The sequence below is a fragment of the Cognataquiflexum nitidum genome (assembly GCF_022538055.1).
Lineage (GTDB): Bacteria > Bacteroidota > Bacteroidia > Cytophagales > Cyclobacteriaceae > Cognataquiflexum > Cognataquiflexum nitidum.
Genome location: NZ_JAKZAM010000005.1, coordinates 173015 through 215446, shown reverse-complemented (window position 1 = coordinate 215446; position 42432 = coordinate 173015). Strand labels below are relative to the sequence as shown.

Below are 42432 nucleotides of genomic sequence, written 5' to 3'. Positions count from 1 at the left end.
TTCCTCTGATACAGAAAATCAATTGACACTAGCTGTCAAATAAAATTTGGCAACGTGTCAAATTCGGGGGAGTCATAATCAGGAATCTGTTTATGCTTCCTTTTACCTTGGCCGGGAGAAAATAGTGGATTGAAAAGGGCGTTATTTGGAAACACTTGCCAGATTGCAGGGAAAAATAAACCGAAAAGTATTTTTTGAGCTTTCCTTTGGTCCTCATTTTTGAATGTACCAAGAAAAAAAGATTCTTTAGAAGATGTAAATTCCTTTTCTCCCTTTTTTCAATTTAATTTGCATCCATGAATTCTACGACCAAAAATGCATTGTTGGCCAAAGCCCAGGAAATGCTAAGAGATCAGATTAAAGATATCCAACGCCAATTGACCGAGTTGCAGGAATCTTCCGAAGTGGAAGAGAAAAGTTCTGCCGGGGACAAATTTGAAACCCATCAAGAAATGTTGCATCAAACAAGGGATATTTTAGAAAAAAGACTTTCTTCATCGAGAGTCATGTTGGCCCAATTGAATGCTGTTCCTGTCAAAGAGATGGAAAAAGTAGATGAAGGTGCTTTGATTCAAGTGCCAATGGGAAATATATGGGTATCAATACCGATGGGTAAAGTGGTTTTGGATGGTGTAGACTATCAGTTGGTGTCCAGAGATTCCCCACTAATTTTGGCATTATGGGACCTCAAAAAAGGACAAAGCGCAGACTTCCGTGGCAAGCAGATCGAAGTGAAGGATTTGGTATAGAATCCATTTTAAATATTTTAAATAACAAAACACACAATTAGTACCGCCCTTCGGTGTTCTGAAGGGCGGTTTTATTTTATGTTTTTTCAGTTTTTATGGAATTAATTTTTAATTTTTACTTCTTTAGTGACATCTCTGTCTAGGCCTTGTTTTTTAACCTAAAATTGGTCAGAATAATCAGTTTCAGAACCCAAACGTCGTTTCTATTTTTTATTGTCATTTCTTTGTTTTTATAATAAAATTCTATTTATTACTCTAAATCACCCGATTTAAAGTATTTCTTTTATGTATATATAAAATACATAGAATTTTATATCAAAAAACGAAATACCTTTTCTAGGACTTAATCTGCAAAAATCAGCGAATAAAATTCACTGAAAAAAGCTAGGAATGTCAAAAAAGCTCTTCCAAAGAGTCACTTTGAATCATAAATACGGGTTTGATTGATTATTAATTAATTAAAACACTCAGACCCTAAATGGGAAATGAATTCAAGGTAGGTCATTTATGAAAAATCTTTACTCTGCTACATTTTTATGGGTTGTCTATTTTCTGACCACATTTGTTCAGATTAGCGAAAGTTTGGCGGCACCAATCATCCGGGATGTCTTTGTTTTTTCCGAGTGTGAAAAAAGGGCCCAAATTCGAGTTCGAAACGGCGTGGCTCCTTATACATATGTATGGAGCTTTGGAGGAGAAATCATCCAAACAGATGCTGCTCTAAGTGAAAGTGCGTTTAGTACCATTGAGCAGGCAAAAGCAGGTGACTACACTTTAACCGTCACTGATAATGTTGGAAATACCTACTCAGAAGTCATCAACTTCAAAGGAAGCACCAATTTTATCCTGAATATATTGTATGAAGAAAGTCAAGCCTGTGCCGGTGAGTCTTTTGGTATTGTCTATGGTACAATTGAAAATGGTATTCCTCCTTTCACAATAAATTTTTACGATGAATCCAATACCATTGTCCAAACCAACGTCATCAGTGGAAGAAATATTGACCTAAGTGGTGTTCCTGCCGGCAAATACTTGGTGGAGGTGATTGATGCCACGGGTTGTAAGGAATTGACAGAAATAGAGATAGAAGAAATCGAACCCCTTGTTTTGACTCCTGCTGCAGGAGTCGGTACATTCCCTGAAACATGTATTGAAAATGGAGGGATTACTTTTGATGCAACTGGATTTGTAGGTACAGTCCAATTTAGAATCAGAAGGTCAGATGGCACTTATGTCACAGGCTGGCTTCCCGCACCGGGAGGACAAATCAGCTATAATCAATTGGCCGAAGGGGATTATGTCCTTGAAATTATTGACCAATTTAGATTAGAAGATTGTCCTGAAGAATTGGTTTTTAATATCGGAAATGAAATCCTCTTAGAGGCCATTCCAACAGCTGAAGGAGTCACTTGTTTTGGAGGAACGGATGGAACCATAAAAATTGATATCAACCGATTGTTTATGGGTTTTACATTTCCTCCTGCCACAGCCACTGTTACCATTACCCGACCAAATGGTTCAATTGCTGTAAATGAGGAAAGCATCTCCATTGGTGCCACCTCAGGAACAAGAACTTTCACGGATTTTGGCCCGGGTGTTCATACGATTACAATAAAGCATGGCGGGGCAGACTATCCTGAATGTACGCTTAATTACACCATAAATGTCCCTTCACCTCCGACTGCACTTACTGGTTCAGTGACGACCAATACGGTTACTTGTTTTGGTCAAAACAACGGGTCCGCCACAGTAAATAGATCCGGTGGATGGGGTGGATACAAATATCTCTGGAGCACAGGACAAACCACAAGAACAGTAACCAACCTTGCTCCGGGAAATTATACCGTAAGGTTATCAGACAGAGAAGGATGTTTCATAGATCTTAATGTAACCATTACAGGTCCACCTGCTCCAATTACAGGCGATATAGAATTACTAAACGGATTGGCTTGTGCCGGCTCAAATGATGGTTCGGCACGTGTTTTCAATATTTCAGGAGGATGGGGTGGATATACTTATTTATGGAGTAACGGCGAGACCACCACCACTGCCTTTAATCTTCCCGCTGGCACAAACACCGTAAAAGTAAGGGATAACAAAGGCTGTGAAGTTGAATTCAGCGTTGTGGTTCCTGTCCCTGATGCCCCTGCGGTAACTTATACTCCTGTCAATCCAATTTGTTTTGGTGGAAATGATGGAAGTATCAGGGTACAAATAGCAGACAATGTCCTTTCATTTTCAGTCACAGCAAATGGGGAAACCAAGAGCGGCACTGATGTAACCTTCACCAACCTTCCTGCAGGGCAATATGAGGTAGTAGTTTCCTACGGGCTCAATTGTAACATCACTGAATTTGTTGATGTAATCAATCCTCCTGGAATTACTATCAATGAAAATAACCTGATAATCAATAATCTACTCTGTGCAGGAGATGGTAATGGATCCATCACAGGACTGACCGCTAGTGGAGGGACAGGTACCCTAGCCTATCAATGGCAAAAAGCCGTTTTAGGAAACTTTGAGGATTTGAATGCCCAAACATCACTTGATATTTTTAATTTGACAGGTGGCATATACAAATTAATAGTAACTGACCAAAACGGGTGTACCGTTTCCAAAGAATATACAGTCATTGAACCACTCCCATTAGAGGTTACACCTCCGGTAGTAATAGACGTAGCTTGTTTTGGGGAATTGACCGGATCAGTCAGCTTTACAGTTTCCGGCGGAACAGCACCTTATTCTTATTCTCTTAATGGGGGCGCATTTACTACCACTTCTATCGGTGCGATTACGATTGGCGGATTGGGAGCTTCTACAAATAACTTTGTTGAAATAAGAGATGCCAATGGTTGTGTAGTTCCAAACCTTAATTTTGATGTCACCTCCCTTCCTGTAATTACAATAAGTAATGTCACCATAAACCCTGAAGTTTGTTTCGGGCAAAACAACGGAGGTATTTCGATTGATATTGCAGGAGGTACTGGAAATTTAGGGGTCAATTGGTTTGAAGCAGGAAATTTCTCAACGATTATTTCAACAGATCAAAATCTGACCAATGTTGCTCCAGGCCAATATACCGTAAAGGTATTTGACCTTGGAAATAACGGATGCTTTGTCCAACAAACATTTATCATTCCACCGACACCTGAGTTAGAACTCGATCTAGACGGCGTAGTGAATATCCTTTGCTTTGGGGAAAGCACAGGTGGGGTAAATATTGCTGTTTCTGGCGGAACAGGTGCATATACATATTCATGGACAGGCCCATCAGGCTACACCTCCACTTCTCAGGATATCAGCGCTATCCCTGCAGGCCTTTACAATGTAACTGTTACCGACGCAAATGGCTGCTTCAAAGAATTAAAAGATATCTTGGTAAGTCAGCCCTTAAGTGGAATTGTAGTCAGTTTGTTGAATGTTGTTGACCCCAAATGTCATGATTCCACCGACGGAAGAATTGAAATTCAGATTGCAGGCGGAAACCCTGCTTACTCCTTGAGATGGGAAAAAGAATCCTCACCAGGTATATTTACTCCAATTTCAGGAACTTCACAGACCCTTTCTAATATCGGAGAAGGAACTTACAAGGTGATTGTCACAGATGCCAATTTATGTTCAAGTGAATTGGTCGTCAATGTAAATGCTCCTGATCCATTATTGGTTTCTTTAGTAAGTAAAGATGAGGTTTCCTGTTTTGGAAGAAATGACGGAAGAATAACCATCAATGTAACCGGCGGGACGGGAATCTATTTCTTTGCTTGGGACCATGGATTTATCAACCAAAATCCAAACAATCTCGCCGCCGGACTCTACTCTGTCACTGTCACAGATGCAAACGGCTGTTCATTTAGACTTGAAAACATTGAAATCACCCAACCTGATCCATTGGAAATCAATCTTGTAAGTATCAGTGCACCTACCTGTGCCTACACAGATGGATCCATCGAAGTTGCCTATGTAGGATGGGTTCCGGGATTAAGTTATAACCGCTGGATAGATCTGAGTACCAACACCCAAATTGCTGAAAACGTCACTACTGTTTCAGGTCTGAAACCAGGCTTTTACAGAGTAGAATACAGTTTGGCAGGTGCTTGCATGGTAACACAGACTTACAATGTCCCCGGCCCTAGAAATCCATTGCAGTTGTTTACCAATCCTCAAGATGCAAGCTGTCCGGGAGAATCAGGTATTTTGTTTTTGTCAGCATTTGGCGGCGTTCCTTCTTATACCTACTCTATTTTCTTAGGCGGGGTTTGGCAGACAATAACCAATTCTATATTGTCAGGATTGACGATTGGAACTTATGATGTAAAAGTCACAGATGCAGCTGGTTGTGAAGATTTCTCTACTATCACCATTAATGAACCAAACCCTCCTGTATTTGATGCACAGGTAGAAAAGGATGTCTCTTGCTTTGGTGGAAATGATGGGGTTATCAGATTTGAGGTATCGGGAAATACCACCGGAATCACTGTGCAATGGTACAGAAGAAACAATTTTGGAGGCAAAATTCCAATTACTGAAGCCAATCTGGGATCGCTGATTGCAGGTACTTATTTTATGGAAATCACCTATGCAGGAGGTTGTATGATAGATTCACCTGATTATGTGATTGTAGAGCCAGATGAAATCCTCATTACCCAAGCAGTTCTTCAACCTATTTGCGAGGGAGAATTCGGTTCTTTCGGCATAACCTTTGTGGGTGGATCTCCCGGAAAAACCTTGACTGTCACTTCTATCAACGGGTATTCAAAAACCTACTCCAACCAGGATTCAGGAACATTTGATTTTGAGGAATTACTCCCCGGGGATTATGTTTGGACCATAGGAGACACAGGGTGCCCTGACATAACTGGAAATTTCACGATCATATCACCAGTCAAGCCCGACTTTAACATCAATTCCCAAGATGTGAGCTGTTTTGGAGCAAATGACGGAATTATTGAAATATTAAGTCCTATCGTTCAAGGTGGAAGGACTTACACTGTCTATATCAATGGTGTTAGCCAGGGTGTACAGACAACTTTCTTCGATGTAGCTCCCGGAAATTACCAGATCCGAATTGTGGACAACCTCGGCTGTCAGTCGGATCCGCAACTTGTAATTATCACCCAACCTGAGAGACCTCTGGAAATCACCAATTTAGTTGTTCAAAATGCCAATTGCTTTGGCTCAAGCACAGGGTCAATTAACTTTGAAATTCTTGGCGGAAGGCCGGTATATAGGGCAACTTTAACTCCTGTTTCAGGCCCGACTCAAACCCTTACAAACCTCAACCAAAACACTGTATATTCATTTGCTGCCTTGGCTGCAGGGAATTATACATTGGAAGTATGGGATATCAATAATGTGTGTCAAGTAAGTGAGTTGGTGACAATCTCCCAACCAAATAACTTCACTGTAAGTGCAAACTCAGGAACAATCCTTTGTTTTGGGGGTAATACATTTATTGAATTGTCCCCTGTTGGTGGGACAGAGCCTTACACATTTGTCTGGGAGAAATTCAATACCGGCACAAGCACTTGGGAAACCTTATCAGAAACATCTAAAAGGCTAAGCAATGCAGTTGCCGGACAGTATAGGTATTCTGTTCAGGAAGCAAATGGCTGTGCTGCAGTTTCAGACACCATAATCATTCCTGATGGAAGTGCAGTGACAGTTACTTTTGTGGCTGACCCGATTTTGTGCTATGGCGAATCTGCTTTGGTTACACTTCAAGCTTCATCAGGTAGCTTTACCAATTTCACCTACTTTGTCAATGGAAACCAGATTTTTGGAAATACCTTCCAAGCAAAAGCCGGCAATTACCTTGTCTATGCTATTGACAATGTCAGAGGCTGTATATCTGCGGATGTTAACATCAGCATTGCGCAACCTGCTGCACCGCTAAGTATATTAGATTACTCCTCTTCTAATTTGAGTTGTTTTGAATCAGGTGACGGAAGTATTTCCCTTTCATTAACAGGCGGAACAGCTCCATACACCATAACTTTTGGGGGGTTAGATTATTCTGCAAATGAAAATCAGGTATTGGTTTTCAATAATCTTGATGCATTGGTGGCATATACATTCACAGCAGTAGATGCCAACGGCTGTGCTATAGCAATTCCACCAAAAACCCTTGCACAACCACTTCCATTACAAGCTTCTGCAACTTCAATGGACATTCTTTGCTTTGGCGGAACCTCTGAGATCAGCCTGCAAATTACAGGAGGTACTAGGCCTTATTCCATTTCTTGGTCTTATTCTATTGACAATACCACATTTACCCCGATTCCAGCTTCTACTAATTTCACTACAATAACGGGATTGGTGGCAGGCTTCTATACCTACACAGTATCTGATGGGGGCTGTGCAGATGTAGTAGAAACCATTCAAATCGAAGAACCTTCTAAAGTAATTCTTGATGCTGTGACCACAGATGTTTCATGTTTTGGGGGAAGTGACGGCACAGTTGTATTTACTCCATCTGGTGGGGCTTTTGCTACCTACAGGATATTCTTCAACGGAGTTGAAATTTCAGGGAATTCCGTATCCGGATTGACTGCAGGCATTTACAATGCATTCACCATAAATGGAACGTGTAAATCAGATGTCATCCAAGTTATCATTGGTCAACCTGCACAACCTCTGACTGTTTTGGTGGATAATTTAGACGAAGTCCTCTGTTTTGGAGACCTTTCAGATATCAACTTGAGCATATCAGGAGGTAATGGTTCTTATTTGGCATATCTAAATGGGGTGGAATATACAGTGGATCCAAGCGGAGACATTAGCTTTATTGATTTGTCCCCGGGTACTTATAACCTTCGGGTGATTGACGCCAAAGGTTGTGAATGGGCAAGTGTAGTGACGGTAGCTGACACCACTCCTATTGAGATTTTTCAAGATGAAATCATAGGTATCAGCTGCTTTGGTTCTTCAGATGGAGAGATAAAAGTTTCAATTACCGGAGGCACAGGAAGTTTTACTTACAGATGGCTAAATGCATCCAGCCAAATAGTCGGCACCAATCAGGATTTGTCAGGGGTTCCTGCAGGAGTTTACACTTTGGTGGTCACCGATGAAAACAATTGTGAAGCCACCATGGATTTTGTTATAGGGGATACCACTCCTGTATCATTTACATCATCATTCACCGATATTACTTGCTTTGGCTCACAAAACGGTTCCATTACAGTAGTTGGTTCAGGCGGTAAACCGGGATACACCCTGGTAATAGATGGTATACAATATCCAGGACTTACAGCAAACGGATTAAGACCAAACATTTACAATGTGTATGTCCTTGATGCAAATGGTTGCGCTTCTCCAACAACACAAATTACCATCAACCAACCAACACCACTTACCCTTACTGTAAATAAAGCCAATGTCAGCTGTTTTAACCAAAATAATGGAACTGCAGAAGCCGTGTTTGCGGGAGGTACAGCACCATATACCATAAGGTGGTCAGATGGAAACACACAGGCTACCCGAACAGGATTGGCTCCGGGAAATTATGAGGTGGTCATTACTGATGCCAATGGATGTATTGCAAGAAGCAATGTCATCATCACCCAACCTGCACCGATATTGGTTGTCGAAACTATCAACCCTGTGAGTTGTTTTGGTGGAAGTGATGGTAGCATTTCCTTGGCAATCAGCGGAGGAAACGGAAGTTTCACCGTTAATTGGATCAACAAAGTATCAGGCGCATCCGTGGGTACCGGAAACATTGTCAACAATTTGCCTGAGGGCATTTACGTTGCCACTATAAGAGATCCGTTTGGTTGTGAATCAATCAGAGAATATACCATTACACAGCCTGCAGAGCCTTTGTCTATTTCACCTATCATTTCGCATGTACGTTGTTCAGGTGAAAATAATGGAAACATAGATCTCATTATAGCCGGAGGAACAGGCCCTTACACTTATGAATGGTCATCCGGAGAAACAACAAGAGCCATCAACGGTAAGGCGGGAGGAACATATACCGTAAATGTCAGAGATAGTAAAGGATGTATTGTAAGTCAGACATTTGTAATTGATGAACCACTTCCGATTGAAATATCTCTGGAATCAACTCAAAATGTCTCCTGTAAGTTTGGAAATGATGGCAGAATCAAAATCAATATCACAGGAGGAACAGGCATCTATACTATTCAATGGAGCAACGGCATGTCAGGAACTGAAATCTCAGGGCTTAGAGCAGGTGATTATACCGTATTTGTGATTGATGAAAACTCCTGTCTGCAAAGTGCCACATATACCATTACCGAACCAGCAGCAGCATTGGCTGTTTCAGCCATAATTTCAACTGAGCTATGTGAATTTGACCAGCTGATTGAATTAAACCTGACCGTTACGGGCGGAACAGCGCCATACACTTTCGCCTGGTCAAATGGAGCTACCAGTCAAAACCTCATTGGAATTACACCCGGCAACTATTCCGTTACCGTCACCGACTCCAAAGGATGTTCTGTTAATGAGACATTCACTGTGCCACCTCCGACATCGCCTATGGAAATCGATTTGGAGGGTAAATTTGCTGTCTGTACTAATGGTGAAAGAGGAGAAATAATTGCTACTGTAACTGGAGGCTTGGCGCCATATACCTATCAATGGTCAAATGGAGCAACATCTTCTACTGTCACCGATCTACTGCCAGGTTCTTACACCTTGGTGGTTACTGATGCCAAAGGATGTACAGTTTCTGAGACCATTGAAATTGCAAGGCCTTTAAATTTGAGAATCAGTCTCATCAATATCAAAGCAGTCTCCTGCTTCAGCGGTATGGATGGCCTTATTGAAATAGGTATAACGGGAGGAAAAGCCCCTTATAAAATCAATTGGAGCAATGGGCTGGAAGGTCAATTGGCAGCAACAAATCTTGCTGCGGGAACATACAATGTCACAGTAGAAGATGCTTTGGGATGTATTGTGACCGGAACTTACAATATCCGAGAACCAGAGTTGCTTTCATTCCGAGAAACTGTTGAAAACAGCAAATGCGCAGGAAGCAATAATGGTGTCATCACCCTCAACGTGTTTGGCGGTGCAGCACCTTATACTTACAGATGGTCCAATGGAGCTAACAGCAGAGTAATTAGGAACCTTGCCCCTGACACCTATAATGTATTGATCACCGATAGAAACGGTTGCGTAACAGGAGGTACTTTTGTGGTCTCTGAACCCGATCCAATAGTCATCGAAAGTAATCATTCCGAAATGTTGGATTGCTTTGGGGATGAAAATGGATTTATAAGCCTGGATGTCCGTGGAGGAATTCAACCTTACCGAATCAAATGGGCTGATACCCCTATCGAAACTTTGAGCAGGTCAAATCTTCCTGCAGGTACATACAATGTAAGTATTACCGATGATAATGGCTGTATTGAGAACAAAACCTTTGAAATAAGGCAACCGGATCTTCTCGAGGTCAGACTCTTTACCAGATTTGACGTCAATTGCGAAACAAGAGAACTCACAGGGGTAGCTTGGCTTGTCATCAAAGGCGGCACACCTGATTACCGAATAGAGTGGAACACCGGTTCTTCCAATGTAGAAGAAACCAACTTCTATGAAGATGGTGAAATTACTGCCATTGTCACCGACCGGAATGGATGCCTTGTCGAAGTTTCCAAAGAAGTAACTATGCCCATCGCATTTACGGATGCTGCATTTACTTACACCGTTATATCAATTGGTGTTCAAGGTGAAATATTGGTAAATGAACCTGTCCAGTTTAACGATGCAACCCTTGGGCAGGTAATTGCATGGGAATGGGACTTTGGTGATGGCACCAAGAGTAATGAACAAAACCCTGTCCATACCTTTACCAAAATAGGAAAGTATACCATCTCCCTCAAAACATTTGATGCTTTGGGTTGTGTATCCGAAACCAAAATGGAAATTGAAGTATTCGGTTCCTACAGAATATTGGTACCAAATGCCTTTACTCCTAATGGCGATGGCCTGAATGACACTTTCATACCAAAAATGAGGGGAATTGAGGATTTTGAGCTTCACATCTTCAATAAGTGGGGTGAATTGGTGTATTCTGCTTTCAGCAAAGAGGATGCAGGCTGGGACGGAACCTTAAATGGCAAAATGAGTCCAAACGGTAACTATGTCTACAAGATCATCTTCAAGGCTGTAGATGGTGAAAAAGGAAGTCAAACAGGTGTATTTACACTCGTATTATAAAATAGCCTGATACTTGATTTTATGCCGCCGCCTTCAAAATTAGGCGGCGGTTTTGTCTTTTTTTATGGGTTTATTTTTAATAAAAATTCAATTTTAGATCTGCAATTTTAAGATGCTTCGTCTTTGGGGATTCATCATTTAGGCTGGCAGAATATTCATTTTGTTAATGCAATCATAATTTTTAATTTTTATCGTCAATTCTTTGTTTTTCTTATATTATTCTGTTTATTACTCTAAATCACCCGATTTTAAGTATTTCCTTTATGTATATATAAAATACATAGAATTTTATATCAAAAAACGAAATACCTTTTCTACGACTTAATCTGCAAAAACCAGCGAATAAAAATCACTGGTTGACAGGTCACAAGCAAAAAAGTCCTCGCAGGAGTCACTTTGAAAAATTCAATTGGGTCAGATTGATTGCAATGCTCAAACCCAACATGGGAGATGAATTCAATGTGAATCCTTTATGAGAAAAATTTACTCTTCTACTTTCTTAAAGGCCATAGGCCATCAGTACAAACGGGTTCAGAATATGAAATATTTTGAAGCCTCGATGATACTGAATGTATTGAGATTTTCGGAGGAGGAAGAAAAAACAACAACAAATACGACTTCTATTTCCCAGTATCAAAAAGAATTAAACCCAATTGAAAAAATCAAAATTTCAAAAATGAGATCCTGAATCATATGAAAAAGATACTTTACCTATTGACAATCCTTTTTCTGACTTTGGAAGCCAGATCTCAGGATGTACAGTTTTCGCAGTTTTATGCTGCTCCCCTGTATTTGAATCCTGCTTTTACGGGGGCATCAGAACTGACTAGGGTTGGGGTCAACTATAGAAACCAATGGCCAGGTCTGGACCATTCTTTCAATTCCTATTCAGCTTATATCGACCATTACATGTTTGATATCAATAGCGGGATTGGTTTGATATTCAACGGAAACAGAGAAAGTATGGCAAAGTTGAGTACAAATGAAGTCGGCCTTACCTATTCCTACAGATTACAGTTGGGTTATGAATCATTCCTGAGGTTTGGGGGGCAGGCAAGTTACATTTCAAGGGATGCGTATTTTGGTGATTTGGTTTTTGGGTCACAACTTGACATCAATAGAGGCATTGTGGATGACTTCAGTGGCGAACTATTCTCTGATGATTACAGACATCAGTTTATGGATTTCAACTTCGGGGTTCTTTTTCACACCGAAACAGCTTGGGTAGGTATTTCAGGTCACCATTTAACCCAACCCAACACTTCCTTTTTGGACGGGAACATCAGTAAACTCCCAATGAAACTTTCGGCTCATGGAGGTTTTAAAATAGATTTGGGAGAAGGGTTTATCAACAATTATTACAGTAATTCGCGACAAGAAAGATCCGCATTCCTTGCTTTCAACTACAAACACCAAGATCCCTTCAACCAATTGGATATTGGAGCCCAATTTTTCATCCAACCTTTAGTGGTTGGTGTTTGGTACCGTGGGTTTCCGGTCAAATATTCACTTCCAAACAATGAAGCCTTTATAGGTTTGATTGGTCTGACTTTGGAAAGTGGTCTAGATATTGGCTACAGCTTTGATTTTACCACTTCCAAACTTGCATTGAGCAGTTCGGGAGGTGCACATGAAATTTCTATCAGGTATTCGTTTATGTATGGTGATCCTAATCAGCGAAACAGAAGGAGTACCATCATTCCTTGCTTTAGGTTCTAAGGATCAAAAATTTAAAAATGAATTTATGATAAGCCCTTGATTATTTTGAAAGTAATTTTTTCCATTGACTATACGACCAAATTGGACGATCTGATTGAAGTAGCCACCTTCAATTCTAAAGTTCCCTGAAAAGCGGTAACCAGTAAGGATCCCAATTCGGTTTTGGTCAAAAATATTTTGATTGACATTTCCTCCAAAACCGATCAGAATCTCGTCATAAATCGACAGATATGGCTCCATGTCCTCCAAAGTAGGTCCATCCAAAGGCAGGTCAGTCCGAAACATATATCGGATCCTGTTTACAAATACAGACTCATCAGCCTTGATAGCATTGGGATCGAGGCTTCGCCCTACCCATCTCTGTTCGAGCATAAAACGGTGAGAAATGAGTGCCTTTCCGATAGGATTGCTGATCAACGCCATTTGATAAATCCGGTGTTCGGGAAATCTGAACCCATTTGCTGCAATGGGCTGTGCCCCATAGTTAAAAGTATCTGCAAAGGCATACCCCAGCCTAAAAGTGACCTGTGGGTAGGTTTTATAATTCACTCCGACACGATACAGGTTCTGTTGTGGACTAGAAATCCAATCCACCCTTCGCCATTGGAATTCTCCGTGAAAGCTCCATTTTTCATCTATTTTATAATTGCCGAAAAAAGCGTACCAACCGATTTGATTAAATTCGGTTTCTCGGTTATTTTGAGCGAATGCATTGGTAAAAATCAAAATGTTAACCAATAAGGTAATTGAAAGCAATTTCGTCTTGTATGTCATAATTATTCCTCTATACTTTATGAGATTCAAAATTATTGCTGTCTACCTTAGGCCAATGTGCCAAAGGTCACGAGAAGTAAAGAATCTCATCTGACAAAACAACTTTGGCACCGGAAGCTGACATCTCATTGATGGCCCTGAGGCCATCATTTTCTTGGATGTTTACTGCGCGGGTGGCATCAGCGATTAAGGTTGTAATAAACCCCTCCGAAATCGCATCCAAAACCGTGAACTTCACACAATAGTCTGTTGCCAATCCACAGACAAAAACTTCCTCTATCCCTTTTTCCTTCAGAAAAGCACTCAGGCCGGTGTCACCCATTCTGTTATTATCAAAAAATCCACTGTAGGAGTCAACATTTGGATTTGTGCCTTTTTTGAAAACTGCCTCCCACTTCTCTGTCTTGAGGCCGGGATGTAATTCTGCCCCTTTGGTACCCTGAACACAATGCACAGGCCACAAAATCTGGGAGACACCATTGAGGTCAACAAATTCACCAATATTTTTATTTGAATGATTGGCAGCAAAACTACCATGGTCTGCAGGGTGCCAATCTTGTGTAGCGACTATAAAATCAAACTTTTTCTGAAGTTCGTTGATAATCGGCACGACCTGATCACCTTCATTCACTGCCAAAGCTCCTCCGGGAATAAAATCATTTTGGACGTCTATGATGATAAGTGCTTTCATTTGATTTTGGTTAATGGTTATTGGGTTATTGGTTAGAGCATAAAGAGTGCACGACCATTAGGAAATTGAATATTAAATCAATTGCCCAAGAATCAAAGGTGCAATGGATTTAATTTGTAAAAAGTCGGATTGGTTCGCAAAACTGTTTGGATGGGAATTGGTAGAAACGACTTTTTCGATCACACCCGATTCCTTTATTTTTTTCAAAGCATCATTGGTAAACAACCCATGTGTAGTAATGGTAAATATCTTCTTTGCACCTGCAGACTTATACGCCTTGGCAGCGCTGATTAAGGATCCTCCTGTCCTGACCATGTCATCATAGATTACCACATCTCTTCCTTCCACATCTGCTGAGATACTTGTGACTTCAGTTTTATCACCGGAAATTCTTCTTTTGAAAACAAAAGCAGCATTTACTCCCATTTCATTGGCCAAGGATTCAACCCATTTTGCTCTGCCTGCATCGGTACAGGCCATCACAAATCCGTCTTCGGCCAGTTCCAATGCTGCCTTGATGATGATGGGTTTGCAGTAAACATGGTTGATCAAAGCCTGGCCTTCAAAATAATGCGGAATCCCTTCAGAGTGGAGGTCAAAGAAAACAAAATGGTTTCCGAGGCTTGTTCTCGGCAAAGAAGAAAACATCACTGCCCGGGATTTTGCAGTAACCACCTCCCCTATTTTTACAGCTCTTTCCATAGTGCTGTATCCAAAATAAGGGAAAAACAACTGAATGGATCTAGCTCCGTATTTGATCAGGGCATAAGCTAAATCGTAAATTTCAAGAGTATCTGAGTCTGAAATCGTTCCCCCGATCAGTACGACATCCTTACCATTGACAGGCGTCAAGATACGTTGGTACCTCTCTCCATCAGGAAATAGCTTGACTTCGATGATTCCTTTTTCGAAGTCACCTAGTTGCAAGACTTCTTCCTGAAGGTATCTATAATCAGGTATGCTAAATATTATTTTCTTCTCCATCGTAATTTTTCATTTTGAATACAAGGTCATTTCGAAGCTTGTATAGGCTATCTTCCAATCCCACCGGATAGATGTGTGGATTGACCAGACGTTTTAAGGCTTTGTCAAATTGGGCGAGGTTATGAGATGCATTTTGCTTGATCATATGAATATCAGGCATTGTGTAGACTTTTTTACCTTTTTCAAAAATCGGTTTGAGCAAAACATCTTTGTCCAGTCCTTTTGCTTTGATTTTTTTCCTTTTGGTAGGATCAATCGGGTCAATGATGACAAACTCTTCTTCCTCCAAATCTTTGGATGCCAAATAAATCATATCTGCCAATGCTTTTCCGTTTTTGCTGAATCGCACTACATTGTGATTACCCGGGATATTGATTTTGATGGATTGCTGGGAGACTTTCACCTTAGGCTCCCAAATCCCCTCCTGGGTCTTGATGGCTGACAATTTATAAACCGCTCCAAGCGCGGGCTGGTCAAAGGCAGTTACTAATTTGGTACCCACCCCCCAAATATCGATGGAGGCTTCCTGTACTTTCAACGAGGTGATGATATGCTCATCAAGGTCGTTTGATGCAACTACCTTGGCCTCAGGAAAACCCGCCTCATCCATCATCTCCCTAGCAATATTACTGTAATATGCCAAATCACCTGAATCAATCCGGACTCCTATCCACTCTTTTCCCTTTTCCCTTAACATTTTACCGACTTCGATAGCGTTTCGTATTCCGCTGATGGTATCATAGGTATCGACCAAAAACACGCATTTGTCAGGAAAAGCGTCTGCATAAGCCTTGAATGCTTCCAATTCCGAATCAAAAGACATGATCCAACTGTGTGCATGGGTCCCTGAAACAGGGATTCCAAATAACTTCCCAGCCAAAACATTGCTAGTGGAAGCACAGCCACCGATATAGGAAGCCCTGCTTGCCGCTAGTGCACCATCAATACCCTGCGCCCTTCTCAATCCAAACTCCATCACAGGATCGCCTTGAGCAGCAAATGAAATCCTAGCGGCTTTGGTAGCTATCAGGGTTTGAAAATTGGTGATGTTAAGAAGAGGCGTTTCCAATAATTGACACTGGAGCAATGGCCCTGTAACCTTGACAATCGGAATGTGTGGAAAAACAACCGTTCCCTCTTCCACCGCCTCAATGCTACATTTGAATTCCATCTGCCGGAGATAGGAAATAAAGGCAGGTTCAAAGGTGATGGAACCATCGCTATTTTTCATCCCTGACAGAAATGCAAGATCTTCTTCATCAAAATGAAAATTGCGGCAAAAATCGATGACATATTCCAATCCGGCTGCAAGAGTAAAACCACTTTGAAAAGGATGCTTTCGGAAAAAAAGGTTGAAAACAGACTCCTGTTCAGCCTTCCCCGACTTCCAATATCCATATGCCATCGTCAATTGATAAAAATCAGTCAGCAGAGCTAATGAGCCTTGATATAAATCCTTAGTGATTTTCATGCTAAAAATTTCTTTTAGAAAAACAGTTTTATTTTATTTCGATTTGCAATATAATGACTTGGCAAAAACAGAAACATAATAATTGGTTCCGGTTTATAATTCTTTTTGAAATTGAGAACAAATAAAAGTTACAATTCACAATACGGCTACGACAAACAGATATAAGGGAATGAAAAAAAACGGAAAATATTCTGAACAGGAATTGATCAGTGCCATCGTAAACCGGGAAAATGTAAACCAAGCCATCAGGTTTATGTATGAAGGATATTACAGGTACCTGGAAAACTATGTCCTGCAAAACAGCGGGAGCTCAGACGATGCTGCCGACATGATTCAGGAAGCATTCTTGGTTTTTATAAAAGTCGTGGAGGAAAACAAATTCAGACAGGACTCAGGTGTAAAGTCCTTCCTCTATTCAATTGTAAGAAATTTATGGATTACCGAACTAAGAAAAAGGAAAAGCATGGAAATCAGAAATGAAATGTTTGAAAACGCCAAAGAATCGGTGACCCTGGATATAAGCCACAGTCTGGTCAAGCACGAGAGTCATAAATTGATCATGGAACTTTTTCAATCCCTTGGACAAAAATGCAAGAATATCCTCCTTCTCTTTTATTATGAAAATTTGCCAATGAAGGAAATTATGGAACAGGAAGATTATTCAAGTGAACAAGTTCTTAGAAACAAAAAACATAAATGCCTCAAAAGTCTGATTGAAAAAATCCAGTCTGACGAAAAAACATATTCCACTGTAAAAAACGCGCTACAATATGCTGGATAATAAATACATCGCTCTATTAGATGATTATCTTGATGATAACCTTAGTTCCGAAGAAACCGAAAAGGTACTTTCAGAAGTAGAGTCTAATCCTGAACTCAAAGAATTACTTGGTATCCTAGCTTTGACAAGAGACAGCATCAGAATGTCAGGTCACAGAGAAACAATCAAAGAAATACAACGGGAATTTGAAAAAAAGGAATCGAATTTAGACTCCATCTCCAAAGTCGTCAAATTCAAACCACTTGGATGGTGGATAGGAATTGCCGCCAGTTTGTCAATACTATTATTAGTAGGTAATTATTGGGTCCAAAATCTTCCTGACAATCTTTATCAAGACAAATACATGGCCTACGAAATCCCCACGATGCGTTCGGCAGGACAGGCTGATGACAAACTGCAGGATGATTTCAAAAACAAAATATGGGATTCAGTCACCAAGTCTGTAAACCTTGAAGACCAAAACAGAAAGAACCTATTTCTTGCCGGACTCTCCTATTTTGAATTAAAAGATTATTCCAATGCACAACAATACCTGAGCAAAATAAAAGAAATCAATGATTCAGAAACAGGAAAATTATTTGAAGACGAAATAGACTACTACCTTTTTCTAATTCATCTAAGGTCTGAAAAATACCAAGATGCCCGATTGCTAATGAATAAAATCAGCTCTGATACAAACCATACTTACCATGATTCATTTGACTTTGGTGACCGTATCAAACTCGGTGCTTTGGGTATTTTCGAATCAAAATCAAAAATTTCAAAATAATAAAAGATATACAACCGCCTTCTTACCAGCATGTGATTTCTTACAGAATGGTTTCGCCAGGCTCATCCAGCTGGATTTAAAGATGTTAAAAGGGGGGAGAGAGAAATGCGACAAAACCGCATTTCTCTCTCCCCTTCAAGTTGAAAATTGTCCGTTAACCAAACTTACCTAGGCGAAGAAAAATGATGTTTGGCTATTGGTGTGAGGGCGGATAATCATAAAATTTTAAAAAAAATAATGTGAGATGGTTACATTATCAAAGGCAGTTTCGACCAATAAATGAAACTAAAAAACATTCAACTATGAACACATTAAAAAATTATTTAACATCCATGTCACTGATCTCAGTGATCTTATTTTCTTCCTGTAATCCTGAAGAAGAAATCCCTGCTATTGGCGGTATTGGAGAAGGAAAAATGGGAATCGCTTTTGTGCTGAAAAACAACCGACTCAATGCAGAAAATGCAAGGACCTCCAACAGTGCCATCAGTATCGAAAGTGGCTTTATCCAAATCAAAGAACTTGAACTCGATCTGGAGTTAAAAGGAAGCTGGAATTCTGATGACGACGACAAAGATGGAAGCTACAGCAAAGAGATTGAGATCGAATTCAAAGACATCAAAAAAATTACTTTCGACGAATTAGACAAATCCACAGATTTTTTTATCAACATTCCTGAAGGAGAATATAAAGAAATCGAATTGGAAATAGATCTGATTGATTATAAAAATGAGCCAAGCATCTTTTTTGAAGGAAAAATAACTTCTGCCAACGGTACTATCAAACCTTTTAAATTCGAGTATTTTGGAGATGATATTGATTTTGAAGTAGAAATCGAAAAAAGAGATGACAGTTACTTTACAATCGATAGAATTAACAATCCACTAGCTCTTTTTGAAATCAATGCTATTAACTGGTTCAAAAATGTATCTCTAACAGAATTAGACGAAGCCAATTCTACTGATGGTGTAGTGATAATTTCCAAAAACAGCAATAAATCCATATTTGAAAAAGTTAGAAAAAACATAAAAGCTTCTTCTGAAATAGAAGTTTATTTAGACTAGAGTAAAGTAAATTTAATTTTAGGCCCTAGTGAACACAAAAAGCCACCATCAGTGATGGTGGCTTTAGTATTTAAATTGATGGCTAAATTCTGCTTTTTGAAGAAAATATCTATCCAAAATTGACCTTGAGCCCATACCGACTTTTGAAAATTAACAAGCCAAATCCTAAAAGTATCAAAGCAAAAATCCAAAGGTAAACCGGTAAGTAATCAAAATATGTTCTTGCCGGTATTGAACCTGCCAAAACAAGGTGGGACCAAAAAACGGGATGATGAAACTGGGCCATTTTTTTATCTTCCAAAAGATCTGTTTTAGCTCTTCTAAGCGACTCCGCAAAAGGAAGTCCCTCTTCAACATAGAAATAAAATCGAGAAGTAATATAAGCAGTCGATCTATCTTCGGCCTTCCAAAGAGTTGAAATGATATTTGGACAACCTGCAAATGCAAAAGCCCGTGAAATACCCAGAATACCCTCACTTCTACTAAGGCTTCCAAAGTTGGTCTCACAGGCACTCAAAAATATCAGTGCCGATTCTGTCAAATCCAAGTTATAAATTTCATGGGTGAATAACCTATTTTCCATATCTCCCGGGTAGAAAACTATAAAAGCTTGTTTGGGATCTTCAGGGTCAGGCAGTGCATGTGTAGAAAGCTGAATGATATCTGACTTGGAGGCCATATTTAAAAACTCCTTTTTGGTACCTTCCTGACTTACAAAGCTCTCCCCTTTTAAAGAATATATTTCTTCTCGGGAAAAAGGCAGTTTTGGTAGATCGATATTTTCATCTTTCCAAGCATTATCAAAAAAAGGTGCAAATCCTGCTTTAACTTGATCTACAAAATTTCGGGATTCAAAGGTTTCCAAAAGCCTAATGGAATGCTGGTAGGTAATGGCATGGTCAAAAATCAAGAATTCTGAAGGAGACTTTTCAAAAGAATCAAAAGGTAGGTCTATCAAAATCCCATGTGGAATTACCATTAAGTATTTATATTCTTTTAATTTTTCGGACACAGGCCCCAATAATTTTTCATATAGAACAGTCCCAACTCCACCAAAAGAATACTTCTCTCCTACTTTATAGCCAATTATTTCTTTTTTAAATTCTCTTATACTCAGAGCCAACTTATCCATTTCAGTAATTTCGGCCACATTTATACCTTCCTTGTCCAGGCTGAAAAGCAGAATCCGGTCATCTAATTCAAAAAATGAAAGCAGAAGCGTATTTTTATCCAAGACGGACTTTTGGATATAATTCAAATCAACAGATTGGTTTCTTGTTTTTTGATTAACAAATTCAGGAAAATCATTGAATTCATTATGCAACCTTGACAATTCCAATCGATTGTCAGTAAGTTGGGCTTGAAGCATTTCCAATTCATCTTGCCCATTTTCTTCAAGAATCCTTTGCTGTATTTTGGAAATGGAAAACTGCAAATCCCTTTCCTTTTGAAGGAGGTCAGCCGGAATCCCCGAAATTTTTTTCAACTTATTCTCCTTCATCCCAATGTTCAGGCTGGTAGACTTACTGTTTTCTGCCCAGTCAAGCGCTTTGTAAATTCTCCATTCTTCCTCTTGAAAATCTGGATGGAATAGAATGGTTTTAATGGCATCTTGGTAGGCCTCGAATACAAAATCACCTAAAAATATTCTAGCCTCATCATTGTCATAAAAACTTCCGACAAAAGCAGCTATATCAAAAGCCGTCTGATAGGTAGATAGACCTGCCTCCCAATATGCCCTATTTTTTTCTACATCATATAAATTAATGAAACTTTTGGCCTTGCCTACGAGACTTTCAACAAGTGGAAAAGTAGCAAATCCAACACTATAGTCAACAGGATTTTTGAATATATCTTGATCTTCAAACAATCCGTCTGTCTGAATTATAGATTGGTGAAAATATAGGGTAGCATTTTTAAAATCCTTTTGGGCAAATGCAATTTTGCCCAAAATCAGGAATGATCTTCCAAGTTTAAAATCGGTTGCCGATCGGTCAGAACCTGTTTTATTATCAATAAATTTTAATAAAGTTTCTTTTGCCTCTCTATATTGGCCTTTTGCAATATAGATTTCTGCCAATTGGTTTTGATAGAAATGGCTGTTTTTAAACTCAGGTGACTCCATTTTATTCAAAAAATACAAAGAAGAATCAGGTTTTTCCTTGCGAAGGTATATATTCGAAAGTTGAGCAAATACCTGATTTTCATTGATCTGAAATTCCTCCAATTGCCTGTAGATATATAGGGCACTGTCTGTTTTTCCGAGCTGATATAAAGAAGTGCCGATATTGTTCAAAAAACTAAAAAGAGCATGCTTGTAATATGGCTCCAATTCGGCATAATTATCCCCTTCAATAATAAGATTTTTTGATTTATTAAAGTAATTAATTGATTGGTTATAATTTCCTGATTCAAAGTATATTACACCTAGTGAATTGAACAATCTTGAAGCTTCTTCTTTGGAGTTTTTAAAAGAAATTAGTTTCTCTGCTTCTTCCAAAAAATAGATACAGCTATCCGCTTTGTTCAAGAGATAATATGCCTCCCCGACAAATAAGTTCGATCCAAAAAACAAAGAATCCGGTATACCATATTTGCTTTGTAACTCCAATCCTTTTCGATAATAGGCCACTGCCTCCGGCAAATCCCCTTGGATAAGACCCAAACTTCCCAGTTTTTCATAAGAGTCCAATAAAAAATGAGCAGCTATATTATTCTGATCAGCCCCTGACACTACCTCCAAAAATAGGGATTTTGCTAAACTGTCAGTAAGGTCATTCGGCTCTTCTGCTTTAAAAAATGAGAGCGCTTCCCTGTATTTTATTTCAAAGTCAAATGGTTCCCGAGATTGAGAGGTTTGAAAGAGGAAAGAAATAATGAATAGAAACCACCTCGGTTGCACAGTGCATTGGCTTTAGATAAATTAGGTAATAATACCCAAATTATTGTAACCTCGCAACAATCAAAAGGAAAGGTGGTCTAGGTTTGGCTTTTGGATTTTCAGCTTTAAGCCTTGCATTTGAAATTTTACCACGATTTACTCCTTCTAATAAACCGGCATTCTTTTGATCGATCTCATCCAAAAGGCTCTGAGGAACATCCGCCAAAGTAGCAAAATAGAAGATTTTCAAATCTATGGCATTCAATGCTCCAAGTGATCGGTCCTGTAACCTATAATACAATCTTGCATCTAATTCGGATCCATTGACAGGTTCTGATCCAAAAGCTCCGTTTTCCAATGTTTTTCGAAGGTCGATAATACCCGTTGAATTATTGACTTCAATGCCTAATTTGGAAATATCCTCATTATTGGGGCCTAATTCACCGAATTTACAAACAATATCATCGTCATCACCATCATCATCGTCATCATCGTCGTCGTCATCATCGTCACACGGGCTCAAAACATCACGGTTGGAATTAAATACAGGTAAAGCCAAAAAATCATTTTGGTCAATGATATATACTTTATCCAAATAATTGATCCCGCCAATAATCAAATCAAAAGTGCATGAAAGGTCAGAACCGGAAGGCATAAATGAAATCCTATATTTTAGGCCCGTCTCGCTTTTATTGATGTCTATTTCTCCCGTGGATTCATTTATCACCAACCCATCAGGAATAGCCGAAAAGGTACCATTTAGACTTTTAACGGGGATTATTTTATTGTCCAAATTTTCGTTGATATAAAAAATAGTATCGCTGTAAGAGAGATTCGCACAATCAAAAGGACCCAAATCTTGCTTTTCAGGCTCAATCTTGGGTTCACAGGACAGAATAGTCCATGAAAATACCACTACCAAAAATTTATACAAATTTTTCATGAAACCGGCTTTTGATGTTTGTCGAAACTGATTGTCAGAATGTAACCACATTATTTAAATATGTTCATCGCCACACCAAACAGAACCAAAATCATACCGAAAAAAACCATAAGACTGTAAGTTTCTCCAAAAATAAAAAATCCAAAGCTGAGGGCATAAATTATTCCAATATAACTAAGGCTTGCCACCTTGGATAGGTTGGCATTCTGGTAAGCCAAAGTCATGAAATATTGGGCAAATTGGGTTAACAAACCCACGGCCAACAAAATCCCCCAATCCCAGCCAACGGGAACTACCCAAACAAAATAGCTGATCAAAGCAGCTATGGGAATAGTAATGAAAGGGAAATAAAACATGATGACCAAGGGATGTTCTGAGTTTTTGATTTTCCTGATGATATTATACGCAAGACCCATCGCCAAGGCCGAAATCAAACCAATAGTCATATCCAGAAAAGTAATCCTAGGATCAAAGCCCTGAATGATTACCACCCCTGCAAAAGAAACTCCAAAATACAGAAATTGCTTTGCCCTTACTTTCTCTTTTACAATAAATATCCCCAAAATAGTGGTAAATATCGGCGCGAGATAATTGATAGTGACCGCACTTGCGAGAGGAATGCTCTGTAGGGTATAAAAAAAAGTCATCAAACCTATGGAACCAGCGATACCTCTAAGTATCAAAAGTTTTTTGTTGTTGCCAAAAACGGGGACTGATTCTTTTCTTAACAATATATACGTGAGAATCAAACTAAAAACAGAGCGAAAAAGTATAATTTCTATGGCAGGAATATGCGGAATCAGTTTCACTGAAACATTCATCAGTGAAAAAAGAAACCCTGCCAATAACATGTGCTGAACACTTTTTTTATTCAAGGAGTTTAAAGTTTTTTAAATCTAATGGTTTAAAAAACAATTTTTGATTGTTCAACATAAATTTAATTTCCCACATCTTTTGGAACAAAGTTTCAAACTCAGACTAAAGAAATCAGTTTATTGACCGATTATCTTGCCGTCCTGCATGACTAAGGTTCTGTCTGCCATCTGGGCAAGTTCCTGGTTATGCGTCACTATCACAAAAGATTGACCGAATTCTTTTCTCAATTCAAAAAACAATTTATGTAGTGCTTGGGCACTTTTTGAATCGAGGTTACCACTTGGTTCATCCGCAAAAATAATTTTGGGATCATTCACTAAAGCCCTTGCGACCGCCACCCTTTGTTGTTCACCGCCTGAAAGTTCTGAAGGTTTGTGTCCTAATCGGCTACTTATTCCCAACCTTTCTGCCAATTGCTGTGCTCTTTTTCGGATTTCAATCATTGGCTTGTTTGCAATAAGTCCGGGTATCATCATATTTTCTTCAGCTGTAAATTCAGGGAGAAGGTTGTGAAACTGAAAAATAAAACCGATCTCCCTATTCCTGAATTCTGCCAGTTTATCACCTTTAAGGCCAGTTATCAAAGTGTTTCCAATCTTTACTTCACCTTTATCGGCCTGGTCCAAAGTTCCTAAAATATGCAATAAAGTACTTTTTCCGGCACCGGAAGATCCTACTATAGAGACAACTTCTCCTGAACTTATACTTACATCTACACCTTTGAGGACATGTAAGTCTCCATAATTTTTGTGGATTCCTTTTGCAACTAACATACAATGTGATTTTGGTCATCAAATATAAATAATACAGATTCCTATGTAACCATTGAATGGATTTATTTACCAAAAGACCGAATGTTAATTTGATAAATAAACATGTAGCGCTTAACTTCGGGCAAAAATTTTCATAAGGATGAACATACACGAATATCAAGCTAAAGAACTTTTAAAAAGCTATGGCGTCAGGATTCAGGAAGGGATAGTTGCTGACAGCCCTGAAGGAGCATTAGAGGCTGCCAAAAAGCTAAATGCTGCAACCGGAACTTCCTGGTATGTAATCAAAGCTCAGATTCACGCAGGAGGCCGGGGAAAAGGATTGGTAAATGAAACTGGATCGAGAGGTGTTGTTTTGGCCAAAAGCCTAGAAGATGTGCCCGTGAAAGCTGCCGGAATACTAGGTGGAACATTGGTCACCATTCAGACAGGTGCAGAAGGAAAGAAAGTAAATAAAGTTTTGGTGGCCGAAGATGTGTATTATCCCGGAGCTTCCGAACCAAAGGAATACTATTTATCCATTTTATTGGACAGAGGAAAAGGAAGCAATGTCATCATGGCATCGACTGAAGGTGGAATGGACATTGAGGAAGTCGCAGAAAAGCATCCTGAAAAGATTATTAAAGAGTGGATCGATCCTAAAGTAGGATTGCAAGGATTTCAAGCCAGAAAAGTAGCCTTTAAGTTGGGTCTTGAGGGCAATGCATTTAAGGAAATGGTAAAATTCATCACCGCTCTTTACAATGCTTATGTGGGATCTGATGCCGCACAATTTGAAATTAACCCGGTGCTAAAAACATCCGATGATAAAATTTTGGCTGTGGATGCAAAAGTAGGCTTAGATGACAATGCACTTTACAGACAAAAAGCCCTTGCTGAATTGAGGGATATTGCAGAAGAAGATCCTTTAGAGGTAGAAGCTGGCAAATCAGGCCTAAACTATGTTAAGTTGGATGGAAATGTGGGTTGTATGGTCAATGGAGCGGGGCTTGCTATGGCAACCATGGATATGATCAAACTTTCAGGTGGCGAGCCCGCCAACTTCCTTGACGTCGGAGGAGGAGCAAATGCCGTCACTGTAGAAGCTGGATTTAGAATTATCCTTCAGGACCCAAATGTAAAAGCCATTCTAATCAATGTTTTTGGAGGCATAGTAAGGTGTGATAGGATTGCCAACGGCGTCGTGGAGGCCTACAAAACTATAGGTAATATTCCTGTTCCGATTATTGTAAGACTGCAGGGCACCAATGCAGAGGAAGGTGCTAGAATAATCGATGAATCAGGATTAAAAGTATCTTCAGCCATCACCCTAAAGGATGCTGCTGAAAAAGTTAAAGCCGCTATTTCTTAATAAGAGTGGTTTATTAAGCGTGCGTAGTTCAATTGGATAGAATATCGGATTTCGGCTCCGAGGGTTGAGGGTTCGAATCCTTCCGCGCGTACAAAGCTCCAAGGTTTCTCTTGGGGCTTTTTTTTTCTACATGACATTTATCATTCAATTCACTGATATAGAATAGTATAATTTATTCTTGGCTAAGGTATTTTTATGTTAAATCAGATATAACAAACCTCGAAAGCCATGAAAAAGATACTAGTCCCTACTGATTTTTCAGACTGCGCCAAAAATGCTGAAAAATACGCACTCTTCTTAGCACAAAAAATTGATGCCGAGTTGGTTTTCCTTCATGTCATCAATACACCCGTGGATTGGTCAAAATTAACCAAAGAACAGGAAAATCTTTTTCCTGATGCCAAGGAGGCCATTGCACATTCAAAACAAAAACTTACTGATTTAATAAAACAAGCCGAATCTATCGGAATTAAATCCCGTAAAGTATTGATTTTCAACAATAGTAATGAAAAAATACACAGATTTGTTGAGGATGAAAAAATAGATATGGTCGTGATGGGTTCTCATGGGGTATATGGTTTTAAGGATTATATTCTTGGGACAAATACCTACAGTATGTTGAGAAATTCAAAAGTTCCGGTGGTCGTCGTAAAAAATCTCCCCGAGAAGCTAAAACTCGAAAAACTGGTCTTTGCCACCAATTTTAGAGAGGCAACTGGCCATACATTTCGGGAAGTTGAAAATCTTTCAGAGATACTCAGGGTCAAACTCAGAATACTTTATGTAAACACGCCAACATACTTTCTCGAGACAAACGATATTCTGGATATAGGAAAAAAATTCCTTAATGAATTTGCAAGTTATGAGCATGAGATCAATATCATTGATTCCTTCAAAGAGGAAAGAGGAATAATCCAATATGCAGAAAAAATAAATTCAGATGGGATTGCTGTCATCACTTATGGAAAATCTGACTTCAAACAATATTTCTCACCAAGTGTGACGGAAAACCTTATTGGATTGACTGAAATGCCTGTAATCAGTATAAAATTGGCTAAAATGTAAAAAAGCAGGAGAATTTCTCCTGCCCTTTTTATGAAAACTAAACCAACTATTATTTAACTACCACAATTGAAACAAAAATAATACATAAATGTAATAATCAAAATTTTTTAAAGAAAAGGTAAGCAAAAACCTATTTTTTATTGTTGACTTTGTACAAAATACCCAAAGCGAGGGCTTGGCTGAATTGTATGCCATCCACCATGTCGATATCATAAACATTGATACTTGTAAATGTCACATCCACATACCGGGTAATTTTTGCGATAAGCGTAAAATCCAATCTATGGTCAATAGTACGGAAATCCAAAGTCTCCAAGTTGGCAAATATCTGATATCGGGAATTGAGAGTCAGGTTATCACTGAATTTCTTATTGTAAGTCATGAATGCCTGAAAAGCTAACCACTCAGTCCTCAATTTTTGTCCCGCAGGTACCCCGTAATTATCAGGAACAGTATTGATCAGACCTGTGTCCGTCACAAAAGTAAATCTAGGTGAAAAAGGAGCCAATCTCAGGGCAAAATTTTCATTTGGCTTATATTCAAATCCAAAACCAGATGTCAAAAAGGCCGGTGCAAAAAACCTTGAAATAAGAACCGGCTCACCTGCTGAATAATCAAACCCATCTGTAAATTGAGTTATAAAGTTTAAAGATGCAAAATAACCCCACTTTTGTGTGATTTTGTAGCCCACTTTTGAATCAAAAAATATCCTATCGTTGGATTTTCTCAATCCTTGATCTTCATTTTTTACAACACCATATATAAGCTCCAGTTGATTGTCCCAGCTTAGCCTGTCCTTGGCATAATTGGCCTTTCCACTTAAAATAGAGCCTAGCGCAAAAGAATTAATCCCACCTGCTTTCCAATTTCCAGAAAACGAAGCTTGATTAAGATTGAAGCCAATACTTAACTCAGAATTCCAATAAGTTGTGTCCTTTAAAGCTTTTTCAACACTGTCTGAGGGAACAACACCTTGTGGATCTTGGGCATATCCAAATCGAACCAAGGCAAAAATCAATGAGATTGTAAATAATTTTTTCATAGGTAATAATTATATGAACACAAAACAAACAAATAAATAAATAACATTTAGGATATAATAATTTGGACTTTATCCTTATTTGGGGAATTTTTACCGAAGTATTTTATGCAAATAAATCCTTTTTTAAAATATTAGAGTTAAATATTAAGTAAAAATAAATCACCATTGCAAAACTATGATACTCAGGTATAATTCTATCAATTTATTGCTTTTCATATTTGTTTTTTTGGCTTCATGTAGCTCAATAGAAATTTTTAAAGAGAAAACGGAATTTGCACCATATAAAGAATATGGAAGTTTTGTGATCATCAATAAAGAAATAGGCCACAGGGGATTTAATGATACTTACTTAGATGCCCTTGTTTCGGATGAGTTACAATCGCTATTAGAGGCTGAAGGACTTCAATATGAAAGGGAAAACCCGGAACTGGTATTAAGGTATACCTCAAATGAAGATCCAAGGCAAAAGGAGGTTTATAACAACAGGTTTCCCATGTGGGGTGGCCGGGTCTGGGACCCTTGGATGTTTGATCCTCGATTCTTTAACCAACAGGATATGGTTTCAACAAAAAACTATCAACTCATGCAGATTATAGTCGAATTTATTGATCCAAAAAATGATAAAATTTTAATGCAACTTACCGCTGTATCTGAAGTTACAAATGCAAAAGACAAAAAAAATAAGGCCTTAAAATCTATTGAAAAAATAACAGAGACTTATAAAATACACATCCAAACCAAATAAAATATTATGGAAACCCCAAAAAAAACCTTCTCCTCTTTAAAAGAATTTTATCCTTATTATCTTTCCGAACACCAAAATCCTACAAGTCGGAAGCTGCATTTTATCGGTACGGCTTTTTTGTTTTTCATCCTTGGTGCAGCCATCTTTTTTTCCAAATACATTCTACTCCTTTTCATTCCTATAGTCGGATATGGGTTTGCATGGGTTGGTCATTTCTTTTTTGAAAAAAACAAACCTGCAACATTTAAACACCCATTTTATAGTCTTGCTTCTGATTTTATCCTGTTTTATCATCTTGCCTCAGGAAAAGAAAAGTTTAATCCTTAATAAAAGAGAAATAATGTTGATAATTTTTTAAATACCTATTGCTAATACGAAGTTAAGCAGTAATTTTGTATCAAGCTTATTGTATTTCAAATTCAATATTTTGTATTATATGGTAAAAATAGTTCTTATAGATGATGATCCTATCAGCACTTTCGTAACAGAAAAGCTGATCAGTAAAAATATAAATGTTCCTCACAAGATTTTTAAATTCCAGAGTGCGACAAAGGCATTACAGGATATCTACCTAATTGGCCCAAATTACTTATTTTTGGACCTTAACATGCCTGAAATGACAGGTTGGGATTTCCTAGAAGAATTCCGCCCAAAAGAAGCGAGCCCAGAAATTTACATATTGAGCAGTTCAGTAGATGAAAGAGACATTATAAAAGCAACAAATTACGCTGTGGTAAAAAAATATTTGTCTAAACCCCTCGTAAAAAAGTATATTAAAAATATTTTCAATTGATTTTTTAACATTTTTTAAAATTTCCACTTATTTAACAAACCTGTAAGGTATTTTATTGTTAACTTTTTATAAAAATAGCCTTCTATGTCAAGTAAAAATTTTGATTTGATCACAGCCATTAGAAACACGATCAATAAATTAAAAAAAGGATCTCCATACCAGTGGGGCCACATGGGTGCTTGTAATTGCGGAAACCTTGCCCAAGAACTCATTCACTTATCAAAAGAAGAAATCCATAAATATGCCATGGAAAAATTCGGGGATTGGAATGACCAATTGATCGATTATTGCCCTGATAGCGGCTATCCAATGGATCTTATGATCAGTAAAATGCTTGAAAAAGGCCTTACCATTGATGAACTCCGCCATCTTGAAAAATTGTCTGATCCGAAAATATTGAGGAATATCCCTTTTCCTAAAAGAGACAAATTAGAAAAAAATAACCTTAAGGATGTTTTACTATATTTTGAAACTTGGCTGGAAATGCTAGAAAATCAATGGATTGAGGAAAGTGTCAAGTTAGATGCAATTACGTTGCAAAAAAATAACCTTGACAAGGTATTTGCTTAAATATTTATTTTGATTTAATTAGTGCCCATCAATCCATTTGATATTTAAACCATTAACCTTATTCATACTATGGACGATTTTGAAGACGATTTTGAAGAAATCGAAGATTTCGATGATGACGATGAGTTTGCTGAGGAATTTAAAGACGAGGTGTACGATCTTGACGAAGACAGTGAACTTCTTGATGAGGATTTCGACGATTTGGAAGACGACGATTTCGACGATGACGATTTCGATGAAGATTTTGACGACGAAATTGATTAATTAAGGCGAAAAGGCAGGAAGTTTGAACAATCTTCCTGTTTTTTTATTTCAAATTTTGTCCAAAATCCATTCTATACTATCTTTCGGAAAATTAGTAATAAGAAATCCTTCCTATATGTTATTTCAAATCTTCAGTTCCCCTATTGCTTCAGGTGCACAATTGTTTTTATTGATAGTTTGTCTCCTAGTCGGACTTGGTGCAGGCCTTTCTTTTATAGATTTTAAAAGTACAAAAGCGCCAAAAGAAGTAAAAAGAAAATAAAAAAGGGTCATTAAAGACCCTTTTTTATTTGGTATTTGTTTTTTGGTGTATATCCTCATTCTCACCAGAACGTGTTTCTTGTAGGTTGTTCAAGGTGTACTCTACCACCAAATCATAAAGATGTTATTAGTGGAAGGGAGAAATACGGGTAATCTTTAATTTTTTTAATGGACATTCCCCATTAATTTTTTTATTGGCTTGCTGATCAGTAATAATAACAAACCAGCTCCCACTGCTGTGAACACGATGATCATGTATTGACCGGGCATCTGTGCCAAAGCCTCCTCGGTACCACCACTTGCCTCACCTGCGATCAAACCTGCAAATAAATTTCCAAGAGATACAGATAGAAACCATATTCCCATCATTTGCCCTCCATATTTTGCAGGTGCCAATTTTGTTACCATACTCAACCCAACAGGACTCAGACTAAGTTCCCCAAAAGTGTGAAGGAGATAAGTGAAAATCAGCCAGGTAGGAGCTGCAAGATTACCTGAAGCAGCGATTTTGGCCGCAAAGTACATTACCAAAAATCCCATACCAAGAAGAAGTAAACCCATCGCAAACTTCAATGGCGAGCTAGGCTCCAAATTTCTTCTTCCTAACCATACCCATAATGCTCCAAAAAATGGCGCGAAAATGATGATAAACATGGAATTAACAGATTGGAAATATCCTGCCGGTATTTCCCATCCAAGAAAGTTTCTGTCAGTAAAGCGCTCTGCAAATAGATTCAAAGTTGAACCTGCCTGCTCGAATCCTGACCAAAAAAGTGCGGAAAACAAAAAGAGAATGGCAATGACCCCCACCTTATTTCGATCATCCTGATTCAATCCACCAAATAAAATTACATATCCGAGGTAAACGAATGCAACTACCGCAATTATTGTCCCCGAAGCACCTGCCAAAGCCAATACATTAATGGGAATAATACCTAAAAACAAAAGTGCTAATACAAACAAAACAACTGCTCCTATTCCAAAAAGAATTTTTATCAACTTTCTTCTTTCTGCACTGTCCTTTCCATTCTCAATTACGATTTCTTCTCCATATCCTTCTAGGCTGGCGCTTGTGAATTTATATTGGACCAGCCCAAAGACCATTCCCAACCCGGCCAAACCAAACCCCAAATGCCAATCATAGGTCGCCAGGGTGCTACAAGCAATCGGTGCAATAAATGCCCCCAGATTGATCCCCATGTAAAAGATTGAAAAGCCTGCATCCCTTTTTGAACTACCGGCAGGATACAGCTGTCCTACAATAGAACTTATGTTTGGCTTCAAAAGCCCCGTACCTACTACAATCAAGATCAATCCCATAAAGAATGAATTGGTATCCATCAAGGAGAGGGATTCCTTTACAGCAGTTTCCTCACCCATAAGATTGAACACACCCGGCAAGGCCATGGTAAAATGCCCCAAAGCAATAATTATCCCTCCATACCAAACTGATTTTTTAAGACCAAGTAGCCTATCCGCAAACCAGCCACCTGGAAGTGCCAGAAGATATACGCCCATTGTGTATAATCCATATATTGCGCCGGAGGTCTTATCATCAAATCCCAAACCACCATCGACAATAGCTGTCGTCATAAAAAGGATTAAAAGTGCCCGCATGCCATAAAAACTAAACCTTTCCCACATCTCTGTGAAAAACAAAGTCATTAGACCTTTGGGATGGCCCATTATAGTTGGGCCAGGGTACAAATCCAGCGAACTGCCGCCAGGATTCTTTTCAAATTTATTTTCCAATATTTCTGATTTTTTAAGGGTGATTATACTATTTATATGTTATCCGCTTATTTGCCTTTAACCCAATATGCTACTTCAAAGAGATTGAAAGTCATACCTCAGATGTAAAGGACATTTCAGTTTCTTGACAAGAATTTATTTCAATTTCAAATAGTACTCTAATCATTGCGTACATACTTGTTTATTTATATCACAATGATAATAGAATTTACCAAATTGTACTATTCTTGATTCAAAACCAAATTTAGAATTCTCAGGCAGGTCTACCTACTTTTCAATTTACCCCTAACAATTAAGGGGATAGGTTTCAGATGAGTAATTATTAATAGAATTAAGATCCGTAATCGATTGTTTGACCAAAAAAACAGGATTTTTATTATTCTATCTCTAATTTATTTTTATATTTGGAATATAATTTAAGGGCTTTCTAAAAGTCTCTAATAAAAAAACTGTTTTAGTCAATTGATATTTCTCAGAAAATAAACCCAGACCAAGGGAGTGCTTAGCGCTCCTTTTTTATTTTTGGGTTTTTGGAAGTTCACCAAATAATATTTGTTATTTTTGACAAATTAAAATTTATGAAAACAGCAGAAATACATACTGAAAAAGGCTTGATGAAAGTCGAATTTTTTGATAAAGATGCTCCAAAAGCAGTAGACAACTTTATCACACTATCCAAGAAAGGTTTCTACGATGGTTTGACTTTCCATAGGGTTATCCCCAATTTCGTAATTCAGGGAGGTTGCCCAATAGGAAACGGTACAGGTGGTCCTGGTTACAAAATTGACTGCGAACTAGAGGGCGATAACCAATACCACGACCGTGGTGTCTTGTCAATGGCCCATGCGGGCAAAAATACAGGTGGCTCACAGTTTTTCATTTGCCATAGCAGGGACAACACCGCCCACTTAGATAGGAGGCATACCTGCTTTGGAAAGGTCGTAGAAGGGCTGGAAGTCGTTGATTTGATCCGGCAGGGTGACAAAATCGAAAAAATCATTATCCATGAAGATTAAATGAAAAAGGCCTGAAGAATTTCAGGCCTTTTCTTTTAAAATAAAGCACCTGCTATGGTTGCTGTCATCAAGCAAGCCAAAGTTGCGGCCATCAAAGCCCTCATGCCAAGTTTAGAGAGATTTCCCTGTTGGTTTGGTGCAATACTTCCTATGCCTCCTACTTGTATGGCAATCGAACTAAAATTGGAAAAACCACAGAGCGCATAAGTTGCGATTACTATTGATTTTGAAGAAAGGGTTCCGGTATTTTTCATATCCGCCAAACTCAGGTAGGCCACAAATTCATTGATGACAGTTTTTTGACCCAAAAGTGATCCTACCTGTAGCGTTTGGCTCCATTCTATACCAATTACCCAAGCAAAAACACGAAAAACCTGCCCTAGGATATATTCTAAAGAAAAACCTGTAAACTGCCCGTTTGTAGAAGAAACAATCAGCTCATTCAATCCTGTATAATTCCCAATAAGTCCTGATAGGATATAATTCAAAGCCGCTATCACAGCTATAAATGCCAAAAGCATTCCGCCAACATTCAGGGCTAATTTTAAACCTTCTGAGGCCCCAATAGACATCGCATCGATGAGGTTGACTCCCATGCTTTCCTCATTGACTTCAAGTTTACTGTTGATAGCTTCCCTGTCAGTTTCCGGAATCATGATTTTAGACATCACAATCGCAGCCGGAGCATTCATAATGCTTGCCCCCAAAAGATATGCTGCAAACTTTGTTTGTTCGGCAGGATTATCACCACCCAAAAAGGCCACATATCCTGCCAAAACCCCACCTGCGATAGTCGCCATTCCGCCAGTCATCAAACACATCAATTCAGATTTTGACATTGTAGGGATAAATGGCCTTACCAAAAGAGGGGCCTCGGTTTGTCCAAGAAAGATATTGCCTGCCGCAGAAAGACTTTCAGGCCCTGAAAGCCTCATTGTTCTTGCCATTACCCATGCAATGCCGAAAACAACTTTTTGTAGAATCCCTAAATAATACAGTCCTGCCGATACTGTAGAAAAAAAAATGATCGTCGGTAAAACCTGAAAGGCAAAGATAAATCCAAAGGAATTAGTAGCTAAATCACCAAAAATGAAAGTCGCCCCATCAGCTGAGAAACTCAAAAACTTGACAAACGCACGGCTAACCAAAGAAAATAATTGGGCAACAGCTTCAACTTTTGTGATCAAAAACCCAAATATTGCCTGTAGGGCCACTCCTATCCCAACAAGCCTCCAATCCACATTTTTTTTGTTACTAGAAAAAATAAAGGCAACAGCGAGTAAAACCAAAATACCAATCAAACCTCTAAAATAATCCATGTAATAATTTTGATTAAATGTTTTTCAATGATTAAGCTTATATCGGGCTAAAAATAATCAAAATACAAAACCCAAGATACCTTAAAAAAGTAAGCCTGGCTTTAACCAGGCTTACAAATCAGTTTCTCCTGTTTATCTCATCCCTAATTCTTGCGGCTTTTTCATAATCCTCATCGTAGATGGCCTTGTCCAACATTTGATTGAGTTTATCCAAACTAAAATCCTTTAGGGAATCAGTACTTTTGGGAGTGGAAGTTCCTGCTTTTCCAGATTTGATCGGCTTTTGCGGATCTCTCTTTTCCTCTTCCTCATTAAATTCTATGGCAGCCTCGGACATGACTTTTGAAACACAAAATATAGGAGCATCAAACCTCACTGCTATGGCTATAGCATCTGAAGGCCTGGCATCAATCTCAACAGATTTAGAAGCATTTTTACAGACTATTTTCGCATAAAACACTCCTTCCCTCATATCTGAAATCAAAATATGATCAATTGAGAAATTGAAATTTGAAGAAAACGATTTGAATAGATCATGGGTCATGGGTCTGTTCGGAATGATTTTCTCAATTTCGATAGCAATGGCCTGGGCTTCAAACATTCCAATAACGATAGGAAGCCTTCTACTCCCTCCTATTTCGCCCATTACCAAAGTAAAGGATCCTGATTGGGAATGGTTAGATGACAATCCTAAAATTTCTAATTCAATGGTCTGATCCACAGTAATTTATTTTTGGGCTTTTATAGCTTCGGTTAGTTTTGGAAGAACTTCAAATGCATCTCCTACTATGCCATAATCTGCAGCTTTAAAGAAAGGTGCTTCAGGATCTTTGTTGATTACGACGATACACTTGGATGAATTTACCCCCGCAAGATGTTGAATAGCGCCCGAAATTCCAACAGCTATATATAATGTAGGGGCAACTTTAACGCCTGTCTGACCCACATGTTCATGATGTGGCCTCCAGCCGATATCGGATACGGGCTTTGAACAACCCGTCGCCGCACTGAGTTCCTTGGCGAGATTTTCTATCATTCCCCAATTTTCAGGTCCCTTCATCCCCCTACCTCCTGAAACAACAATATCTGCCTCAGGAAGTAATATTTCACCTGTTGCCTTATCTGTGGATGTAATGCTTGTTGCAAAATTTTCAGCAGAAATTTCAAGTTTGATTTCTTCTACAACTGCCAATGGACCATCTGTTTTCAGATCCACCGCATTTTTCTTTACAGCAAGTATTTTATGGTCTGTGTTGACAAGGGTATCGGCAAATGCCTTGCCTGTATAAATACTTCTTCTCACTTTATATCCGGAAGTGGTATCAGGAAGCTCGACTACGTTAGATACCAATCCGGCATCCAATTTAACAGCCAATCTTGCCGCAACAGCATCTCCCAAAGATGATTTTGCCAATACTAAGGTTGAGGCAGCCATCTTCTTGTAAACCTGCGCAACAGCCTCTGCATGGGCTTGGATTATCCCATCGTTTAATTTTTGATCACTCACATGAATGACTTTAGATGCACCGGCGGGCCCTGCTTTTGCTAACTCCCCGGCAGCAATTGAGCCTAAAGCAACTGCAATAACCTCTCCCGAGGAAAGTTTGTCTGACAATGCACGGGCATAAGAGACAGCTTCTAAACTTGTTTTTTTAACGGAACCTTCCGCATGTTCTATATATACTAAAACTGACATATCAATTTGTTTTTCAATTATTTAACAATCATTAATTAAAGCACTTTTGCTTCGTTTTTTAGCAACCTCACCAATTCTCCGACATTGTCTTTGTCGACTAATTTCACAGCGCCTTTTGCAGGTGGCATTATAAATGAGGTAACGTCTGTTACCACCGCATCCGAAGTTGGCTCTACAACTACAAGGGGCTTTGTCCTTGCTGACATAATCCCTCTCATGTTTGGGATTTTCCATTCTGCAATCGGTTCCTGACAGCCGGCAATTAACGGAAGTTTTGCCTCAACATATTCCTTACCACCTTCAATTTCTCTCGCCATTTTCACTTTGTCACCTTCAATCTCCAACTTCATCACCGGCGAAATAGAAGGTATTCCCAACAATTCTCCTACCATACCATGAACCATTCCTCCATTGAAATCAATGGATTCTCTCCCCATTAAAATCAGGTCGTAGTTGTTTTGCTTGGCAATAGCCGCAATCTGTTTTGAAACAAAAAAAGAGTCTTTGGGAAATGAATTGACCCTGATAGCATCATCAGCACCGATAGCCAATGCTTTTCTTAAAGTGGGTTCGGTTTCGGCTTCTCCTATATTCAAGGCCGTCAAACTTGCCCCTAATTGCTCCTTTAACTCCACTGCCCGAGCCAATGCATAATCATCATAAGGCCCTATTATAAACTGGACTCCGTTTTTATCAAACTTGGTATTGTTCTCTGTAAATTGGATTTTGGATGTCGTATCCGGTACGTGGGTAATACAAACAAGAATTTTCATTTATATATATTTAGGTTATTTATTTTTAAATTGTGTGAATTTAGTAATTAGGATATAATATAAAAAAGAATTCATGTCCAAAGTGGCCCGTATTGAAATGTTAAGATCATTTGTTGAAGAAGAACCTGAAAATCCCTTCAATTTATATGCACTTGCTTTGGAATTTATTGAATTTGATCAAGATTCAGCTACTTTTCATTTCAAAAAACTTTTGGAGGAATTCCCTGATTACCTGCCTACTTATTTTCATGCAGCTGCATACTTTGCTGATTTGGGAGACACACATTTCTCCAAAGTGATCTACGAAAAAGGAATACTCTTGGCTGAATCACAAAGGGATGAAAAAGCTACCAAAGAACTTAAAAACAGTTTTCAGAATTTTTTGTTTGAAAACGATCTTTACTGAGTAACCCTGATCACAATTTTGCCCATTTGTTTACCTTCTTTCATCTTTTCAAATGCTTTAACTGAATCATCAAGGTTGAAAATTTGATCGATTATTGGGACAATTTTTTTCTTGCTGACAAAACTCAGCATACCATCAAAATCCTCATCGTTTCCCATGGTACTGCCGATCAATTTGATCTGATTCCAAAATATTCTTCTACTTTCAAAACCCGATGCATTTCCTCTTGTGGCGCCATAAAAAACAATCCTTCCTCCTGGTTTTGTCACCTTAATAAGGTTATTCAACGTATCTCCCATGGCACTGTCCAAAATCAAATCAAAGCCCCCTGTGTCGGCAAGTGCCTTTTCTGCCCAATTTTCTTCTCGGTAATCAAAAGCACCTGAACACCCCAAATTCAAAGCCTTTTGCATTTTTTCTTCGCTGCTACTGCTTATATACACTTGCGCACCTAGACTTAATGCAAACTGAACCCCAAATTGGGCAACACCTCCTCCAAATCCTGTAACCAAAACATTATCTGTGGATTGGATTTCTCCCTGTCTAAACAAAGCCCTATAAGCCGTGACGGCTCCCAAAGGCAAAGCAGCAGCCTCATCCCAATTCAAATGATCGGGTTTAAGGTGAATTCTATCTGACTTGACCTGAATATATTCCCCCAAGGTTCCATGGTCTGGCATGCCAATTATCTTAAAAGTTTTGGACTGCACATATTCATTTTCTCCCCAATCGGAGGCAGGATTGATGATCACTTCCTTTCCCAACCAAGAAGCATCAACTTCTTGGCCCGCTTCCACCACAATTCCTGCAGCGTCAGAACCCAAGATAATGCCATCACGCAAATTGGCATATTTTCCCTGACGACACCACTCATCCCGATGGTTGAGTGCAGCCGATTTTATTTGAATTTTGACTTCATCGGGAGCCAAAGCTTCTAATCTTATGTCCGCAGTTTCTATCCCTTCGGGGAGTGTTCTATTGAGAATTATGGCTTTCAAGTTTCTGTCTTTCCTTAATGGAAATTTTATTGGTAAATAAAAAAAACAAATATCAATTCCTCAATTTAAAATGGGGCAGGTTTACCGCTACCCAATCCTCCCGGAAATGTATCATCCAAGTCCCCACCATTGGCTTTGCTTGATAGCCGGATGGTATTACCTGATTCAAAGGCCTGTCCGGAAGAACCACTTGGAAATTTATGACCATATAGCGGTTCCTGGGCTTTATATGGTATGTTCATTTCGAGGTCGGTAAACTTGGTATATTTTCCGATAAACCTGAGTTTTACCGTGTCCAAAGAACCGTTTCTGTGCTTTGCAATGATAACTTCTCCCACACCGGCTGTAGAATTACCATCTTCATCCTCCGTAATCCCGTAATATTCAGGTCTGTATAAGAACATTACCATATCCGCATCTTGCTCTATCGCTCCCGATTCCCTCAAATCCGATAGCTGAGGACGCTTGTCGCCCCCTCTTGTTTCCACAGCTCTTGACAACTGCGACAAGGCAATCACAGGCACGCTCAGTTCTTTTGCGATTTTCTTCAATGCCCTGGATATACTTGCTATTTCTTGTTCTCTATTTCCTCCTTGTCCACCCGACTTATTATCGCCTGACATCAACTGAAGATAATCTATCACAATCATCTGAATATCATGTTGGGCCTTAAGTTTTCGACATTTTGCCCTGAGTTCCAATATGGAAAGTGCGGGGGTGTCATCTACAAAAAGAGGCGCTTTGGAAAGCTTCCCTGTTTTGTGCACCAACTGCTCCCATTCATATTCAGCAAGATTTCCTTTTTTTATTTTTTCAGAATCAAGTTCAGCTTCTGAGGAAATCAGACGATTGACCAATTGGATAGAGGACATTTCTAAAGAAAATATTGCCACCGGTCGGTTGTGGTCTACAGCCGCATTTCTCAATACCGAAAGAACAAATGCGGTTTTACCCATCGCAGGTCGGGCAGCGATGATCACCAAATCTGATTTTTGCCATCCCGAAGTTACCCTATCCAATGCCGTAAAACCACTTGGAACTCCTGTCAAACCATCCTTTTGGCCTTTTTTAGATTCCAACTCTGTGATCGCTTCTTTGAGAATGGAACGCATATCTGAATAGTTCTTGCGGATATTTTGTTCCGAAATCTGAAAAAGTGATTGTTCCATTTTATCCAATAGCTCAAAAACATCCGTCGTGTCTTCGAATGCTTCCCTTTGGACCTCCGAGGCAATACTGATAATGTCCCTTTTCATGGATTGTTCAGTCACAATCCTGGCATGGTATTCAATATTGGCAGCTGAGGATACCCTTGAGGTCAGTTCAGTTATGAAAAAAGCCCCTCCTGCCATTTCCAACTGTCCCTTTTTTCGGAGCTGGTTGGTGACCGTAAGTAAATCTATCGGTTGGCTATCTGAAAAAAGATCAAGTATGGCAGAGAAAATTACTTTATGTGATTCTTTATAAAAACTTTCAGGCTTCAAGATATCAACCACAGCAGTCAAAGCGTCCTTTTCCAGCATCAAAGCACCCAATACAGCCTCTTCCAAATCTGTTGCCTGAGGAGGTAATTTTCCCATTCCTGAAGTAAGTCCCAGCTCCGGTTTTCTTCTGTTTGTGATCCTGTCTTTTCCTGTAGGTTTATTGTCTGCCATAACAACAAAAGTAAATGCTTTGGCTTTATGTTTTTGAACAATTTATACACTTGTTATCAACACCTTTTATAACGTACACATAATCAGTTTATTAGCTAAGACAAGCTTGTATAATGACAATTTTTTTTCAAAGGCACTGATTCTGATTGAAAAAACACATCGCTTTCAATCTTAAAAATTAATCCTGTTTATACCCACTCAAAATAACACTATTTGTTACTTTTGGAACTTGCAGAAAGTCTATGTCAAAGAAATATCATTTTATAGCTATTGGAGGTGCAGTCATGCACAATCTGGCACTTTCCATGGTTGCCAAAGGATATGAGGTCTCAGGTTCAGATGATGAAATCTATGAACCATCAAGAAGCAGATTGGAAAAAGCGGGGATCTTACCAAAAGAAAAAGGTTGGTTTGCCTCCAAAATCACAGCTGACCTAGATGGAATTATCCTTGGCATGCATGCAAGGATAGACAATCCGGAGCTACAAAAAGCCAAAGATTTGAATATTCCGATTTATTCTTTTCCTGAATTTATATACGAGCAAAGTAAGGATAAAAAAAGGGTGGTCATATCGGGAAGTCATGGCAAGACCACCATTACATCCATGATCCTGCATGTCCTGCAATACCATGGATGGGATTTCGATTACTTAGTAGGCGCGCAGATTGAGGGATTTGACCTGATGGTCAAACTTTCGGATGCACCAATCATAATCATCGAGGGAGATGAATACCTGACTTCTCCCTTGGACAGGAGGCCCAAGTTTTTCCATTACCACCATGACATTCTGCTTATGAGTGGTATTGCTTGGGATCACTTTAATGTTTTTCCAACTTTCGAAAACTACAAAGAACAATTTGAGATTTTGGCCAATTTGACGCCAAACGGAGGGACCTTTATCTATTGTCAAGAAGATGAACATGTCAATGCTTTGGGATTAAAATGTGATCCTGCTAGGATCAACCTGATTCCATACAAAGCACACCCTTATAAAATCCGAGAAGGAAAGACTTTGCTTGTAACTGAAGAAAATGAGGTGGAAATAAACATTTTCGGTGAACACAACCTCCAAAACCTACAGGGTGCGCTTCAGATTTGCGAGTCCCTTGGCCTGACAAAAGCAGAGTTTTATGAAGCCATTCCTGAATTTAAGGGAGCGGCAAAAAGACAGGAAATATTAGCAAAATCAGAAACATCCATTCTTTTTAGAGATTTTGCACACGCCCCTTCCAAATTGAAAGCTACAGTAAATGCAGTCAAGAATCAGTTTCCTGAAAGGAAATTGATAGCTGTACAAGAGTTACATACCTACAGTTCATTGAATAAGGAGTTTGTGGACAATTATGCCCACACCTTTGACCTAGCTGATATCGCCGTTATTTATTTAAATCCAAAAGCTGTATCTTTGAAGAAGCTTGAACTGATGGATGAAAAAAGACTCCAACAGGCTTTCAAAAGAAAAGACCTCCTACTTTTCACGGAAATTGAAAAACTGAAACATTTTCTTGAATCACAGATCTACCTATCTACCAACCTTTTATTGATGAGTTCTGGCAACTATGACGACATGGACTTATCTTTTCTGAAATCAAAAATTAACCAAATCCAATCCTAATGAATCTTAACCTAAAAACACCAATTGCATTTTTTGACCTTGAGTCCACAGGCATTAATATTTCTACAGATAGGATTGTTGAAATTTCCATTCTGAAAGTTCACCCAAACGGGAGGCAGGAAACTAAAACCTCTCTGATCAACCCTACCATTCCCATTCCTGCAGAAAGTTCAGCCATTCATGGTATTTATGATAAAGATGTAAGAGACTCTCCTACCTTCAAATCTCTTTCCAGAGAGTTGCACCAATTTCTTGAAGGGGCTGATTTGGCAGGCTTCAATGTGCTAAAATTTGATATTCCCCTTTTGGTAGAAGAATTCCTTAGATCGGGGATTGATTTTGACATTGATAAAAGAAATATCCTTGATTCTCAGAAGATTTTTCACTTGATGGAAAAGAGAAATCTTTCTGCAGCCTATAAGTTTTATTGCGGCAAAACCCTTG

The 42432-nt window shown here is 38.9% G+C and carries 33 protein-coding genes and 1 tRNA gene (1 of these 34 running past the window's edge); 18 read left to right on the top strand and 16 right to left on the bottom strand.

Annotation, left to right across the window (positions count from 1 at the left end):
- The first annotated feature begins 296 nt into the window (after positions 1–296).
- The 3 genes from MMU07_RS05300 (at position 297) to MMU07_RS05290 (ending at position 12659) form a co-directional block, all read left to right on the top strand.
- Complete coding sequence (locus tag MMU07_RS05300; RefSeq protein ID WP_241124794.1) at positions 297–749, top strand: hypothetical protein; 453 nt, start codon at positions 297–299, stop codon at positions 747–749.
- Between the two features lie 507 nt (positions 750–1256).
- Positions 1257–10940 (top strand): T9SS type B sorting domain-containing protein, encoded by a 9684-nt coding sequence (locus MMU07_RS05295; RefSeq protein WP_241124793.1) that lies wholly within the window; start codon positions 1257–1259, stop codon positions 10938–10940.
- Positions 10941–11633: 693 nt separating this feature from the next.
- The gene (locus tag MMU07_RS05290) at positions 11634–12659 is read left to right on the top strand and encodes a PorP/SprF family type IX secretion system membrane protein (protein WP_241124792.1); all 1026 of its coding nucleotides are present in this window, start codon (positions 11634–11636) and stop codon (positions 12657–12659) included.
- A gap of 3 nt (positions 12660–12662) precedes the next feature.
- Here the strand turns inward: MMU07_RS05290 and MMU07_RS05285 are convergent, their stop codons facing one another.
- From MMU07_RS05285 to MMU07_RS05270, 4 genes are all read right to left on the bottom strand, one after another.
- Entirely contained in the window at positions 12663–13433 is a 771-nt protein-coding gene (locus MMU07_RS05285; protein ID WP_241124791.1) for a DUF2490 domain-containing protein, read from the bottom strand.
- Positions 13434–13500: 67 nt separating this feature from the next.
- Entirely contained in the window at positions 13501–14124 is a 624-nt protein-coding gene (pncA, locus tag MMU07_RS05280; RefSeq protein ID WP_241124790.1) for a bifunctional nicotinamidase/pyrazinamidase, read from the bottom strand.
- A gap of 72 nt (positions 14125–14196) precedes the next feature.
- Positions 14197–15108 (bottom strand): ribose-phosphate diphosphokinase, encoded by a 912-nt coding sequence (locus MMU07_RS05275; RefSeq protein WP_241124789.1) that lies wholly within the window; start codon positions 15106–15108, stop codon positions 14197–14199.
- Positions 15086–16579: a nicotinate phosphoribosyltransferase gene (locus MMU07_RS05270; protein WP_241124788.1), complete on the bottom strand. Its 1494-nt coding sequence runs from the start codon at positions 16577–16579 to the stop codon at positions 15086–15088. The genes MMU07_RS05275 and MMU07_RS05270 overlap by 23 nt, the downstream gene beginning before the upstream one ends.
- Before the next feature lie 169 nt (positions 16580–16748).
- Here MMU07_RS05270 and MMU07_RS05265 point away from each other — a divergent pair, with 169 nt between their 5' ends.
- The 3 genes from MMU07_RS05265 (at position 16749) to MMU07_RS05255 (ending at position 19193) form a co-directional block, all read left to right on the top strand.
- Complete coding sequence (locus MMU07_RS05265; RefSeq protein ID WP_241124787.1) at positions 16749–17360, top strand: RNA polymerase sigma factor; 612 nt, start codon at positions 16749–16751, stop codon at positions 17358–17360.
- Positions 17350–18129 (top strand): hypothetical protein, encoded by a 780-nt coding sequence (locus tag MMU07_RS05260; protein WP_241124786.1) that lies wholly within the window; start codon positions 17350–17352, stop codon positions 18127–18129. Before MMU07_RS05265 ends, MMU07_RS05260 begins: the two co-directional genes overlap by 11 nt.
- Before the next feature lie 302 nt (positions 18130–18431).
- Positions 18432–19193 (top strand): hypothetical protein, encoded by a 762-nt coding sequence (locus MMU07_RS05255; RefSeq protein WP_241124785.1) that lies wholly within the window; start codon positions 18432–18434, stop codon positions 19191–19193.
- A 109-nt stretch (positions 19194–19302) separates the two neighbouring features.
- Here MMU07_RS05255 and MMU07_RS05250 read toward each other — a convergent pair whose 3' ends face one another.
- The 4 genes from MMU07_RS05250 to MMU07_RS05235 all read right to left on the bottom strand — a co-directional run bounded on the left by MMU07_RS05250 (position 19303) and on the right by MMU07_RS05235 (position 24666).
- Positions 19303–21927 (bottom strand): CHAT domain-containing protein, encoded by a 2625-nt coding sequence (locus tag MMU07_RS05250; RefSeq protein ID WP_241124800.1) that lies wholly within the window; start codon positions 21925–21927, stop codon positions 19303–19305.
- 208 nt (positions 21928–22135) lie between these two features.
- Complete coding sequence (locus MMU07_RS05245) at positions 22136–23017, bottom strand: hypothetical protein (protein WP_241124784.1); 882 nt, start codon at positions 23015–23017, stop codon at positions 22136–22138.
- Positions 23018–23067: 50 nt separating this feature from the next.
- Complete coding sequence (locus MMU07_RS05240; protein ID WP_336246173.1) at positions 23068–23892, bottom strand: DMT family transporter; 825 nt, start codon at positions 23890–23892, stop codon at positions 23068–23070.
- Positions 23893–24009: 117 nt separating this feature from the next.
- Complete coding sequence (locus MMU07_RS05235; protein ID WP_241124783.1) at positions 24010–24666, bottom strand: ABC transporter ATP-binding protein; 657 nt, start codon at positions 24664–24666, stop codon at positions 24010–24012.
- A gap of 139 nt (positions 24667–24805) precedes the next feature.
- Here MMU07_RS05235 and sucC point away from each other — a divergent pair, with 139 nt between their 5' ends.
- The 3 genes from sucC (at position 24806) to MMU07_RS05220 (ending at position 27082) form a co-directional block, all read left to right on the top strand.
- A complete protein-coding gene (gene sucC / locus MMU07_RS05230) occupies positions 24806–26017 on the top strand; it encodes an ADP-forming succinate--CoA ligase subunit beta (protein ID WP_241124782.1) in 1212 nt (403 codons plus the stop codon).
- A 17-nt stretch (positions 26018–26034) separates the two neighbouring features.
- Positions 26035–26108, top strand: a tRNA-Arg gene (locus tag MMU07_RS05225).
- Positions 26109–26245: 137 nt separating this feature from the next.
- Entirely contained in the window at positions 26246–27082 is an 837-nt protein-coding gene (locus MMU07_RS05220; protein WP_241124781.1) for a universal stress protein, read from the top strand.
- A gap of 130 nt (positions 27083–27212) precedes the next feature.
- On the opposite strand, the gene MMU07_RS05215 is transcribed toward MMU07_RS05220, so the two are convergent.
- Positions 27213–28124, bottom strand: a complete 912-nt coding sequence (locus MMU07_RS05215; protein ID WP_241124780.1) for a DUF3078 domain-containing protein — start codon at positions 28122–28124, stop codon at positions 27213–27215.
- Between the two features lie 175 nt (positions 28125–28299).
- On the opposite strand from MMU07_RS05215, the gene MMU07_RS05210 reads away from it, so the two are divergent.
- The 5 genes from MMU07_RS05210 (at position 28300) to MMU07_RS05190 (ending at position 30496) form a co-directional block, all read left to right on the top strand.
- Complete coding sequence (locus MMU07_RS05210; RefSeq protein ID WP_241124779.1) at positions 28300–28869, top strand: DUF4136 domain-containing protein; 570 nt, start codon at positions 28300–28302, stop codon at positions 28867–28869.
- A gap of 6 nt (positions 28870–28875) precedes the next feature.
- Entirely contained in the window at positions 28876–29196 is a 321-nt protein-coding gene (locus MMU07_RS05205) for an Mpo1-like protein (RefSeq protein ID WP_241124778.1), read from the top strand.
- Positions 29197–29305: 109 nt separating this feature from the next.
- Positions 29306–29662, top strand: coding sequence for a response regulator (locus tag MMU07_RS05200; protein WP_241124777.1), 357 nt, complete (start codon positions 29306–29308; stop codon positions 29660–29662).
- Between the two features lie 84 nt (positions 29663–29746).
- Positions 29747–30232, top strand: a complete 486-nt coding sequence (locus MMU07_RS05195) for a hypothetical protein (RefSeq protein ID WP_241124776.1) — start codon at positions 29747–29749, stop codon at positions 30230–30232.
- 69 nt (positions 30233–30301) lie between these two features.
- Positions 30302–30496: a hypothetical protein gene (locus tag MMU07_RS05190; protein ID WP_241124775.1), complete on the top strand. Its 195-nt coding sequence runs from the start codon at positions 30302–30304 to the stop codon at positions 30494–30496.
- A 426-nt stretch (positions 30497–30922) separates the two neighbouring features.
- On the opposite strand, the gene MMU07_RS05185 is transcribed toward MMU07_RS05190, so the two are convergent.
- Positions 30923–32443, bottom strand: a complete 1521-nt coding sequence (locus MMU07_RS05185) for a peptide MFS transporter (protein ID WP_241124798.1) — start codon at positions 32441–32443, stop codon at positions 30923–30925.
- Positions 32444–33087: 644 nt separating this feature from the next.
- Here MMU07_RS05185 and MMU07_RS05180 point away from each other — a divergent pair.
- Positions 33088–33525: a peptidylprolyl isomerase gene (locus tag MMU07_RS05180; protein WP_241124774.1), complete on the top strand. Its 438-nt coding sequence runs from the start codon at positions 33088–33090 to the stop codon at positions 33523–33525.
- A 35-nt stretch (positions 33526–33560) separates the two neighbouring features.
- Here the strand turns inward: MMU07_RS05180 and MMU07_RS05175 are convergent, their stop codons facing one another.
- From MMU07_RS05175 to MMU07_RS05160, 4 genes are all read right to left on the bottom strand, one after another.
- Positions 33561–34844 (bottom strand): NupC/NupG family nucleoside CNT transporter, encoded by a 1284-nt coding sequence (locus tag MMU07_RS05175; RefSeq protein ID WP_241124773.1) that lies wholly within the window; start codon positions 34842–34844, stop codon positions 33561–33563.
- Between the two features lie 118 nt (positions 34845–34962).
- Positions 34963–35565: a bifunctional nuclease family protein gene (locus tag MMU07_RS05170; RefSeq protein WP_241124772.1), complete on the bottom strand. Its 603-nt coding sequence runs from the start codon at positions 35563–35565 to the stop codon at positions 34963–34965.
- Between the two features lie 6 nt (positions 35566–35571).
- The gene (locus tag MMU07_RS05165; RefSeq protein WP_241124771.1) at positions 35572–36540 is read right to left on the bottom strand and encodes an electron transfer flavoprotein subunit alpha/FixB family protein; all 969 of its coding nucleotides are present in this window, start codon (positions 36538–36540) and stop codon (positions 35572–35574) included.
- A gap of 35 nt (positions 36541–36575) precedes the next feature.
- Positions 36576–37313 (bottom strand): electron transfer flavoprotein subunit beta/FixA family protein, encoded by a 738-nt coding sequence (locus MMU07_RS05160; protein ID WP_241124770.1) that lies wholly within the window; start codon positions 37311–37313, stop codon positions 36576–36578.
- A 97-nt stretch (positions 37314–37410) separates the two neighbouring features.
- On the opposite strand from MMU07_RS05160, the gene MMU07_RS05155 reads away from it, so the two are divergent.
- Positions 37411–37719: a tetratricopeptide repeat protein gene (locus tag MMU07_RS05155; protein ID WP_241124769.1), complete on the top strand. Its 309-nt coding sequence runs from the start codon at positions 37411–37413 to the stop codon at positions 37717–37719.
- Here the strand turns inward: MMU07_RS05155 and MMU07_RS05150 are convergent.
- Entirely contained in the window at positions 37713–38717 is a 1005-nt protein-coding gene (locus MMU07_RS05150) for a quinone oxidoreductase family protein (RefSeq protein ID WP_241124768.1), read from the bottom strand. The two genes, MMU07_RS05155 and MMU07_RS05150, sit on opposite strands and share 7 nt — an antisense overlap.
- A gap of 65 nt (positions 38718–38782) precedes the next feature.
- Positions 38783–40372, bottom strand: coding sequence for a replicative DNA helicase (gene dnaB, locus MMU07_RS05145; RefSeq protein ID WP_241124767.1), 1590 nt, complete (start codon positions 40370–40372; stop codon positions 38783–38785).
- A 242-nt stretch (positions 40373–40614) separates the two neighbouring features.
- Between dnaB and MMU07_RS05140 the strand changes: the two genes are divergently transcribed.
- Positions 40615–41988, top strand: coding sequence for a UDP-N-acetylmuramate--L-alanine ligase (locus MMU07_RS05140; protein ID WP_241124766.1), 1374 nt, complete (start codon positions 40615–40617; stop codon positions 41986–41988).
- On the top strand, positions 41988–42432 hold the 5' portion of the coding sequence (locus MMU07_RS05135) for a 3'-5' exonuclease (protein WP_241124765.1). Its footprint extends 362 nt past the window's final position; 445 of the gene's 807 nt are visible here — the first part of the coding sequence; it begins with the start codon at positions 41988–41990; the stop codon falls past the right edge of the window. Before MMU07_RS05140 ends, MMU07_RS05135 begins: the two co-directional genes overlap by 1 nt.

Coding starts and splice junctions, on each gene's coding strand:
- MMU07_RS05215 (WP_241124780.1), bottom strand. CDS start 28,124: ATGAAAAAATTATTTACAATCTCATTGATTTTTGCCTTGGTTCGATTT.
- pncA (WP_241124790.1), bottom strand. CDS start 14,124: ATGAAAGCACTTATCATCATAGACGTCCAAAATGATTTTATTCCCGGA.
- MMU07_RS05220 (WP_241124781.1), top strand. CDS start 26,246: ATGAAAAAGATACTAGTCCCTACTGATTTTTCAGACTGCGCCAAAAAT.
- MMU07_RS05260 (WP_241124786.1), top strand. CDS start 17,350: ATGCTGGATAATAAATACATCGCTCTATTAGATGATTATCTTGATGAT.
- MMU07_RS05270 (WP_241124788.1), bottom strand. CDS start 16,579: ATGAAAATCACTAAGGATTTATATCAAGGCTCATTAGCTCTGCTGACT.
- MMU07_RS05255 (WP_241124785.1), top strand. CDS start 18,432: ATGAACACATTAAAAAATTATTTAACATCCATGTCACTGATCTCAGTG.
- MMU07_RS05290 (WP_241124792.1), top strand. CDS start 11,634: ATGAAAAAGATACTTTACCTATTGACAATCCTTTTTCTGACTTTGGAA.
- MMU07_RS05200 (WP_241124777.1), top strand. CDS start 29,306: ATGGTAAAAATAGTTCTTATAGATGATGATCCTATCAGCACTTTCGTA.
- MMU07_RS05285 (WP_241124791.1), bottom strand. CDS start 13,433: ATGACATACAAGACGAAATTGCTTTCAATTACCTTATTGGTTAACATT.
- MMU07_RS05275 (WP_241124789.1), bottom strand. CDS start 15,108: ATGGAGAAGAAAATAATATTTAGCATACCTGATTATAGATACCTTCAG.
- MMU07_RS05195 (WP_241124776.1), top strand. CDS start 29,747: ATGTCAAGTAAAAATTTTGATTTGATCACAGCCATTAGAAACACGATC.
- MMU07_RS05235 (WP_241124783.1), bottom strand. CDS start 24,666: ATGTTAGTTGCAAAAGGAATCCACAAAAATTATGGAGACTTACATGTC.
- MMU07_RS05265 (WP_241124787.1), top strand. CDS start 16,749: ATGAAAAAAAACGGAAAATATTCTGAACAGGAATTGATCAGTGCCATC.
- sucC (WP_241124782.1), top strand. CDS start 24,806: ATGAACATACACGAATATCAAGCTAAAGAACTTTTAAAAAGCTATGGC.
- dnaB (WP_241124767.1), bottom strand. CDS start 40,372: ATGGCAGACAATAAACCTACAGGAAAAGACAGGATCACAAACAGAAGA.
- MMU07_RS05160 (WP_241124770.1), bottom strand. CDS start 37,313: ATGAAAATTCTTGTTTGTATTACCCACGTACCGGATACGACATCCAAA.
- MMU07_RS05180 (WP_241124774.1), top strand. CDS start 33,088: ATGAAAACAGCAGAAATACATACTGAAAAAGGCTTGATGAAAGTCGAA.
- MMU07_RS05295 (WP_241124793.1), top strand. CDS start 1,257: ATGAAAAATCTTTACTCTGCTACATTTTTATGGGTTGTCTATTTTCTG.
- MMU07_RS05140 (WP_241124766.1), top strand. CDS start 40,615: ATGTCAAAGAAATATCATTTTATAGCTATTGGAGGTGCAGTCATGCAC.
- MMU07_RS05205 (WP_241124778.1), top strand. CDS start 28,876: ATGGAAACCCCAAAAAAAACCTTCTCCTCTTTAAAAGAATTTTATCCT.
- MMU07_RS05210 (WP_241124779.1), top strand. CDS start 28,300: ATGATACTCAGGTATAATTCTATCAATTTATTGCTTTTCATATTTGTT.
- MMU07_RS05165 (WP_241124771.1), bottom strand. CDS start 36,540: ATGTCAGTTTTAGTATATATAGAACATGCGGAAGGTTCCGTTAAAAAA.
- MMU07_RS05155 (WP_241124769.1), top strand. CDS start 37,411: ATGTTAAGATCATTTGTTGAAGAAGAACCTGAAAATCCCTTCAATTTA.
- MMU07_RS05245 (WP_241124784.1), bottom strand. CDS start 23,017: ATGAAAAATTTGTATAAATTTTTGGTAGTGGTATTTTCATGGACTATT.
- MMU07_RS05185 (WP_241124798.1), bottom strand. CDS start 32,443: ATGGGCCATCCCAAAGGTCTAATGACTTTGTTTTTCACAGAGATGTGG.
- MMU07_RS05190 (WP_241124775.1), top strand. CDS start 30,302: ATGGACGATTTTGAAGACGATTTTGAAGAAATCGAAGATTTCGATGAT.
- MMU07_RS05175 (WP_241124773.1), bottom strand. CDS start 34,844: ATGGATTATTTTAGAGGTTTGATTGGTATTTTGGTTTTACTCGCTGTT.
- MMU07_RS05300 (WP_241124794.1), top strand. CDS start 297: ATGAATTCTACGACCAAAAATGCATTGTTGGCCAAAGCCCAGGAAATG.